Source organism: Vibrio sp. Vb1127, from assembly GCF_033338735.1.
GTDB lineage: Bacteria > Pseudomonadota > Gammaproteobacteria > Enterobacterales > Vibrionaceae > Vibrio > Vibrio alginolyticus.
The window spans coordinates 114211-157227 of sequence record NZ_JAWOTF010000011.1 but is presented as its reverse complement, the minus strand read 5'-3'; the positions used below and the strand labels follow the sequence as shown (position 1 = coordinate 157227).

Genomic DNA, 43017 nt, shown 5'->3' with positions numbered 1-43017 from the left:
GGTATGCGGTGGTTTTGGTGTTGAAGTGCCATGCGGCAACTTGGTCATTGCGTGCTTCACCCCTTAACTGGGCGTTAACTAACTCCTTCGATCTAGTTTATAAATTAAAGAGAAATGTTTCTATGACATCAAAAGAACACTTTAAACCAATAGCTTGCCATGCAGATTACTTAAAAAAGCTCTCTAATCCATGTAGAATGAAATGCAAGCGGCTGCTAGATGATTTTAATTTTTCTTATAAAAGTGGGAAAATAAATCTACAGAGCATCAGCCTTACTGGCCTTTACCTTAGCGGGAGTTTATACCATAGTGTTGAGGACATAGAATCCAGCCTTAGAGCAATGGATATGCATCAGTACTTTGATATTAAATTAGTACAGTCACAGCTATTGAGTGATGGCGCGGCGATTTCGGTAGTGCTCCCTAAAGCGGAGGTGACTCTAGTAGCAAAGAAAGAGGAATACAATGGTCTTGAAGGTGCGCTATATCTAACCTATTTGAGTTGGCTATCTTTATTCTGTGAGCAGGTGAGTGACATCGAGTACCTTGCCAACTTAGCCGACCACCCAAACACTGAGTGGTATAATGTTCGGTCTCGTACCTTCTTTGAGCTCCAAATGGTCATGCTCGGAATAAAATCTGGTGACGTTAAGTCGTTAATTCAGAAGTTTATTGATGTAAGTACTCCTGAGTATCTTGAGGGTTTAGCCTTTGAACACGCTAACCTTGTCGATTTGCCAACGATTAATGTGATGACAAAAGTTCTAAATAAATCAGGTTGTGGTGAAGCGGAATATCAACAAGCGATGTATGAAGCGGTCAAAGGGCACCACAAGTATTGGAGTCAAAAAAAGTTAAAGGAAGAGCGTGTAGGCTATTTTGCTATGCCGTTACTGGCACTGGCAAAGCTTACTTACCAGAAATACGGTTTTCGCTTAGGGTTTGAAACGGATTATGTTCCAGAAGCGTTCTACACCCGTAATATGCCTGAGCCGAGCTATAGCTTTTTAGATATTTACAAATCGTAGTTAGTTAACAAACTGTTTAAGAGTGATTCGCAACGCGTGGCATTTTTACTATGCGTTGAATTTAGTGATTAAGGTGGTTTGCGGCGGCTTAGGTATTGCGTTGCTCACCCCTTAGCAGGGCGTTATACGAATAGAGGGAAATTATGTACAAAAATACTGATTTTAACTTGAATTCAAAAGAGTTCAGGTTTAAGAAAGACTCATATCCTTTGTCTAAGATAAGCAATGTTAGGGTTAAAAAGTTAAGTTTTCTTGATAATTTAGGTCAAGTTTTATTCTGGGTGTGTGTTTTTTCAGGGGCAGTTTGGTTAGTTATTCCAAGGTTGGAAGAGGTGCCACAATGGCTACTAGTTTTAGTTCTTAGTCTGACGGTTGTAGGTTTGGTTTTTGCTCTTTTTCGTTGTTCTAAATATGCACTTCAAGTCGAGTTTCGCCACATAGATGAAACGGGCGTTCAATGGGTTAATGTCGCTAAGTCATACTCAAAGTCAGATTGTGAGTTATTTGAACAGCAAGTGTTGGCACTGAAGAAATTCGTATAACAAATTGTTCAAGAGTGATTCGGCACGCGTGGCATTTTTACTATGCGTTGGCTTTAGTGGTTAAGGTGTTATGCGGAACTTTCGGTATTGCGTGCCTCACACCTTAACGCGGCGTTATAACTCAGGAGGAAGAGTGGAAAATTTCCCGATAGAAAAGCTCAAATTTACAAGTGCAAAGATTTCTGGTGTCGATGGCGACGTCTCACTTGAGATAGGAATAGAGCCGTTTGAACTTAGTCTAGACGACTATTCTGAGACAATAGAAACTGTAATTAGCCTAAACGGTATTAATTTACCTACAGAGCTTAATGAACTTACTGGTAGAACATTTACTTTCCCTGTAAACCCAGATGACGGGTATATTGATGGGTCAGTTTACTTCTTTGCAGCTCATAGTCCTGTTGATATCACTGAAATTAAATTTGGTGAATCGACAAATGGAAAGTTACCTATGACACTTGAATCCTCATGGGTACTGGAATTTGAGCTAACAGGGTTTAAAAACCTACATACAACAATCCACACGTATCTGAAGTTATAACAAGGCGTTTAAGACGGATTCACAACGCGTGGCATTCTCAGTTCAAATTGAGTTTTGTGCTTACGGTGCAATGGCTTAGGTTCGGTTGTCAGCGTTGTTAACCACTTAACGCGGCGTTAGCATGCAAATAGCGTCAATCAGGTTTTGAAGGATTATAATGAAACTTGTAACGAAAAGAGTAGAGAATTTAGGAACTCCTTCATCTGAAAATGGAGTTTTCTCAATGCTTAGTGAGCTCAGAAGAGAGCTTCTACTAGAGATTTCGGAAGGAGAAAAAAGGATAGGAAGTTCAGAAGAAATAAAAAGTTGGATTTTAGAGCACTATCAAGCCAACCCCTTAGTTGGTGATATGTATAATGCAATTTTAATGATAAAAAAAGATTTAGTTTATTCTGAAGGCGATTTACCACAGCTTGAGGAATGTAAGTCTAAGATATCTCAATTGGAAACATTACCTCTTCCTGAGTTTTGCTTTATAACTTCTCGTATTCAAGATGTAGAAAAAGGAGTGTTAATTCAAAGAGAAGAGCTTAAAGGCGCTGGTTTAGTCTATTCTATAACAATTTTCGATAGAGAGTACTTAACGAAGAAAGCAGTACGCCTAGAAATTCGAGTGTGTAAAAAAGAACCAGAGCCATTTGTTTCTCTTTTTACCATTAATGGCTGGATTCATATATCTAAGGAAAGTGTGCAATCAAATGAGTATGCCGTATTTGCTCTCCGATGTTTAATAGCCTATCACCGTTACGAGTATCCAGTATTAACAAAAGATTTAATAATTGTTGATGAACAAGATAAGCTTACTGATAATGACTATTTATTAGATTTAATAGTTAAGGCTCATAAAAATGAAATAAAATGCTATAAAGCAGAAGTTCCATTAAATATTATTAAGCCACGTGATATTGAATACGCATTATCTATTCCGAAAGAAAGAATTCAGTCTTACATTAACAAAATGTGTGATTTTGGCTTTTCTTTTTCTGAGTTGCTTATCTATGAAGATGGTAATGTTTTCATAACTGATGACGATTATCCTGTATACCTTGCTTATGCAGCAATGGATATTAGTATGGTTCCAGCGGTAATATTAGGTGAATTTAAGAACACTGATGTGAAAGTTTTGTCTGAGGGAGGAGGAGAGTTGATGCCTCCGATAGGTGTCGAAGAAATTGAAGACTCAGGTATTCCTATTAAAACTAAAGAACAAGCTCTTAGAGAGAAAATATCTAGTTTATGCCCCAAAATTTCTGATTCTACGAAACTGGAAAATAGATTTGTTCATTTCTGTAGACTAATTGGTAGTAGATCGACAAAAGAAAAAGAGCTACATGAATTTTTAAATAAAAATCCACAAATTTTAGATAGTCATATGGCCTCTATGTTCAGCGAAGTTAGAATAGGTCGCTATAGAGCAGACTTAGTTATACGTTATGAGCAAGTCGACAAAAAAGTAGTATTGGTTGAGCTGGAGCGTCATAGTGATAAAATATTTACGAAGTCCAACCGTATAAGAAAAAAAGTTACTCATGCATCTCAACAAGTGGAAGACTGGATTAACGAAATTAGATTAGGGACAAATAATGCACCGAAATGGTTAACGAATCAGTATAATCCTGAAGGTTTTGTCGTTATTGGTCGCTCAAAAGACCTCTCAGAAGACCAAAAACAAATTTTGTTTTCATTAAATGTGAATCGTAAGGTAAAGATAATAACCTATGATGATTTGTTGGAGCGAATGAAACGGCTTATGGGAATGATTGGTGGCTTAAACTAGTAAATGCATCTATGCCGTTATTAATATGTGTTCTGGCGTTCTAATAAGCGAATGCTAACAAATTGCTTAAGAGTGACAGCTAACCTTTGGTATTTTTGGTTTGGGTGAGTTTAGTGATTACGGTGGCTTTGCTTGAACTTAATGGTTGGTTAGCTGCACCTTAGCAAAGCGTTATGCGACCTAAAGGAAATGGATATTTATGGATAAGTTTGGAATGCTACAAGAGCTTGGTGCAGGTGACTTTCAACACCTTAACGGTTCATTGGAAGCGCACCTTAAAGGGACTGAAAATGTTCTGATAAGTTGGGGTAGTAGCGAGTTACTTCAAATTGCAGGTCTCTTTCATGCTGCTTATGGAACTGCGGGCTTCGATGAAAATATGGTGTCGCTAAGTCAGCGCCAAGAAATAGCACGAACTATTGGGTGTGATGAAGAAGCTTTGGTTTACTTGTACTGCTCATGTGACCGAGACTATGTATTTCCTCAATTTGGCAAAGTGCCAGAAATCCAATTTAAAGATCGATTTACTGGTTCAACATTCAAACTCGACAGTGCAACGGTGAAATTGTTTTGCGAGTTAACTGTCGCTAATGAGCTAGAGCTTGTTTATAGCAGTGAAGAGTTCAAACTCAAATATGGTGCTGAGCTATTTGAACTGTTCCAAGGTATGGACAACTACTTAAGTTTCGATGCTAGAAAGGCGTACAAATCAGCATTGTCGAATTTCGCATAACAAATTGTTCAAGAGGGATTCGCAACGCGTGGCATTTTCACTGTGCGTTGGTTTAAGTGATTAAGGTGGTATGCAGCAACATCGGTATTGCGTTACTCATCCCTTAACAGAGCGTTAGGGTACAAACGTAAAAAAGCCCACCATATCAACAGTGGGCTTGGAATTTAAGCTTCCTCTGCTTCACCTTGGCTAGAGTTACTTCTGTCGAAAGCAAACTCAAGTTTCAGAAACCAAGCGTGAAATGCTGCAGAAACACTAAAACTAATCTTCATAGTCAACGCCTCTAAGGGTTGGTGACTATCAGGCTTGAAGGTGTGTTTTGAGTTTCAGGTATATTGAAATTAGTCGTTTTAAGTTAAATTAGAGAGAGTTTTAAAATTAGTGTTTGTCTTCAATCTTATGAGCTTTAGCATCTTAAGCATTGAAATAGTAGTCTAGTTTATGTAGCTCTTTACTCTAATCTTTATTCAGTTATGTTAGTTTCAGTATCTTACTTTTGGTATTTAGTTACCTTAATTTTGCCTGACACCTCGCGGATAACCGCTTGAAATTTATACTATGCATTTAAGCACTCATGTCAAGCGAGAAGTGCCCTAACAAAGCGTTTAAGGCAGATTCGCAACGCTTGGCATTTTTGGTTCGATTCAGCTCTAGTGTTTACGGCACAATGTTTTAGGTGTGGTGGTGGCGTTGCTCACTACTTAACGCGGCGTTAGGTGCTTGAAGGAAAAGGTAAGTATGGAAATTACTTTTCAGCAGATAAACATTGATGATTTCGAATTGTGCGTTGCTGCGAGAAAAGATGCATACTTTTGTAGTTTTGGGCATTACGATGGTTTCGACGACTTCATCAGTGGGTATCGTGAATGAGTATTAGACCGGTTAGCAGCATCAGGATGGTTCTATATCCATATATTTGTGGATGGTCAGTTTGCAGGGCAGTTAGAGTTTCGTAGCTTTTCACCCGAGCCGGAGACTGGCTATGTGCATCTCATTTACTTAAAGCCGAATTTTCGTGGTTCAGGACTCGCTGCAAAATTGCAGGATTATATTGTAAGGACGTTGAGTAAAGCGGGTTGTTTGCGTGCTGTACTTTCAGTAAGCCGAACTAACCATCGAGCTCTCACATTCTATAAGCGCCATGGTTGGGAGTTCGTGCGCAATAATCCCAAGCACGATGAAACAGACTTTTACCAACTTTGGCTACGCACCTAACAAACTGTTTAAGAGTGATTCGGCACGCGTGGCATTTTTACCATGCGTTGGTTTTAGTGGTTAAGGTGTTATGCGGAACCTTCGGTATTGCGTTGCTAACCCCTTAACAGGGCGTTAGGCTCCGAGGAAGCAATGAGAAAGAAAGTAGAAGAGCGCTTAAATAGGCTTAATAAAGGATGCTGTCCAGTTCATGGGGGTTTTATGTCTCAGGTTGAAGGGTGGTATGAAAATGAGCAGGGTATAAACTACACCGTTGTCGGATGTTCTCGAAACGCTTGCAAAATTTTAGCAAGAGCTTTTTCTTATGACGGTCCTTGGGAGATTGATGAAAAGTACATTCATTTGTTTGATGAAAACAAAGTAGATCCAGATTTCCTCGACCATACTGTTAAACCAAATGACAGAAAGAGCGCCGTGAAAAAGTATAGGTCGGATGTTTTTAGCAAAACCTCCGGTTTTTGCTACTACTGCGGGGTTGGATTAACGCTTGAAACGCTAACTGTTGATCATTTTTTCCCCGAGTCTCGAGGAGGTAAAACAGAATTCTCAAATTTATTTCCGTGTTGTAAAACCTGTAATTCCTCAAAAGGAACTAAAGACATTGAGGAGTTTAGGTTTTTATGTCAAATGAGGGAGTTCAAAAAAGAGCACGGAGTAGAGTTCAATCGAGAGCAGATTAACTTTTTATCCAAAAGTGGATTTGACATTCAATTGAATCAACATGACTTTTGGTTCGAGGAAAACATAGCCTAACAATCTGTTTCAGAGGGATTCGCAACGCGTGGCATTTTCACTATGCGTTGGTTTTAGTGTTTAAGGTGGTGGTATGCGGCGGCTTGAGTATTGCGTTGCTCACCCCTTAACAGGGCGTTATGTTAAATAGTGCTTCAAAGCCCACAGGTATTCAGCTAATCTCTTGTTCCACACAATATCTTAGGTATATACATGATTGATCACGTTACAATTCCCGTTAGTGATTTAGAAAGAAGCCGGAAGTTTTATGAAGAAGCTTTTAGTCCACTAGGGTACAAAATTGCATTTGGTGGAAAAGGTAAATTTTGGGCTTTCGACCTCGGTAAGGGCTTCTTATTCGAGATCTGTAGTGCTAAGGCTGAGGGTGCTTTAACGAGCTTTCATATTGCCTTTCGTGTGGCGAGTCAGCAAAAGGTTCGAGAGTTTTATGACTCAGCTATTTCAGCAGGAGCGCGAGACAACGGAGCTCCAGGACCGCGACCTCACTATACCGAGAACTATTATGCATGCTTCGTTCATGATCCAGATGGTCATAATATTGAGGCTGTCTTTGACACCTGGAAGTCTTGATGCAGTTGAAAATGCGGTAAAAGTTTAATGTAAAACACGTGCTGAGTTTCAACATAACAAACTGTTCAAGAGGGATTCGCAACGCGTGGCATTTTCACTATGCGTTGAGTTTTTGTGGTGAACGTGGTCTGCGGAAGGTGGGTTTGTATGGCATTCACCCTTAACGCGGCGTTATGAGCCACCATGAAAAATGCAGAATAGAGTGGAATAGATGGAACGGAAAAAACAGGTTCAGTGGCTAAAGATTCAAAAGGGAGGCTTTCTCAGACACTGTCTTACTCATGGATTAGCTTTCTGTGTACCATTTGTATTTGGTACTGCATTTGTTCAAAACGATTTTTACTTGAACTTGTCGCCTTTTATTTCGTACCGGCTTTACTTAGTTACTGTCATTGGCGCGGTATTTCTCGCAAGCAGTGATTGGATTTTTAAGAGTAGGCAGTATCAAAAACACAGAAAGAATCTATTGCGAAAAAATGTCTCATAACAAGTTGTTCAAGAGTGATTCGGCACGCTTGGCATTTTTACTATGCGTTGGTTTTAGTGGTTAAGGTGTTATGCGGGAGCTTCAGTATTGCGTGCCTCACACCTTAACAAGGCGTTAAGTTTCATTTAATTCGGAGTAAATAAATGTGCAATATTAAAGTTCCAGATTGGAATTGTGGAAAAGCATTCGCGACGGTACGAGTCAATAATTGGTATGAGCTTGAAGCACTAATTGAAAAGGACTTTCTTGATTGGAATGAATATGTTTTTCGAGGACAAAAAAGCTCCAATTGGCCGTTACGTTCAAAATTCGATCGTGAATATAGGTTAGCCCTAAAAAAGCTAGATGAAGCAGAGCCTTCTAAGGGGTTATCAGAGCAAAATATATATCTGGTTGAAAGGAATCTGAATTTGAGTCTAGATCCTAGAAATGAAGTGTTAGATAGGCTAATAAGCACATTTAAAAAGGCGTGTACAGGTCGTCGCGGACAGTTACCTAAGACATTGTCAGATATTGAATGGTGGGCATTAGGTCAACATTTTGGTTTAGCAACCCCTCTCCTAGACTGGACTTTATATCCTTATGTTTCAGCATACTTTGCGTTTAGTGAAGCAGATCCAGATGAATCTGGTTGCCGAGCTATTTGGGCTTATTCGCATGATGGGATGATGGAGATTTTTATTAACTCGCCAGAGTACTGTCATAAGGAAATAAAAGAATCTGACACTATTATGGTGCTCTCAGGGTTAACTGATGAAAACTCCAGAATAATTAGTCAAAGTGGTTTGTTTACGCGTATACCAAACGGTGAAGATATAGAAGAGTTTATTGAAAATAATATCGACTTAAATGGGATGGCCCCAATTCTTTACAAAATAGAAATACCGAATACGCAAAGAGAAGCGTTTTTACGTCATTTAACGGTTATGAATATACATAGCGGCTCTCTTTTTCCTGATCTTGTTGGTGCTGCTGAATTTGCAAATCGTAGCCTCGAATGTGAATCGGAAAATTTACTCTGGAAAGCGACACCAGCTTTTACCAAACGGATGCTTAGCAATGGAGCATATCACGATAACAATAAATGAACTTAACAAAGCATTTAAGAGTGATTCGCAACGCTTGGCAGTTTCGCTTAGCTCAAGTATAGCCAAGCGTTGCTCACACCTTAATACGGCGTTATGTGAATAGAAGGTTCCAGTGAACAAGGTAGTCAAAGAGCGCTTCGAGGAATATCCGGAAAATGCTCGTATTAGGCTAGAGGAGCTACGAAATCTAGTCTTTCAAATCGCATCTGATTTGGAGCTGGGTGAAGTCGATGAAACTCTAAAGTGGGGTGAACCCAGCTATAGTGTAAAAACAGTCAGCCCGCTAAGAATGGACTGGAAGCTGAAATCCCCTAACAATTATTACCTGTTCTTTAACTGCCAAACTAAGTTAGTCGATACATTTCGAGAATTGTATGGTGAAGAACTGGTGTTTCAGGGAAAAAGAGCAATCGTTCTGTCCATATCGCAAGTGTTGCCAGAAACAGCAATCAAGTCCTGTTTAGAGTTGGCTTTAACTTATCAGCAGCGTAAAAATTTGCCTCTTTTGGGCGCGTGAAAAAATTCACATAACAAAGCGTTCAAGAGGGATTCCCCACGCTTGGCATTTTTGGTTTTAATCAGTTTTAGTGTTTATGGCATAATGGTTTAAGTCGGGTGGTGGCGCTTTCCCCCCCCTTAACGCGGCGTTAGTCGCCAGAAAAAGTTAGCAATCAAAATTACGTTTCTAAGCTTAAAATTTAGCTGATGATCGTTTGATACGCCGGTGTGTCGTCGATGGTCAAAACTCAGTTTCAACAGCTTCAAATCCAAAGTTTTGTAACTGTCCTAGCTGCTGTTTTGTACTTCGGTGCTGACAGAGCAGGGCAATCAAGAGTCTGTTTTTGGTTGCAACGCCACTCGGTGAGTTTGTTGGTACAAAAGCCGATTTACTCTCTGAAATGACGTTTTCTTTGGTGTTGTAAATTCCACTTGGTTTCAGTGACTTTGTTGAAAGTCCGCACTGTTAGATTGGTTTTCAAAAAGCGCTTTTTGGGTGTTATCAGTCCGTTTTCTGCGGCGTTTGCTGTTCCAATTGGTTTCATTGAATAGTCGCTTTGAGACTACGCCAGACTTAAGTGCATCAAAGCACATAAAGTTTGTTGTTCGCAAAGTTTAGTTTGGCTTAAAATTATCGCTCGGTGCCTCGTGACTAACAAACTACTAAAGAGTGATTCGCAACGCGGGGCATTTTTACTATGCGTTGATTTCGTGATTACGGTGGTATGCGGTAGCATAGGTATTGCGTTGCTCACTACTTAACGCGGCGTTAGGCGTCTATGAAATGGACTATGGAATATTAGCTAATGAAACTCGAAGAACAAATTGAGAAGTTATCAGACATAGGGTTGTCGTTGAATAAAGGTGTGACTATTAACGATTTACTCCTTTCATATTCTAGAGAAGAATACGAATCGAACCCTTTTGATTTAATTCTTTTTGTATACGGAATAGAGATTGAAGAAGAACCATGGGGACGGTTTGTTTGTGATCAGGCGTGGAATTTCGATGCAGAGGCGATTGAAGAGGATGGTTCCTATATTGAAATAGTAAAGCAGTTCCATCGAATCACAGGCAGAACTAAGGACTTAGAGGGGCTGCGAGATACTGTAAACCTAGAAGAACATTATGCAGAGCTCCAATATTCAGTTGATGGTGTTAAAAGGTTGCTAAAGCCTGAAATAGACGATGATTGGGCTGATGCTAAAACTATCGAAATTATACTAAGCGATTTACGCCAACCGGGGTTCGATTTCTATCCAAAGGATAATGGACAAGCCAGTATCTGGTTCTATTTGTCTGAAAGTCAGGCTATAAAGCTAAACCAACTCGCCAATAATGTGTTTAATTTAGAACGTAAACCATGGTGGAGAGTATGGTAGTTATCAGTGAGTTCAAGACGTCTAACAACCGCTTTAAGACGGATTCGTAATGCTTGGCGGTTTTGGTTTGAATTGGTTTTAGTGTTTACGGTGTAATGGTTGAGTGTTGTGGTCGCGGTGCTCTCCACTTACGTGGGCGTTCTACGAATGAGGAAGATTCGTGAAAAAGTGGAAGTTTGTATTCTGGGTAATGTGTTTCTTAACGGTTTTAAGCATTCTTCAACTCCCATTTTTTAAAGAGTTAAATATTGGAGCATTTATAGGCTCATTTGTATCCGCAATATCTCTTGTCAGCTTTTACGGCTTTAGTTATCGAGTTGCCGTCGGTAGCAAAGTGCTAGCGATCATCATCTTTGGGATAAATGCACTTGCTATGCTGGGCATTGCAATATTTAGTGTGTTCTTCTTACTGACTTATCTAAGTCCAGGAACCTTGTTCTTTTTTGTTACAGGGATGGGACTGATGCTTGTTTACCTGTACCCGCTGTATATGTATGCATTTAAATCTACAGAGATTTGGCAACTGGAGTAATTAGCATAACAAACTGTTCAATAGCGATTCGCAACGCGTGGCATTTTTACTATGCGTTGGTTTTCGTGTTTAAGGCGGTATGCGGAAGGCTCGGTATTGCGTTGCTCACCTCCAAAAGGTCATTAATACTCAAAGGTCAAATATGGATATTTACCCAGAAATCGAGTTATCTAAAGCGCAGCATAATGCAATTGAAGCTCTTAGAAACAAGTCGTTTCCTGAACATCAAGTTACTCGCTCTTACTATAAGCAACTCCCGCATATGAGAGTTCTGAATTACGAAGGTGATCAGTTAGTTGGTTACATGGGATTAGACTACAGAGTTGTTCGCGTTGGTGATGAAATTTATAAAGTATTAGGTGTGAGTGACTTTTGTGTCGAGAGCACAGTTCAAAGACAAGGTATTGGCACAAAAATGTTGTCTCAACTCAGCGAGTATGCGTCCACTAAAGATGTCGACTTCATCATTTTAGTCTCCGATTTGGAGCGTTTTTATGTGGCTAATGGTTATATGCGCCTTAACTCTCTAAGTTCTTGGTTGCGAGTTCACGAACATAAAAATTACGGTGTCGCTGTAGAGCAACTAGATGATTTATATGTTAAACCTATCAGCGGTAAAACTTGGGCTGTTGGTCATATAGATTGGTTAGGGTATATGTACTAGTCTGTAGTGGGCTAATAAATTGTTAAAAAAGAAATACTACACGTGGCATTTTCAATTAGCGTTTCTTATACGTTACGAGAGCGCTTTCCCACAAGGAGTAATATGTGATTGTAGTAGCAAGGTTTTCTTTTCCTCATGAAGCTCATATTGCGAGAGCAAGCCTAGATAGTGTCGGAATAGAAAGTTACATCGCTGACGAGCACACGGTAAATACTCAGTGGCTTTATTCAAATGCAATAGGCGGCGTCCGTCTGATGGTGGCCGAAAGTGATGCAGAAGATGCGAAACAAATACTTAGTAGCGATTTCTCAGAATCATTGGGAAATGAAGTTGACGTTGATGAAGAAAAAGACGTTTGCCCTAAATGTGGTAGTAAAGATCTATTTGCATTTACAAAAGGTAAACGCCCAGCTTTCTTAGTTTTTATTTTACTGGGTTTTCCACTGTTTTTTTACAAGCATGGTTATAAGTGTAAGCAGTGTGGGGAGTTTAGTGAAAAACTTTAAATCTTCAGATAACAAGGCATTAAAGAGACAACTTGTACTCGTAGTATTTTTACGATGAGTTAGGTCTAGTGCCTATACAAGAAGTCAGAGTTACTGCTTGCTTACAAGCAAAGCATTATACGATAGTGAAGGAATAACATTGAATGAGTGAAATTAAAACAATAGAGCAGTTAAAAGAAATTTACGCAGAGCCAAGTGCGAGAGCTAAAAATAAAGCTCTGCCTGTGCTGGATGTTCATGCGATTACATTAATTAATAACTGCCATTTTGCAGTTCTAAGTACCGCTGATTCACAAGGGCATATCGATCTTTCTCCTAAAGGAGGGGAGCCTGGCTTCGTAAAAGTTTTAGATGAATCAACATTGTTGCTCCCTGATAGCTCGGGGAACAATCGTATCGATAGTCTAAAAAATATCATTAGTAACCCCAAGGTAGGGTTGTTATTGATGGTAAATGGTATTGATGAAGTGCTCCGTATTAAAGGAATCGCAAGTATTCACACCGACGCCAACTTGATATCTGCTTGCCCCGATGGAAGTAAAGATCCTAAGGTTGTTATCAAAATAGTCATAGAGAGTATGTACTTTCATTGTGCGAAAGCGGTGATGAGAGGGAAACTTTGGTCTGATGACTATAAAGTAAATCGCTCAATTCTCCCTTCATTAGCTCAAATCTTTAAAGATCAACAAAAGTTAGAAAGTAAAGCGCTTAATCAAGAAGAGATGTTGAAATATTACCAATCTAGCCTTTAGAACAAGCGTGGTAATATATTGAAAAGATAGAAAAATCAGATTCGACCGTACTATGCGGAAGTATGGATTAGGTTTAGTGGGGATGTTACTGTCTCAATAATGTTAGTTCACCAATAAGCAATTGTTAGTCCAAATTTTAGAATGAAAAATGCAGAAAAATTTACTCTAGAAAATTACGTTTTGGCTAGTCCGGGAGTTAGGTGTGTTGGACAAATGATTGATCTTTTTGTCAGTTTTAGCATTTTTACTCTCGTTTTATGGGTCGGCTTAGAAATCGGTATTGAAAAAGAGCTTGTGCGCGCTACAGCAGTAACTGCGACTGTATCGTATTACCTTTTTTCTGATTGTTTACCAAATGGTCAAAGTGTGGGTAAAAAACTTTTGGGCATTGCAGTTATAAGTGCAAGAACGGGTAAAAAGTGCAATATTTTTCAGTCGCTCTTTCGAAATGTTATTACTCCATTCTTCGGTTTTATTGACTCAATTTTCATTCTTGGTAAAAAGAGGCAACGTCTCGGTGATAAGTTAGTGAGAACGGTGGTGGTAGTGCACTAGTTTGTGATAGCGCTGAGGACTAGGGTTCAAGTCGGGCTTTGTTTTCGTGGTGGAACAGCCTCGCTTAGGAGGTAGCGTTACTCACATACTTAATGTAGCGTTGTAAGAAAATTGGTATTGGAGTCCAAGTTTTATGTCAGAAAAAGAGAAAATGTTAGCAGGTGAGCTTTATGACCCAAGTGATGAAGAGTTATTAAAGTTAAGGTTGAGCGCTAGGTTACTAACTGAAAAATTGAATGCCACGTCCGTTGAGCATAAACAAAAGCGAGTTCAAATAACTAAGCGCTTGTTCGGCACAACAGGGGACGATATTCATGTTGAATCTTCTTTCAATTGCGACTACGGATCCAACATTCACGTTGGAGATAATTTTTACGCTAATTTTGGTTGTGTGATTTTGGATGTTGCGGAAGTTAAGTTTGGTGATAACTGTTTACTTGGGCCTCAAGTTGGCATTTATACTGCGACTCATCCCTTAGATCCTATCGAGAGGAACAGTGGTTTAGAGCTAGCAAAGCCCATAAACATTGGTGACAATTGTTGGATAGGTGGCCATGCCGTAATCAACCCTGGCGTAACACTTGGGAACAACGTGGTGGTAGCCTCTGGCGCAGTCGTTACAAAGAGTTTTAGAGACAATGTCGTTGTTGGTGGCAACCCAGCCAGAGTACTGAAGGAAATCGTCACTAAGTGATAATAAAGTATATGGACTATTTTGAGCCTGAGTTTAGGACTTGTGATCAACTCACCCCAAGCTTTGATGCGTTCAACGGTTACTTGTTGACGCACTTGAATGTCTAAAATTTGCTTCAATACAGAGTCGTTACACGTGGCGCTTTTGTCGTGCGTTGAGCTTGTTTAAAAGTCTCATACGAAATCATTTGTATTACGTGTCTCACACTTTTATTGGATTTTCGTCACCAATAACAAACCAAAAGGCTGACCCCAAAATGTTAGTAACAAAGATTGAAACGGAACGATTAATTCTAAGAGAGCTAGTTGAAGATGATGCAAGCGAATTGTTTGACATCTTCTCAGACCATGAGGTCATGAAATATTGGAACTCTGGCCCTTGGGTTTCAATTGAAGAAGCGCGGACATTTATAGCCAAGAGTACACAGGCCATGAATAGCAATACAGAAGTGACACTAGGCATCTTCCTAAAGAGCAATGGCCAACTTCTGGGTAAGATAATGCTGTTTAATCACGTGAAAGAGTCTAGGCGCGCAGAAATTGGCTTTGGCGTTAGTCGTCATTTCTGGGGTAAAGGCATTGTATTAGAGGCGGGAACTGCATTAATCGAACACGCCTTCAAAACACTGAATCTACGTCGAATCGAGGCTGAGATAGATCCAGACAATGCTTCTTCAGGTAAAGTCTTGGAACGGTTAGGTTTTATAAAGGAAGGTTTCCTAAGGCAGCGTTGGGAAGTGAATGGAGTAGTCTCAGATTCCGCAATTTACGGGTTGTTAGCTAACCCCTAGGCAGCGTTTAGTACCCGGCCTTAAAAGCATCTAATAGATCTAGCCTGCTCGTACTCAATACACAGCCTTACACTTGACGGCGAGGTTTCTTGAATTGACTTGGTGGTCACTGAATGTACTATCAAGGATAGGACTTACTGCAAGGATAGCAGCATGAGCGAGAAATTATTTTGGGTTAATCCCTACCAAACAGAACTTAACTCAAGAGTGACCAATGTAGACGGAAATAAGGTTGAATTGGACCAGACTATCTTCTTTGCAGAGTCTGGAGGCCAAGAGAGTGATAAAGGAACGATTAATGGTATTCCGGTTTTGATTGCTCAAAAGTTAGGTGTTCGACTTATTTACACATTGGAATCCTCTCCCAATTTTACTCTTGGTGACATTGTAACTACGAATATTGATTGGAAGCCTAGATACGCCTTAATGAAGCTACACTTTGCGGCTGAAGTGGTGCTCGAGATGTTTTATCAGCGTCGGGAAGGCATTGTTAAGATAGGCGCGCATATTTCTGAAAATAAGAGTCGCATAGATTTCGAGTGGTCTGAAAGTATTGGCCCGCTATTGAAAGAAATTGAAACTGATGTGCAAGATTTGATTAACTCTGATTCAGTTATTATTAGTGACTTTTCCGATCAAGAGAGCGAAAGAAGGTATTGGAGAGTGGATGGGTTTGCGCAAGTACCTTGCGGTGGCACTCATTTAAAGCGCACATCAGAAGTCGGCCAAATTCAATTAAAACGCAAGAACATCGGTAAAGGCAAAGAAAGGGTAGAGATAACCTTATGCTCGTAAGTCGATAGGGCATTAGAAATAGATTCCTAACACGTGGCATTTTAATTCATGTGAGATTCACATTTGCGATATGATGGTTGAGATTGAGGGCGTGTTGGCTACTTCTTAACGAAAGGTTACAGGGGCGAGAGGATGATATGTCGAAAGTAACATTGAAAGGCTTTATTTTAGTTCCGGAAAAGGATTTAGAATTAGTAAAACATGCGTTAATAACTCACAAAAGGCTCACGTTAGAAGAGCCGGGCTGCCTTACTTTTCTTGTGACTCAAAGCTCGACTAATCCTTTTCGTTTTGATGTCTATGAGGAGTTCGTCGACAAAGCCTCTTTTAAGCAACATCAGGAAAGAGTTCAAGCCTCACATTGGGGAAAAGTAACTGCCAATGTTAAACGTCAATACGAAATCTTTGAATGTGTGCATGACTAATCGAATCGGAGTGATTTAGAGCGTTTACGCTTTGTTTTTTAGGTTGTTCTACGCTCTACTATGTTGCTTTATTCATCTATTAACCTGGCTTAGTGTTCCTGATACTTTGCCGTATTAAATCTAGAAATTTTAATGGAAGTGTTATGTTTAGAGTTGTGTATGAATGGCGTGTGCCAAGTGAAAAAATGGATGAGTTTCAAAATATATGGCGTTCGACGACAGATTCAATTCATCAGTCAGTAGATGGGGCGCTTGGTAGTTTTATGCTTCGTGCTTACGATGTACCGGAAAAGGTTTTAACTATTGCCAAGTGGCGAACACGTGAAGACTGGGAGCGGTTTTGGGGAACTAGTAACCCAGAAAAAATGAAGAAGATGAGTGAAATTGCAGAGCGTATTTCAGTTGAACCATTCGATGAAATTGAAGATAGAACTAAGTAGGGCTAGAAGCAAACAACAGAAACGTTAAAGTGATGCCTAATGCACAGTTTGGCGGATAATATGAAAGACAACCTTAACGAAGGAATAGGGTTATGCAGATTTTAATCGTTGGAGGTAGTAAAGGGCTAGGAAGGTTCTTGGCTACGAACTTACAGGGTACAGAAATTTATGCGATTTCTAGATCAAAGCTAGTTGAGGGGGGAGTCGCCTCTGTTTGTATTGACGTTGATCCCGGTAAAAAACCAGATTATACGTGCTTCAAAGGTGTAGAGTTTGACATCATCGTTTATTTGGCGTCGATGTGGGGAGAGTCTTCAGAATTGACAACAAGCGAACTGATTGAGTTTATGAATGTTGGCCCGATTGGGTATCTTAATTTAGTCAATGAGCTTAACGCTTTAGGTTCACTTAACGATAAATGCAATATTGTATCTATTGGCTCTACAGCAGAGCTTTCAGAAAGTAGTGAATACCCTGCATTCGCCCTCAGTAAAAGATTACTCAAAGATATTTCTAGCCAGCTGCAAAACGTTTATCGTGATTACCGCTTTACTCACTTTACAATAGGTGGGATCGGGCATGCTGAAGAGGAACGTATTGAGTATTCGAGTGTTTTGGAGATTATAAATATGCTAACCAAGCTTGATCCAAACACATACCTTTCAAATATGCATATAAAGTCCAAGCTAGGAATGTAGCTCTCAAGCTGTATTACGTACCTGTTTCTATGGTTTGGCATCATGTGCATTCTTTTTATTGAGCTATGGTTATAACTCCAATGAAAGGAGTTTACTTATGTCATACATTGATGGGTTTGTCGCTGCAGTACCGACAGCGAATAAAGAAAAGTATATCGCACACGCAAAAATAGCAGCAGAAATGTTCAGGGAGTTTGGGGCCTTAAAGGTTGTTGAGACGTGGGGGAGTGAAGTACCAGATGGTGAGATCACATCATTTCCCATGGCAGTTAACGCTGAAAGCAACGAAACCGTTGTGTTTTCGTGGGTAGTCTGGCCTTCAAAAGAAGTTCGGGACTCAGGGTGGCAGCGGATCATGGCTGATCCTCGAATGAGTCCAGACAATAACCCAATGCCCTTTGATGGAAAGCGTCTCATTTATGGCGGATTTGATGTTATTTTGGAGCAGTAAAATACCAAAGAATCTCAACTCGATTCGTAACACTTGGTGTTTTAATCAGTATTACGCTTCTGATGTACGTTCAATAGAGTATTCCGCGATAAGTGTTGATAAAACTCCATTTGGAGGCTTAGAGTAAAAATGGAAGAGATAAATTATTCACTGATTGTCGTATCAGCTATCGCTGCCATCGCTAGCCCCGGACCTGCAACTCTTGCGATAGCAGGCACGTCAATGAACCACGGTCGGCGCTTTGGTGGGTATTTGGCTGCAGGTGTTTTAACGGGGTCTTTATTTTGGTCAACCTCAGCCGCTTTTGGTCTCGCAACCATACTCTATAGCAATGTTTGGCTTTTTGAAATTCTTAGATATTGTGGGGCATTTTATCTTTTATATTTGGCTTTAAAGTCTGTACATTCTGCCTGCAACATCGAGCAGCTAAAGTTACCCAAAACATACGTAACGACAAAGAAGGGTAACTACTTAACCGGAGTGTTAATTCACTTAACTAACCCAAAGGCTATTCTGTTTTTCGGTGCGCTTTATTCGATAGGGGTTCCTCCTAAGGCCAGTCCGTTGGAATTGTTGTCGGTCATTTTTGTTGTGGGGCTGGTTAGTGCTTTGGTTTTCTTTGGCTATGCTTTTCTTTTCGCGCATAAAAAGGTCAGACAAATCTATCTCAGATCCAAAGCAGTTTTTGAAGGCGTGTTCGCGTTATTTTTTGGTGTAGCAAGTATTAAGTTGCTGCTTAGTGAGGCAGGAAAATGAAGCACAAAAGGCTTGAAGAAATAAGAATAGATAATCTATCTAATTTGACGGTCTATTAAGTATACTAAGTAGCCGATTTGTTAACTTCCATAAGAGCTGCTGGCTAGAAAAAGCTTACAACCAAATGATGCTAAATATTATCATTCAAAGGGCTAACAAAGGCCCATAATTTAATTCGTATCACTGTTCATGATTGTGCTCTTCGCGCAGTGCTGTAGTATTAGTAACGTGTTGTTAATACGAAATATAACCAATTGAAACCTGGACGTTGCATTACTTGTAGTTCGATGAAATGTTATCCCGCAAGACGTTAATTTGGAGAAAAGAATGGATTCAAACTCACTATTATTATTTGTTGTCGCTTGTCTCGCTATCAACATGATTCCTGGACCTGATGTAATTTATATTGTTTCCAATACAATGAAAGGTAAATTATCTGCTGGGCTGAAAGCGGCTCTGGGGCTTGGTGTTGGTTACTTTTTTCATACACTAGCGGCATGTTTAGGTTTGTCAGCAATAATTCTGAGTTCATCTTTGGCTTTTAGCGTTGTTAAATGGTTAGGGGCCGCTTACCTAGTTTATTTAGGTGTTCAGTCATTACTGTCTATGTGGCGTGGAGAAAGTAAAATCGTTGAAAACAAAAATGTTGATAATAATAAAAATGTGTTTGTTCAGGGGGTTATCGTCAGCGTCTTGAATCCAAAAGTAGCGCTATTCTTTCTCTCGTTTCTGCCTCAATTTATTGATACGTCTGCAAGCTCAACATCAATGCAATTATTAGTACTTGGCTTGCTGTTCAGCGTACTTGCGACGACATGTAACGTTTTGTACGCATCTGTGGGTAATTGGGTATTTAGTCGTCCACACTCTCAGCGTTATTCAAGAACTCTTGAAGGTGTTTCAGGTATTCTACTTATCAGTCTAGCGAGTAAAGTGGCATTTAGTGATCGTTAGATACAGGGCATTTTATTCTCGTGATTATTATATGGCTAATGTTTGCTCAATCCATACGTTAAATGAGTGCTATTGCATAGGTTGAATCACAAATTTCAAAAATACCAATAAGTGAACGTATTTATTTATAGTATGGTTGGCGCGATTTTATCGTAGCTAGGTTAATAACATGAAAAATAAAGTAATTCTGTGTTCCGCATTCCTTTTGGGTTTGTCAGGTTGTGCTTCTGTTCCTACTGTTGATTCGACAGTATCAAATCAAATGAAATCATTTGAAGCACCTCAAAAGGGGAACGCAGGGATTTACATTTACCGAGAAGATGCTTTTGTCGGAGCAGCACTTAAAAAGTATGTTTACGTCGATGGGGAATGTATTGGTGAAACCGCTCCTGGTGTATTCTTCTACCATGAGGTCGAAGGCAATAAAGAACATCAAGTAAGTACAGAGTCTGAGTTTTCTGAAAATCACTTATCTATCTTAACGGAAGAGGGCCGTAATTATTTCGTTAATCAATACATTAAAATGGGTGTATTTGTTGGTGGTGCGGGCGTAGAACTCGTAGACGAAAGCAAAGGTAAAGCAGAAGTACTAAAAGTCGACATGGCAGAAAAAGGAAACTGTTCTTCGATCTAGTTTTACTAACAGACGCTTTTTAGATTAAAAAACACGTTATCAATGTAACCCAACGCTTGATGAGATCCATTCAGCGTTGGGTTTTGTATTTTTGGCAAACAGTATACCTATTTCAGACCGCATGATTTGCCACCTCCTAGCTTGAGCCCACTTATTGTTCAAAGAATCTACTTGTGAAACGTGAATTTTCGAGAGGATTTCGTAGGGAGCAATCCTACAAACGCGATTAACAGATATGCCATTCCATCATTAACCTTGTCGAGTGTATTGCTAAACTAGGTAGCGGTGTGTCTCCTCACATTAAACAAATAATAGGTATATCAGTTTTAGCTTCTATGCCTTTACATCATGCACTCGGAGCGCAATTTAAAATCAAAGGGCTAACACCAATATTAGAGAAAAATCTTGAAAGTCACCTTACACCACTAACGAAACTCTCTGTTTCAAACATTACCTCAAATCGACTAACGCAGATGGTTAATAATGCGTTAAACCCTTATGGCTACTATCATTCCGAGCTCAATGTTAAGAGATCGGAAAATGATATCATCACGCTTGAGGTTGACGCAGGGGAGGTGATGTTGGTCAAAAAATCTAACCTTGCTGTGTCGGGGGAGGCCAGTAACGACCAGGATTTCATCGAACTAATTAATCAAGCTAAACTTAAACAAGGGCAGCCGTTGCTTCATTCTGAGTACGATACGCTAAAGCGAAACTTGATTTCATTGGCTCAGCAAAAAGGTTACTTGGATGGACGTTTTATCGAATCGTCTTTGGAAGTCATTCCAAGTTTGAATCAAGCCCATGTGAATCTGCATTTCTCTAGTGGTTCTCGTTACCAATTTGGAGAGCTGTCTGTCCTTACGTCGGGTATCGAAACGGCTCGAATAGAAGCGATGAGAACATTTGAGCGGGGCGACGATTTTGATACTTTGAAATTGAGTCAATATCAGGCCGATCTCTCCAGTACTGATTGGTTTCGCAGTGTGATTGTGAAAGCGGATTTCGAGGAGATATCCGATGGTCATAAGGTGCCGATAGAAGTGCTCGCAGAGCCGAATTCACGCAATATTGTGCAAGTCGGTGGAGGGTATTCGACAGACTTGGGATTACGCGCTTCGCTGAACTGGACCAAGCCTTGGTACAACGCACGTGGACACAGTTTTGAGGCACAAGCGTACGTTTCCAAACCGGAACAATCTCTATTACTTGGTTATAAAATTCCCACACAAAATGTTCTAACGGATTACTACGGGATTCAGTTTGAATCTAAGCATGTCGATTATCGAGATACATCGAGTTTTTCTAATGATTTATCGTTTGAAAAGCACTGGCAGTTAGACAGTGATTGGCAAAGCACCATGCACGTTCGTTATTTGCAAGAAAGTTATCGACAAGCGTCGGAGAATAACGAATCACAGTTGTTATTACCGGGGGTGATATTTTCACTACTTGATCGCAAGAACGATCAATTAGAAGTAAAGCACCGTCACGTTTACTCATTGGAATACTCAGACCCCAATTTTTTCTCCGATTCTCGTTTGCTGCGTATTGAGGGCAATAGTGTTCTGTCTTGGGACATTAGTGCAAAACACAAGTTTCACTTTCGTTCCAATGTCGGTATTAATGTCGCTGACACTTTGAGCGATATTCCATCCTCGTTACGCTTCTTTGCGGGAGGTGATGGCAATCTTCGTGGTTATGGTTATGAGTCTATCTCTCCGAGAGATGAAAATGGCGATTTAACGGGTGCTCGTTACATGTTCGCTGCTGGGCTGGAATATCAATATCAGGTCTACCGCCAACTGTGGCTTGGGGCATTTTATGATGTTGGTGATGCCTTCAACGATAGGGTGGATTGGAAAAGCGGTACAGGGCTGAGTTTGATATGGAACTCAAAATACGTGCCTGTCAAAGTGGACTTTGCTTATGGTTTAGATGCTCCGCAAGGAGACCAATTCCGCGTTCACTTCTCACTAGGCACGCAGTTTTAGCGGGCATTAAAAAGGCTCTCACCCTTGCAGATAGAGAGCCTTTTTAAGCCTTGATTGTTTAGAGTTCGAACTCACCATTCAGTTTCTTGAATATCCAGTTAGGTGCCTTATGCCATCCACCATAGTTTGGATTCTTAGTATGGATCTCATTCATTGATTGCCATTGAGTTTGGCCTTGTCCATCTCGAGATACTCGCCAAAACAGTTCATCTTGTTGTCGATTTAAGTAGTGCATGACATGTTCTGCAAAGGCTTCGCTTTGGACCAACACACCAAATTCCACATTGAGGAAGTCCGATCTTGGGTCGAAGTTTGATGAGCCGATATAAGTCAGCCGATCATCGAGTATCACCGTCTTGTTGTGATAATAAGTATCCGCATGGAAGTAATGGTCATCATTTTTCGCTTGGTTTTTGTACTCAAGTATATGAACGCCCTTATCCAACAGGGTTTGGCGATGCTCCTCGTAATAAGCCGGAATAAAGCCAGAATCATTAGATGCAGACGAGTTCGTCATTAACGTGATGTCCGCTTTTTGCTCCATCAAGGTATCAATAAAGGCAAACTCACCATCACTTGGTACCACGTAAGGCGTTGATATCACGGCTTTAGACGCAGTGGCTATTTGTTGCCAAACTTGGTGTTCTGCACGTTTTCTAAAGTAGGGTTTGTTGTTTTCTAACTTGTTTAATGAGTCGAAAACGGGGGTGACTTGCGCAGTGATGAAGTCGGGACTGGTCAGGTGTTTAACCTGTTTTTCAACCTCAGCCAGAATGATGCTTTTGTCTTTCTCACCTTTATTAAGCGCTTTAGTAAACGCGGAATAGTTTGGGGTAACGTTAACGATGTTTTCTATTGGCGTGACATGCTCGCTGTCCCAAAGTTGTTGGTAGTTTTGGTCGAACGCTCGAAGAATGCTGCCTTTGAACAAGACATCCATATCAAAGAAGTTGGCTTTGCGGCTGTAACCAAAATAGTCGTCGCCAATGTTGCGTCCACCTAGAATCATCCATTGATGGTCGACGTTGAAGTACTTCTCGTGCAGACGATTGTCCAAACGTTGTTGGTGAGTAGAGAAGTTGACGGCGCGACCAATCCAACCTGACTTACGTGAATCAAACGGATTGAATAAACGGATTTGAATGTTGTCGTGAGCGCTGAGATCAGCAAGCCATTTCTCGTTAAAAACCAATAGATCATCGAGAGTGAGTCGAATTTGCACGCCTCGATCTGCTGCTTGCTTGAGTTCATTGAGTAGCATCAAACCAAGCGTGTCACTCTCCCAAGAAAAGTAAGTCATATCGATGCTTTGCTGAGCATTTCTAACCAGTTCAACGCGACGCGCAAAGGCTTCCGGAGCGTTAGGAATTAAGTAAACTTCGGCTTGATGCTGAGTAGTTTGCCAATTGGCTTCAAAATCCGGTTCAACTTGCGGGTAGGGCTGGGCACAGCCAACCAATAGTGCGCTGAAGATAAAGAGTAGCAGGGCACGAAGGGCGTTAGGAAACATGAGTAAACCTTCCTAATGATGTTCAAGGAATAAGGATGAAAAAAGCCAGTGAACTGGCTTTTAGGTATTTGGTAACGAGCTATTAGTGACTGAAGATAACGTTACATGTGACTCAGAATCAGCCCAAGTTCCTCGAGACCGTTGAGGCGACCTTGGCGCAGTTTTGGATCGATGCCTGAGTGATGAGCATTGTCCCAGTCTTGTGTGGATTGAATACCGCCATCGTTATCGATCAGCAATACTCGGTCAGTCGCGCTGTTGTATTGGAAGTCCTCAAATAAACGTTCGCTAAACCACATACGAGAGAGCTCGTTCATCATTGCTTTGTCTTTGCTACCTGGACGAACACTTGAACCATCAAGCTTTAATGCTTTATTAAACACAAATGGTAATTCCGATGCATTGCAAGCGCCGACAATACAACTGATGCTTTTGAGTAAATCGCCAACGTCGAGATCGCCATTTTCACCTTTGGTATTGTAAGTCCATACGTTGAATCCAGGTTTGTAGTCAAAGTAGTAGAAGCTTGGCGTTGCCCCTGTTGCTTCTTCAGTTGAAACTTTATGACGGTTTGGACCCGTGAAGAGCAAATCATGCAACGTGGTTTTGAATTGCTGCATGTTTTTGGTCGCACCATTTAGTTCGCTTTCATCGTTGGGGAAGAAGTCAGCCAGAGCAAGTAACTCCGTTGTTGAATCGGAGTTCCCCAAACCGAAGAACAACTTAGTCATCGCCTCATAAGCGGTGCTAGGCAGCAGTTCCAATAAGTCAGAAAGATCGAGTTCAATCGAAGCTGAATCGTTGAGTAATGAACGATATTCGGTGCGTAAACGGTTTAAGTTCGTTTCCGATTCTAGCCACTCCACCATGTATTCGACGATTAAGTTTTCGTCACCACTTTCAATGATTTCTGGCGCTTCTTGGCTCAAGATTTCAATAATAGTTGGGATCAAAAATGTCAGGCTCGGCAGCATGCCTAGAGTATTGCTTTCTGCACTGTTTGAGCCAATTACCGTCGGTACGATCCATTCACTCTCAATCGCTTGTTCAGTAAAGTGATAGCCTGGTACTTCTTTCACTAGAAACGCTGGTGGGCGATGCTCGATGTAAGGCGCAAATGGCATCAACGTAGCTAATGGGCTGTTGTCTCGTGTTGGACTTATAACCGGAATATTCGCAGCGGTCAGTACCCAGTTCTTAAGACGTTGAATAGGATCAAGCATCTCGCTCTGTACCTTCATGACCTCTTCAAGTGGTAGTAACGCAAGATCTTCAACGCTTTGCTCTGGTCTTTGGCTCTTGGCAACATCGTAACTTTTATATTCAAAGCCGTATGCGTTGCTTTGCATGATGGCACGTTGAAAGTGCTCACCTGCGATTGCAGCATCGCCTTTTGATTGCTGTAAAATTCCCACAGACATGGCACCCGCACCTTGACCCATGAGTGTCACGTTTTGCGGATTGCCGCCGAATGCCTCTATGTTTTGTTGAACCCATTCAAGCGCGTGTTTTTGATCGCCTAGGCCAAAGTTACCGCCCTCTGGGTTGTCCAAACCATCGACCCAAACACTGCCCAACAAGCCCAAGCGATAGTTAAAAGTAACTGCAATAAACGGGTTACCATCGTCAGCACCTTGTGCAACCACCATATCACCATGAATCAGCGGTTCTGAGCCCGCGCCGTATTCAAAGTCTCCACCGTGAATAAAGACATACACTGGCAAATCTGCGTACGCTTCTGTCCCTGCTGGTCGCCAAATGTTTAGGTTCAAACAATCTTCTGATTGCGTTTGTGCCGTGGTTTTTAACTGCGGGCACGCATCACCGAACTGAGTCGCATCAATATCGCCTTCAAGTGGGGCCACAATGCTGTGCTGAAAGCGGTCTGCTTGCGCAAATTGGATACCTTTGAACGCCTCTACCGCTGCCAGTTTTTCATCCGCATCAAGAGGCGTGATGACGAGGGACTCTTTGGTCGCTTGAATGGTTGCATCGCCAATTTCCAAAGCGATTTGCTCTGGTGGTAAGGGTTGTAGTGGCTTCGGGCCGTTAGGAACGCTAGGTTTACTTGAGTCATCACTGCAAGCTGCTAAGGCAAGAGTGATGGTAATGGCTAAAGTTGAGCGATTGAGTAAAGTCATTGTTATGTCCAAAAAGTCATTTGGTGCGTGCACCGAAAATGTTAAACGGCATCTAACAAGCGACGTCCTGACGCTTTGGCATTAATCCGTGAATGGTTGGATGGCTTGTTGTATTGATGGCTCAAATGGTAGGACATCGGCGACAGTTTCAGTAATCGCCTTTGTAGGATGCAGTCCTACCATCGTCTAGGGGCCGGCTCTTTATGAGAGCTAGAAACGGTAACCAAGATTTAAGGTTACTGACTCTCGAGTTTCCCCTTTGTTATAGAGAAAGGTCAGGTTGTAGTTTTTGCCGATTTGCTTATTGAAACCAGTCAAAAACGCCCATTGATTAAGATCTACACCAATGTCGTAATCGAATTCGATATCACCACTTTTTACATGCCCGTCCATTCGAGCGTCCAGTCCTTGATATTCTGCTCCGACAAAGAACTGCGTGCGATAATCGACAAGTTGATAACCCAACATCGGCTGTACAGTAACAATACCATCGCCCCAATCATCTAAGCCCTTTAAGCGAGTTTGCGAATAGGTACCAGTGACAGAAGCAAAGAATTCTTTATAGCCAACCGAAAGGGTTGTACCTATACCACGAAGGTCATATTCCAAATGCAGCGGCACGTCTAAGCGTCCGCGACTACAAAGTGCAGATAAACCATCGCAAAACTTATCACCTAATCCTGGCAGTTTATCGTTCAGCTTATCTTTTATGTACTGGCCACCTTCACCCGTGTAGGCGGCATCAACATTGGCATCGACATTAACTTTTCCGATGTAACCAAATACATTCCAAAATGGCAGGATGTTTACATCGCCACGAAGCGTCATGCTCTCAGCACTGACGATGCCGACACTGTCTTCTGGATCAAACAGTTCATTAAGGCCGATGCCTTCAATCGTGAAATCATTAAATGGAATATTCATATCTTGATTTCGATACGCTAGCGACACACCAAACGGCAGAGGCAAATCGATACCTTGACGACGAACCATATCACCCATTAAAGGAAAAACTCGGTCTAGCTTAACACTGGCTTCTTGCATGCGTGGATCAGAGACCTCATTCAAGCGTTTTTCGTCTAGTACTTGCACGCCAAGCTTATCTTCATAAATCGCTACCGGTTTTACGCTGCTCATCATTTCGAGGGGTTTATTTTTCTTTGAACCAACTATCTTGGTGTTTTTACTGGCAATCGCAATTTTGCCTGATGTTAATTTCTGGAAGAGGATCTCTTGATCGTAAGAATCCACTTGGTAGTTGTGATGTGTGAACGGTTTATCGTTGGTAATGACCATACGTTTCGGTTCACCATTAACCAACTCAATATCAACGCTTAAAAAGCGAAAGTAGGCGATATCTTGAGGAAGACCGTATTTTGAGTAATTAAAACTGATGATCACATTACCATTCTGATCCTCTTTGGCTCTTACTGATGACGGATCAAAACTCTCCGCGTAGTTTCGAAGGCGGTATTCTGTTCGTGTGAAAGCTTCGATCTCATCAAGTACTTTTTCATTTTCATCGAGTTGTTCAGGGTTGTACTTGATACGCAGATCAATGTTGCCTTTGTTATCGGTGTTCTTAACCAAGTAGACGGACGAATCGCGAACGCTATCACCGATTTTAACACTTCGGTGGGCATGCTCGACCAAATGCTCGCCTTGAACTAGAGAGCTGATGGCCAGTTTTGGTAAATCATGACTGATACCGTATTTGTCGAACAGTGCTCGGCCTTGCTCGATTACTTCGTTGTAGGTCGTCGTCTCTTCAGCGGCGAAGCCAAAAGTGGGGGTAGTAAGCATTAGTGCGCTCGCGAGCACAGTAAGAGAAGACGTCTTGCCGGCGCGTAATTCAAAAAAACTCATGACAGTTTCCACTCTGAATAGCCTCAAACCTTCGAGACTCAGACAGTTAATGTGTCACTGAACTTCTTGTTCAGTTAGATAGATGTGTTTGCTGTGATTGACGTTGTGAATGCAGAGTTTTCGATTGCATTTCGTGAATCAATGAGAGGATTTTATGAGGTGAAGAGAGATTCCGTTAATCGCTTTTGATGGATACTATCCTCGCTTTATGGGTGAGGCAGGAATAGGGCAGTGAACAAAGCAAAAAGCCCCGCAGAGCAAAAGCAATGCGGGGCTTTAGTTTCAAGAACGGAGGTGACGCTTAGGCCGTGACGCGAACACGGAACAGATCAGTAAACAACTTGGCAATCATCAAAATAGTCATAATGTTTACCAGCATCAGCAAGGGCGTTTCAATTCGATACGCTGGGGTTAAATTGAGCGCTCCTGATGTCAAGACAACCAATAAGTTAATACCTAGAATTCTGTGTACCATCAGCTTTGGTGTGGAAAATACCTTCCAAATCACGATGATGTTGATGAAGTAGAATAGCCCAAGCTGCCAAAGCTCGGTCATCATTGGCATTAGGAAAATGTATTGCAATAGAATCACCGTGCCAGTGCCTATCACACCAAAAAATGCATCTTTAATAATGCTTGGTGGCATAGTAGGAACGATTGAAGAGAACACGCCTGCTAGCATCGGAAAAATGAAACCTCCGGGCACAGGAAGGTAAATCCAGATCAGCAGTGACGTTACGAACATGGAGACACCTTGCAGTACCTTTCTGCCGTCTTCATTCAAATGCTGGATGAAGGTCCGATGCTCGTGATGCCAAACCGTGTTTTTCTCTCTTTGCATAACATAAGCAACGTGACCAATGAGCGACGTACTTGGATTTTTAATATCAAAGCTTTGAAGTTGCTGCGTTAGCGTTGGCCAATCGATCTCACGACTTTGCGATTTATCTGCTTGTTCTAGCAATCGGTCTTGGATTTGTGCCATCTCATTTAAACGCGCACGCCATAGCTGACGATGTTCTTTCAAGTGGTAGCTGCCAGTAAGTGGTAAGCCGACCAGTTGGAATAACTTTTCTATGTTGGCGGTGTTGGTCTCAAGAGCTTCAATATCTATATCATTGGGCGATTTCATAGCGTTAAGCATCGCCTCTCTGCTGGCCTCAAAACGTTGAATGAAGTTTTGTTCTGTACTGACTGGCCAGACTAATCGGTACACAACAGAAAACGTGATCACACCAAGAATCGTCTCTTGCATACGAAGAACAGCGAAGTGGAACGTTGCTTGACTATCAAATCCTCCCATACATGCGATGATGGAGCACACAGCAAAACCGATAGAGAACACATAACCATACTTTTCGTCGCTCGACATAAAAATGCACGCACCTAAAAACAAGGTGAAGAAGGTGAGAAACAAAAAGCGATCTTGAGAAAACGTCGTGATGAGGAAAAAGGCATAACCGATGCCAAGGAGGGTTCCTAATAAGCGATTATGACCTTTGTTTATTGAGTGAGCGAAGCTTTCATTTAATGCCATTACCGCGACTGCGATCGCTGCCCAATACGGTTTCTCCCATTGAAACCATAAGGCAAGGCAGATCGCGATAACGATAGACAGCGCAGCTTTGATTGCTTCTTTGGTTGAGGCATTAAACATACATTCCACCACATTATTGTTTGATGATTTTGATAGAGGCCGTCATACCAACACGTAGTTGAAAATCTTTCGGTAAGTGATCTAATTTAACTTTAATTGGAATGCGTTGAGCTAAGCGTATCCACTGAAAGTTAGGGTTCACATTGGGCAAAAGATCGTTACCAGTACTACCATCTTGCTTCGCAATGCCGTAGCCAATGCTTTTGATTTTGCCTTCCAGCACAGCTTCATTGTGCATCATTAAGGTCACGTAGGCTTTATCTTGTGGATCAACGCCAACTAAATCCGTTTCTTTGAAATATCCTTCGATCCAAAAGCTGTCTTCATCAATTAAAGCCACGACTGGGGAGTTAGCGACGACTTGAGAGCCGACGCGTAAGTTCAAATTAGTGATATAACCATTCGTTGGCGCATAAACTTTTGTGTAATCAAGGTTTAGCTTGGCTTCTTCAACATTGGCTTTCGCGAGTTCTACGTTGGCAACGGCTGTCTCCACCGCATTGTCTAGGTTATTCAATGTCAGTACAGGTACGGCGCCAGGTGTGCGCTTTTCTAACTTAAGTGCTCGCTGCTCTTCATTTTTGGCCTTTGCTAGTAATGCAATGGCTTGCTTTTGAGCTGCTAGCGCTTTGTGGTACGCCGCTTTATAGATGCTTGGGTCAATCTCAAACAGCAAATCGCCTTGTTTCACTTGCGAATTGTCTTCGACGTAGACTTGGATGATTTGTCCTGTTACGCGGGGGGTTATAGAAACGATGTGCGCGCTAACTTGGCCATCTCTAGTCCAAGGGTTGTCAGAGTATGATTGGTAGTAGCTGAAAATCACGGTGCCAGCGGAACACAGTAATAGCAGTGTGATGAGATAACGTTTTATCACGGAATTTGCCTCAAAATATGGTAATGAATCGACCAATAACGCCAGTAAAAATCACAATTAGGCTTAGCTCAGCGAGCGCAGGAAATGCAACGTATTTGTGGAGTCCCAGTTTTGTTGCAACGGTTCCAACCAAAATGGTGAGCATGTAAGCCAATGCAATAACCAGCAACAAGGGAGGGAAGTAAACTTCGCCCCACACAAGTTCATGTGGCATTGAGTTCATGGTGTTTTTCTCTATTAACTTGATGAATGTAAAGATAAGGCAAGTGATGGCATCCGTGATAATCGCTTTTGTAGGATCTAATCCATCAAGAGAAAGGTGTTATGCGCTATATAGAGGGAATAGCGCAACAAAGTAGCTTTTTGGACAGTGAAAATAAAAATAAATTTATTTTCCAATTTATTTGATGTTCATTTCAGACCACTAAGTTATTAAATTTTCGACAATTATTGTTCAATGTTTGCGTTTGAATATACGAAGTGATGGTTTCATCCTTCAAATGGGATTACGAGTTGTGAGTTTTTGTTCCTAATATTCGCTTCGAAGCAAACGAGATGCTTTTTAAATTAAATAATCCAACAAATATGAGTGACAGATTATTCGTTAGATTATTTGAGTTTTATATTTATTAATAAGAGTAAAATTGTCATGGAAATTATTTCTAACCTTTTTGACATGGCACCATTTGTTGCTCTCTTTATTACGCTCTCTCTCGGTTATATGGTTGGTAAAATCACCATTGGTCGATTTGTTCTTGGCGGTGTTGCCGGAACATTATTAATGGGTGTAATTATTGGGCAATTTGGTGTTCATATTGATCCCGGCGTAAAAAGCATTTTCTTTGCGCTCTTTATTTACGCGGTAGGGTATCAAGGTGGTGCGCAGTTCTTCAAAGCATTGAACTTTAGAACCATCAACATTCTACTTTCTGCCGTGGTTATGACGGTTTCAGGTCTGTTTTGTGTGTTAGCGGCAGCTTGGATGTTTGATCTAGACAGAGGTACGGCAGCTGGTCTTGCAGCTGGTGGTTTGACTCAATCGGCAATCATCGGTACAGCGGGTGATGCGATCGCACGTCTTGGTGGTGTGACAGAAGAAGCGAAACACCTAATGCAGACCAACGTTGCAGTCGGCTATGCAGTTACGTACATCTTTGGTTCGCTTGGTCCAATTCTTATGGTGACATGGGTATTCCCAACACTGATGAAGTGGGATATCCGAGCAGAAGCGATTGCTCTAGAAGAGAAAAACTCAAATGGTAAGCGCGATCTTGCGCCGGGTGAATTCAACGCAGTAACCGCGCTGGTTACACGAGCATTTAAAGTGAGCAAAGATGGCGGGCTAGCAGGCAAAACCCTAGCTCAGTTAAACCAACACGCTCTAGCTGCTTGTATTGAATTGATTCAACGTGATGGCAAAGTGCAAGAAGTGGACAAATTCACAGCACTGAAAGAAGGGGATGTCATTGTTGTAACAGGTCGCCGTAATGCGGTACATCAGCTGCAAGATGGTTTGGCTGACAACGAGATTGCACTTCCAGAAGGCTATGAAGTTATTGAAGAAAACCGTCAACTGATCGCAGACAACCGCAAACTGATTGGTAAGTCGCTGCAAGAGATTAAAGAGGCTTCGAACCAAGGCTCTATGCGCGGTATTTATGTGACAGACTATATTCGTGAAGGCAACTCAATTGAAATGACGCCGGATCTTGTGGTGAAGAAAAACGACGTCATCCAGCTTACAGGTACCGCAAAAGATATCAATCGCGTTGAGAAAAACATTGGTCAGCGAATGGGCTCAGCAAACGTGACTGACTTAATCGTGCTTGGTATGGGCATGGTGGTGGGCCTATTAATTGGTCTAATCAGTTTTAAGATTGCTGGTATTCCCGTCACTATCGGTTCTGGTGCAGGTTGTTTGATCTCAGGTTTGATCGTCGGTTGGCTACGTAGCCGCAATCCCCACGTTGCTCAGTTCCCAGAAGGTGCGGCGAACTTCATTCGAGATTTCGGTTTGGCAGCATTTGTGGGCATTGTTGGCCTTGAAGCGGGCCCTCAAGCGGTCGACACCATCAAAGAACACGGTATGTCTCTGTTGTTCCTTGGTATGGCTGTGACCATTATTCCTCAGTTTATTTCGTTCTTCTTCTCATACTTTGTATTGAAGATTAAGAACCCAGTTGAAGCACTAGGTTGTGTTACAGGTGGACGCAGTGCAAACCCAGCATTCGCGGCTTTAATGGAAAAAACAGGCAACGCAACGCCAGTATTCTCATTCACCGTGACTTATGCTGTCGCCAATGTACTGCTTACCCTATGGGGTCCAATTATTGTCGGCATTATTACTTTAAACGCAGGCATGTAATTTAAATAAATTCGAACACGCTTATCGCCTAATTAAATAGGCGATAGGGGAAGTATTATCAAAATTTAAGTAAATAATAGATTCAGGTAAATATTATGACTACGCAAAACACAACAATTGATTTTTCAAAATTTGCAGATTTAAGCCCATTTGAATTAAAAGATAAACTAATTGAAGTGGCACAAACTGTTCCTGACCGCGCGTTATTAGATGCTGGTCGTGGTAACCCTAACTTTCTAGCGACGCTACCACGTAAAGCGTTCATTCGTTTGGGTGAATTCGCAGTATTGGAAGCTGAGCGCACTTACTCATACCTAGATGGTGGCTTCGGTGGCATTCCTGATGGTGTGGGCATTGTTGAGCGCTTCGACACGTTTGCAAACGACAATAAGAAAGACCAAGGCGTGCAGTTCCTAGAAAAGTCGTTGAGCTACGCAAAAGACCGTTTGGGTCTAGAGAAGCAAGCTTTCTTGAATGAGCTGGTTAACGCATACCTTGCATGTAACTACCCTGTGCCACCACGTATGTTGACGAACATCGAAACCGTAGTGAAGCAGTACATTGCAGAAGAGATGTACGGCCCAATGCCAATGACAACAGACTTCGATCTGTTTGCAACTGAAGGCGGTACAGCGTCTATGACGTACACCTTCCAAACTATGTTTAACAACGGTTTGTTGAAGAAAGGTGACAAGGTAGCGCTAATCACTCCAATCTTTACGCCGTACCTAGAGATTCCAGAGCTTAGTGAATACGAACTGGAAATCGTTGAGCTACGTCTGGATGAGACAACATGGCAACTGCCTATGTCTGAAATCGAAAAGCTTGCAGATACAGACATCAAACTGCTTTGTGTCGTGAACCCTGCAAACCCAGCGTCTGTGAAGTTCTCGGATGAAACTCTGGATAACCTATCAAACTTCGTGAACAACGAACGTAGCGACCTGCTCATTGTGACTGACGATGTATACGGCACATTTGCGGACGATTTTGTCTCACTGTTCGCGAAACTGCCATACAACACGCTTTGTGTTTACTCGTTCTCTAAGTACTTCGGTGCAACAGGCTGGCGTTTAGGCTCGATTGCGATTCAACACAACAACGTGTTTGACGATGCAATGCGCAGCCTTCCTGAAGCGCGTCAACTTGAGTTGGACGATCGTTACAAAACGCTGACTCCGGAACCTCGTGAGATTAAGTTTATTGACCGTATCGTAGCAGACAGCCGCAGCGTAGCGCTTAACCACACAGCAGGTTTGTCTCTTCCTCAACAAGTTCAAATGGCACTGTTCTCTTTGAACTGCTTGATGGATTCAGAACAAAACTACAAAGAAGCATGTAAACGCATCATCCGCGAGCGTTACAAAACTCTGTACAAAAACATGGGTGTAGAAATTGAAGAAAACAAAGATCGTGTGGACTACTACACACTGCTTGAGCTCGACACTTTGGGCGGCAAATTGTACGGACCAGCCTTTGTTGAATGGTTCAAAGCGAGCGAGAAGGGCAAAGACTTCCTGTTCCGCCTTGCACATGAAACCGGCGTTATCCTACTTCCAGGCCAAGGCTTCGATGTAGTGCACGCATCAGTTCGAGTTTCGTTAGCAAACCTTACTCACCACGAATACGAGCTTATCGGTCGTGCAACACGCAAAGTGTTGGATGAGTACTTTGCTGAGTTCCAAGGCTAATTAATCCAGCCTGATTAAGAATAAGCCTCGGCGTTGTCGAGGCTATTCCGACCAAATAAGCACAGTGCGCGGCATTGTGTTTATTTAGTCGCCAAGCTAACAAACTTACCAATTAAGAGTGACTTATGAAAAGCATTATTTCTATTCAATCTCATGTGGTTTATGGCCACGCAGGAAACAGTTCTGCAGTCTTCCCAATGCAGAGAATGGGCCTCGAAGTCTGGCCAATTCACACGGTTCAGTTTTCAAATCACACTCAGTACCAGCAAGGTTGGACTGGACAGAAGTTTGGGGCAGATGAAATTCATTCTCTAATGAGAGGCTTAGATAACATTGAGAAGTTAGGCGAATGTGGCGCGATACTGTCCGGTTATCAAGGCAGCGCAGAGCAATGTCGAGCGGTGGCCGAAGCGGTAAGTTTAGTCAAATCGCGTAACCATAGTGCACTTTATGTGTGTGACCCAGTTATGGGTGATCCAGACAAAGGTTGCATTGTGGCAGACGGTGTCAAAGAAGCGATAAGCCATAGCTTGTTGCCCATCGCTGATGTGATTGTTCCTAACCAGTTTGAACTGAGCGAGTTAACAGGTGTGAAAATTGGCTCTCTTTATGATGCGGTCACTGCATGTAAAAAAGCCTTAGAGTTAGGACCGAAAATGGTATTGGTGAAACATCTGCATGCTCTAACAGATGACGCCTTCAGTATGATTTTAGCGACGCCGAAAGCAAGCTATTTGGCCCAACGCCCTAGTGTTGAATTTGCTATGCAGCCAGTCGGTGTCGGTGATTTAATTTCTGCGATTTTTACCTCTTGTTTGGTGAAGAAGATGTCTCCTGTCGCAGCCTTTCGTCATACACATAACGCCGTTTACGGTGTATTGGAGATCACCAAAGGCTATGGCACATGGGAGCTACAGACGATCAATGCCCAATACGAATTTGTCGAACCGACGCATGAGTTCAACGTCGTGAAAATTGCTTAGCGCAGTACCTAATTAACGGAGAAGCGTAAAGTTAGCATATAGAAACTTGGCATAATTGCTTTGATGGATAGCATCCTACAATCGCGATTATGGGGTTTAGCCGTGCCTAGCTATAGTAACTCCACACAACGAAACGGACTTCATTTTGACCCAATTAACTTCAAACTGAGTCTCTGGTCATACGCCAGAGAACATTAAATGAGACTGATTATGAATCGTTTAATTTCCTCTGGTGTGACGGTTGCACTTTCGCTGCTGATAGTAGCTTGTAGTTCACCTCATACGCTGGATGTTCGTGTTTCTCAAAGCAACTATAAAGATGTCGAGATCGCGAGTTCGACACCAAATGAGCCACTTCGAATGTGGGCCAATGAAGCGCCGGATTTTCTCTACTCAGCGCACAATCAAACCACACCGATCAAAGTAGAGGGTGAACAGCTCAATATTTTGGCCTTATCGGGTGGTGGCGTAAACGGCGCATACGGGGCCGGCGTTTTGATGGGGCTACAGGAAAAGGGGGAGCTAAAAGATTATGCCATCATTACTGGAGTCAGTGCTGGTGCCCTAATCGCTCCTTTTGTTTTCATTGGCGGTGATGCGATGCCAAAGATGAAAGAAGTCATGCTCAACATCAATGATAAGAATATTTTGGGTAAGAAGAACTTCTTAAATACCCTGTTTAAGGACGCGTTTACCGATGGTGAGAACCTCTATGATTTCATCGCAGACGCTTACCCTGAGCCCATGATCGAGGTGATGGCGCAGCAACACCGCAATGGTAAACGCCTCTTTATTGGCAGTACCCATTTTGATTCAGGCGAACTGGTGATTTGGAATATTGGTGCGATTGCGAACAGTGATTTAGCGGACAAATCTGAACTTATTTACAAGGTGCTTGCTGCGAGCGCATCGATCCCTGGTGTTTTCCCTCCACAATTTATCGATGTTGAACATGATGGAGAAACACTTGAGGAGTTACACGTAGATGGCGGTCTCGCAGCGCAGGTGTTCTTTAATCCGTCTAACTTCAACTATCAACAAATCTCAGATGCTTTGGGGTTAGAAAAAGCGCCTCAGTTGGATGTGATTCGCAATGGTGCGTTAAAAGCGCCGTATCGTCCACTAAAAGACAAAGGTTTGGACTTGGTATCGAAAAGTGTCTCAAGCCTTACGCTAGCGCAAACTCGTGGTGATCTCTATCGAATGAAATACATCAGTGAAATCAACGATATCGAGATGCAGTTTACCTACATTGACCAAGATTTCAGATACGCCAAAGTAACGAAAGATATGTTCGATCACCGCTACTTGCTGACGATTTACGAATATGGATTCAAAAAAGCCACCCAAGGGCAACTTTGGGTAACTGAACTCCCTTAATACAGGAAAACGATACAATGAAAAAAGCCGTTCTTACACTCATGATGCTTACCGCTTCCGCGACTGCATTCGCCCAAAGTGGAGCCCATCTTGACCAGCAAAAAGTGGATAGTGATATGCAGCAACTGTCTGCAATCAAAGAAGAAGGTGCAGCCTTTATCATGATTGACGAGAACTCGAGTTACGTGGCGGTCGAGTTCGTGGGAAAGTGGGAAGAGATCAACAACTATGTGTCACACAAAGAAGCGAAAAAACGTAAATTGGAAAAAGTGAACAAGCAGTTCGTGTACTCTCAGGTCGGTGAAACGTTGGAGTCACTTGAGCAAAAAGTCGTTGACCACATTTACGCTGATCAACCTAAATATTTCAGTGTCGATGTCTACCGCGATTACCATGGTGACTCAGGAGAATTCAACTATTTGGCTCGTGTCGTTGAGTACAACTAAGTTAGAGAAAACCTACTGAAGCTAGTAGGTTTTTTTGTGTCGTCGAGAAGGAATTCAAACGCAGATTGTTTCCGTTACCAAGTAGCAATTCTACGATCTTGTGGTAATTTAATTAGATAACTCTAAAAAGTAAGCACAACCTATGAATTTTAGTTTTGAACAACTTCTCGCGTTCGTAACCGTTTATGAACAGCTTTCGTTTAGTAAGGCGGCGGTCAAACTCAATAAGCACCGAACCACAATAGGGCAGGTGATTACCAATCTTGAAGACCAACTGGCGGTCAACCTGTTTGAGCGAGTGGGGCGCTCGGTAGAACCGACAGAAGATGGTCATCTTCTTTACCACTATGCTAAGCAAACCATCGAACAAGCACGTACTTTCGATAAAGTCGCATTAAGTCTGGCTTACGGTGGGTTAGAGAATGTTAGTATCGCCTATTCAAGCGCTATACCACACCGTTTTCTTGTATTGCTTCGTATTCAATTAGCAGCAGATTTTCCGATGATGCGAGTTAACTTTCTTGTTCGTAATCGCAACGAAATTAAAGAGGGTTTACAGAATGGTGATTATCAATTCGGTATTGTCAATGTGCATGATAGTCGAGCAATACATAGTCTGGATGCGACGTTTTTAGGTCATTTTGAATTTGTTCCTTTCGTCCAGAAAGGTGGTGAACTCGCTTCTATGGCACCAGATCGAGTATTGACAGCCTTGAGGAATAGTAAACAATTTGTACTGCGGTCTCTTATTGAAGAGGGAATGGGCGAAAAAGTCATCGTAAGTTCGAACCATGAAGAGGTCGACCAATTGGCCCTTGTAGTGAAAATGGTTGAAGCAGGTTTAGGATGGGCGATTCTCCCCAGAACGTTTGCCCATTCGGAGTTTTCTAATAATCATATAGAGCCAGTGGAAGCTTCTGAATTATTGGAAGGTTTTAAGTTTGGTTTTGGCCTATGGTGCCAACCCTCTAAGCAAGTCGGTGATGTAAAAAATTCAATCATGAAGGTCGTTACAGAATACCGAGAGAAAATAATCCGTGATATGACTTAGCGGCGACATGTATCCTGCTCATCCCTATCAACAACAAGACTCAATGTGAGTCTTGTTTTTTTGTGTCTGAAAAACGTTATCTTTCTAGCGAAGACTAATGTCTATTGGAAGGATATGACCCTCTATATGAGAGTATGGAATCCATACTTTTTGGCTTAATCTAATCTCGCTCAATGGGTAAGCCCAGAGCAAAAAGTGTTTTTACCATATGTCCGCTGCAAGGACGCAGATTTTCAGCCGGGTTTAGTTACCCGGCTTTTTTTATAGTAATAGAAAATGTCAGCTGTCACCCCAAGCTCTCTGTTACAACTGGCTTGTTACTTCGCTTAGCAATCCAGTACGCAACGCTACCCCAAAGCACAGTGAGTGCCCAAAGTGCCGTCCAATGTAGAGCGACTTGTTGCCAGGTTGCCCCCATTTGGTTTAGCGCTAAGAAAGCTTTTATCGCCCAAGTGCTTGGGCTTAAATCAGCAATCCATAGTAAGGGAGTAGGTATGGCTTCAATCGGCCAAATAAAACCAGCCAAGAAAATGAGCGGCATAGAGCTCACTAAGACGACTAAGGTGACAAGTTCACGCCGAGGTAATAAGTAACCTAGCCAGAAGCCTAGTCCGCAACAACCTAAAAAGAACGGGAACAACATAGCCAGCAATTCGCCCGCATTGGCGATATGGTTTACGTTTAAACGTTCGAAGCTAAAACCAAAATAATAGGCGCCGAGTAAATAATAAATTGCCACAAATACTAACGTTCTCACAAGCAGCAGCGATCCCGTTGATACTTGTGACCAATAGCCACGACCATGACGCTGTGTTCCCGTTTGTAATCCAACCGCCATGATCAACGTTTGTTGTAAAATCAGAACAAATACTGCCGGCACTACGTATTCGATGTAACCCATGGTTGGGTTGAACGTTGGTTTCATATTAAGCTTAATAGCAGAGTAATTATGGCTAGCCATACTCATGGGCACACCATCTATCACCATTTTACTGACTTTCACTTGGGCCCCTAATGTGCCTCCAGCTTGGGCCAATCCTTCTACCACGGTTCCGTACACGAGAAAATACGAGGCGTCCGCAGCGTAGACCAGAGTCGGGCTTTTACCTAGCATTAGGTCTTTGTAAAAGTGTTCTGGTATGACTAAAAAACCGGTGATCTCTCGTTGTAAAAATGCTTGCTTTGCATCGGCAATCGTATGAAGTCGAGTGACTACGTTGACTTGCGGAGTGGCATCAACCATACGTTCTAGCTTTAAACTCGTCTGACTACCATCTAGATTAACAATCGCGATTGGTTGTTCACGAGGCGTTTGTTGTGCATAAGGCAAAGGGTATAAAAACGAGTAAAATACGACACCACCAAACACGGTCAACGTAACGACTGGATTGGTTAGAACGGCCTTAAGTTCCGCTTTAATCAGTTGCCACAATGTCATACCGCCTCCTTCGCTTGGCGTGTTGATGAAGCTGTTCGATGTTTACCCATCAAGGCTGCGGTAATGAGCAGGGGCACAACGTAACCAATCATAGGCCATAGCGAGCTTAAAGATTGTGCGGCCGATGCTCCATAGCTTGCTTGACTCACTTGTACTTCAATGTAATGGGTAATCGGCAATAATGAACGCCATGCATAAGCGAGCGTGTTCATGTCAGAAACTGGGAATGTAATTCCCATGAACGCGAAGCTTGGAGCCGTAAATGCGCCAGCAAAACTCATCGCACGTGCAGGATCCATCGACAAGAAGAAGAACAACGCTCCCATAATGATACAGGCGATAACCGTCGCCAATTGTGCTAATAGCATAACCACAAAACTGCCTTCCATTGGCCAATCAAGCACGGAATAAAACCAGTACAAGAACAACGCACCTTGCGCCATAAAGACCGGAATGTACTGACTTAATAGGGTAGTGAGCCTGGCGTATGGCTTTTCGCCCAAAAATGCAAAGCTATTCTTTCCACCATAAATGCGAAAGTGCGCGGCAAGAATCAAAATAGTGCTTACTACAATACATATTTGCCAAATGGCTGGCACGATAGCCGTTACCAAAAATTGTGCGTAGTTATTGTTACGGTTAAATAATGCGGTTATTTGTGTCGACACGGGTACAGCCTGTCCAGCCGCTGCTAACGTTGTGGTGTTACCCTTAGCCAAGTTGCCCATTACTTCAACCTGAGCGTCGAAATAGCCTTGTGCTTGCGCAACGGCAGAGTTGATCAGTTTCGCTACCAAAATGTACTGACTGTTGTAAAAGACAGAAAGTTGAGGTTGGCGGTGCTGGAGAATATCTTGGTCGAACTTAGATGGGATGACCGCGTAAGCGTAGATATCGCCTTCAATCATCGCATTTTTTGCTTCGCTTGCACTGGCGTAATGATAGTTAACAGCCAGACTCGACGACGCATCCAAAGATTGAATGAGCTTTCGAGAAAGTTGGGAATGTTGTAGATCAACCACACCGATTGGCAGATCCCGGGCAATGCCCGCAGAGAACACTCCCCAAATCATCAGCGCGAGCAAAATCGGTATCCAAGTAAGGCACGAAAGCAACCACTTGTCTCGTCGTAAGATATGCCGCTGTGAAATCTTAATCGTCATAGCATTAACCTAGTGGTTGTGATTAAAGTTCAACGACAACACTCATTCCCATACGCAGTTCAGGTTCGGGTTGAGCTGGACGAGCTTCTACTTCAAAGGTACGAAGATCAAAACCTTGAGAAGCATCGGTTGCTCTCCACGTTGCAAAGTCACCCATAACGGCAACATGCGTTACTTTGAACTCAACATTTTTGTTTAAGGCAGGCAAATAGGCATCAAAGGTTGCTCCTTTTTTAAAGTGTTGAAGGTAATCTTCACGCACATTAAGTGTCGCCCAGGCATCTTCTGTATCTATCACAGTAACAACCGGGAAGCCCTGAGGTGCTAATTCACCACTTTGAAGTAGAACTTGAGAGACTTCGCCGTCAAACCAGCTGTAGATCTGAGTATCTTTCGCGTACGCTTCTACTTCGGCTACGGCACCTGATGCCATGCGCGCTTTTTCCGCCGCAGCCACTTTGGTTTCACTTCTAGCGCCTTCTTTTGCCATTTCGTACATTTGAAACGCGGCACTTTCTGTGTATTTCGCTGCTTGCCACTGAGTTAAAGCTTCATCGCGTTTTTGTTCTGCAACCACGCCATCGTTATAAAGGTTATTCACACGATTGTAGGTTTTTTCCATTAAATTCGCAGCGGCTTTGGCTTTCATCCACTGATCTTTTGCTGCTTGGATTTGTTGCTCACGTGCGCCTTTCTCAGCTTCTTGAGCTAAGGCGTCCGCCGCTTTTTCACCTGCTTTTGCTTGTTCTAACTTCGCTTCAATTTCAGGACTATGAAGGGTAAAAATAAGCTGACCTTTCTCTACATCGTCGCCTTTACGTACCATGACCTCATCAATACGCCCTGGGACTTTTGAGGAAATGCTGTATTGCTGGGCTTCAATTAATCCCTGTAAGCGGATCGGTTCCGGTTGATAGGCTTGGTAAAATTGATACCCAACCCAAGAGGCAACACCCAAAGCACAAAGTGAGAGTAAAACGGGTTTTAGTGATTTAGCTGCCATGATTTATTTCACCTCTTTGGATGTTGAAGCAGGGATATAAGCGGTATTTTGATATTGTTCGAAGCTGTTCATTTCACTGCTCAATGCGAGTAGCTTGGTTAAAGATATTAAATAGCGGAAACGCGCCTCTGAACGGTGTGTTTCTATACTCGCGACATAAAGTTGTGCATCCACAACATCCAGAGAAGACGACAGACCCTGAGTAAATGCTTTTTCACGCAAGCGCAGGTTTTCGTTAGCGAGTTCAATGCTAGATGCGAGCCCTTGTACTTCATCAATGGCTTGCTGAGCCTCCAAGTATGTCTTTTGGACTAACAGCGATAAGTCTTGTTTGGCTTGGGACTTTAATGAGTCGACCTGCGAGACGACGCTTTGAGCGGCTTTGACTTTTTCGCTTCGCCCTGATGATTCAATCAGTGGAATGCTGACACCAACACCAACTAACCAGTCAGGCTTCATTTGGCTTGCGAGAGAATCGTCTTCATACAAGCTGTAGTCGCCGTAAAGATAAACTTCAGGGTAGTATTTCCCTTTTTCTGCTTTGATTAAGCTAGAGGCTTGTTTGTGTTTAGCGCTCAGAAGTTCTAACCCCGGATAGGTAAGCAGCGTTTGATCGACAAAAGCGCTAAGAGGGGGAAGACTGTCGTTGATAAACAAAGATTCAGCGGGCTCTACGGCATCATCTTGCGCGAGTAATTTACCTAATGCAGCCTGAGCGATACTCAAATCGCTGGCTGCTTTACGTGTTTCTACAGATGCTTTATCTAAAGAAGCCTCGGCTTGCAGGCGCTCAACGTGCGCGATTTGTCCTTGCTCTTCAAGCTTAATGGCAAAATCTCGATGCTTTTTTAGCCCAGCTTCAACCGCTTGCCGCGTTGCGAGTACTTCCTTTGCCAGTACGACAGAAAAGTAGTACTTCGATAAATCTTCAAAACGCGCTTGTTGTTCCATTAAAAGCTGACTTTTCGCCTCATCCGTTTTGCCTTCTGCTGCTGATTGAGCCGCAGAAATTCTACCACCAGTAAAAATTGGCCAAATGGCACGAATAGACGAAGAGAAAATATCGCGCTCGGTTATGGTCGAAGTGGTATTAGCTAAGGCACCAAAAATAGGCTGAAAAGCAGGAGGTACGTTAATGTGTGCTCCTGTGCTGTCTAGAATCTGTTTTCCCGAAAGCGTGATATCGGTATCT

The 43017-nt window shown here is 42.2% G+C and carries 42 protein-coding genes and 1 pseudogene (1 of these 43 only partly in view); 33 read left to right on the top strand and 10 right to left on the bottom strand.

Annotated elements, in window-relative coordinates:
* The first annotated feature begins 347 nt into the window (after positions 1-347).
* The 27 genes and pseudogenes from R7H07_RS15980 (at position 348) to R7H07_RS15845 (ending at position 22254) form a co-directional block, all read left to right on the top strand.
* A complete protein-coding gene (locus R7H07_RS15980; protein WP_225478347.1) occupies positions 348-1028 on the top strand; it encodes an Imm49 family immunity protein in 681 nt (226 codons plus the stop codon).
* A 143-nt stretch (positions 1029-1171) separates the two neighbouring features.
* Positions 1172-1570: a DUF6232 family protein gene (locus tag R7H07_RS15975; protein ID WP_206959762.1), complete on the top strand. Its 399-nt coding sequence runs from the start codon at positions 1172-1174 to the stop codon at positions 1568-1570.
* Between the two features lie 133 nt (positions 1571-1703).
* Positions 1704-2111 carry a hypothetical protein gene (locus R7H07_RS15970; RefSeq protein WP_132937075.1) on the top strand — a complete coding sequence of 136 codons (408 nt, stop codon included), beginning with the start codon at positions 1704-1706 and terminating at the stop codon, positions 2109-2111.
* Between the two features lie 157 nt (positions 2112-2268).
* Positions 2269-3888 (top strand): Shedu immune nuclease family protein, encoded by a 1620-nt coding sequence (locus R7H07_RS15965; RefSeq protein ID WP_225478318.1) that lies wholly within the window; start codon positions 2269-2271, stop codon positions 3886-3888.
* A gap of 199 nt (positions 3889-4087) precedes the next feature.
* The gene (locus R7H07_RS15960) at positions 4088-4621 is read left to right on the top strand and encodes a DUF6817 domain-containing protein (RefSeq protein ID WP_065274604.1); all 534 of its coding nucleotides are present in this window, start codon (positions 4088-4090) and stop codon (positions 4619-4621) included.
* 738 nt (positions 4622-5359) lie between these two features.
* Positions 5360-5836 (top strand): annotated as a pseudogene (locus R7H07_RS15955) (GNAT family N-acetyltransferase).
* Positions 5837-5968: 132 nt separating this feature from the next.
* Positions 5969-6589: an HNH endonuclease gene (locus R7H07_RS15950; protein WP_206959763.1), complete on the top strand. Its 621-nt coding sequence runs from the start codon at positions 5969-5971 to the stop codon at positions 6587-6589.
* Between the two features lie 192 nt (positions 6590-6781).
* On the top strand, positions 6782-7159 hold the full coding sequence (locus R7H07_RS15945) for a VOC family protein (protein ID WP_132937081.1): 378 nt from the start codon (positions 6782-6784) through the stop codon (positions 7157-7159).
* 630 nt (positions 7160-7789) lie between these two features.
* Positions 7790-8734 (top strand): FRG domain-containing protein, encoded by a 945-nt coding sequence (locus R7H07_RS15935; RefSeq protein ID WP_206959765.1) that lies wholly within the window; start codon positions 7790-7792, stop codon positions 8732-8734.
* A gap of 112 nt (positions 8735-8846) precedes the next feature.
* Positions 8847-9251: a DUF1801 domain-containing protein gene (locus tag R7H07_RS15930; RefSeq protein ID WP_206959767.1), complete on the top strand. Its 405-nt coding sequence runs from the start codon at positions 8847-8849 to the stop codon at positions 9249-9251.
* 787 nt (positions 9252-10038) lie between these two features.
* Positions 10039-10614, top strand: a complete 576-nt coding sequence (locus R7H07_RS15925) for a hypothetical protein (protein ID WP_132937086.1) — start codon at positions 10039-10041, stop codon at positions 10612-10614.
* Positions 10615-10774: 160 nt separating this feature from the next.
* Positions 10775-11146, top strand: a complete 372-nt coding sequence (locus R7H07_RS15920; protein ID WP_132937087.1) for a hypothetical protein — start codon at positions 10775-10777, stop codon at positions 11144-11146.
* Positions 11147-11288: 142 nt separating this feature from the next.
* A complete protein-coding gene (locus R7H07_RS15915) occupies positions 11289-11810 on the top strand; it encodes a GNAT family N-acetyltransferase (protein ID WP_065274603.1) in 522 nt (173 codons plus the stop codon).
* 104 nt (positions 11811-11914) lie between these two features.
* Positions 11915-12316, top strand: a complete 402-nt coding sequence (locus R7H07_RS15910; RefSeq protein ID WP_005377076.1) for a DUF2007 domain-containing protein — start codon at positions 11915-11917, stop codon at positions 12314-12316.
* 143 nt (positions 12317-12459) lie between these two features.
* Positions 12460-13068 carry a pyridoxamine 5'-phosphate oxidase family protein gene (locus R7H07_RS15905; RefSeq protein ID WP_005377078.1) on the top strand — a complete coding sequence of 203 codons (609 nt, stop codon included), beginning with the start codon at positions 12460-12462 and terminating at the stop codon, positions 13066-13068.
* A 141-nt stretch (positions 13069-13209) separates the two neighbouring features.
* Complete coding sequence (locus tag R7H07_RS15900; protein WP_031778951.1) at positions 13210-13623, top strand: RDD family protein; 414 nt, start codon at positions 13210-13212, stop codon at positions 13621-13623.
* A gap of 133 nt (positions 13624-13756) precedes the next feature.
* On the top strand, positions 13757-14317 hold the full coding sequence (locus R7H07_RS15895; protein ID WP_005377080.1) for a sugar O-acetyltransferase: 561 nt from the start codon (positions 13757-13759) through the stop codon (positions 14315-14317).
* A 256-nt stretch (positions 14318-14573) separates the two neighbouring features.
* A complete protein-coding gene (locus R7H07_RS15890; protein WP_005377081.1) occupies positions 14574-15107 on the top strand; it encodes a GNAT family N-acetyltransferase in 534 nt (177 codons plus the stop codon).
* A 153-nt stretch (positions 15108-15260) separates the two neighbouring features.
* Positions 15261-15902, top strand: a complete 642-nt coding sequence (locus tag R7H07_RS15885; RefSeq protein WP_206959769.1) for an alanine--tRNA ligase-related protein — start codon at positions 15261-15263, stop codon at positions 15900-15902.
* 137 nt (positions 15903-16039) lie between these two features.
* Positions 16040-16327, top strand: coding sequence for a putative quinol monooxygenase (locus R7H07_RS15880; protein ID WP_005377083.1), 288 nt, complete (start codon positions 16040-16042; stop codon positions 16325-16327).
* A 143-nt stretch (positions 16328-16470) separates the two neighbouring features.
* Positions 16471-16767 (top strand): antibiotic biosynthesis monooxygenase family protein, encoded by a 297-nt coding sequence (locus R7H07_RS15875; protein WP_005377084.1) that lies wholly within the window; start codon positions 16471-16473, stop codon positions 16765-16767.
* A gap of 92 nt (positions 16768-16859) precedes the next feature.
* Entirely contained in the window at positions 16860-17465 is a 606-nt protein-coding gene (locus tag R7H07_RS15870; RefSeq protein ID WP_005377094.1) for a hypothetical protein, read from the top strand.
* A gap of 97 nt (positions 17466-17562) precedes the next feature.
* Positions 17563-17916: a DUF1428 domain-containing protein gene (locus tag R7H07_RS15865; RefSeq protein WP_005377096.1), complete on the top strand. Its 354-nt coding sequence runs from the start codon at positions 17563-17565 to the stop codon at positions 17914-17916.
* Between the two features lie 129 nt (positions 17917-18045).
* Entirely contained in the window at positions 18046-18672 is a 627-nt protein-coding gene (locus R7H07_RS15860; RefSeq protein ID WP_005377097.1) for a LysE family translocator, read from the top strand.
* 327 nt (positions 18673-18999) lie between these two features.
* Positions 19000-19626 (top strand): LysE family translocator, encoded by a 627-nt coding sequence (locus R7H07_RS15855; RefSeq protein ID WP_005377098.1) that lies wholly within the window; start codon positions 19000-19002, stop codon positions 19624-19626.
* A gap of 169 nt (positions 19627-19795) precedes the next feature.
* Positions 19796-20260, top strand: a complete 465-nt coding sequence (locus tag R7H07_RS15850; protein ID WP_206959771.1) for a DUF2846 domain-containing protein — start codon at positions 19796-19798, stop codon at positions 20258-20260.
* A gap of 335 nt (positions 20261-20595) precedes the next feature.
* The gene (locus R7H07_RS15845) at positions 20596-22254 is read left to right on the top strand and encodes an autotransporter assembly complex protein TamA (protein ID WP_242539612.1); all 1659 of its coding nucleotides are present in this window, start codon (positions 20596-20598) and stop codon (positions 22252-22254) included.
* 58 nt (positions 22255-22312) lie between these two features.
* Here the strand turns inward: R7H07_RS15845 and R7H07_RS15840 are convergent, their stop codons facing one another.
* From R7H07_RS15840 to R7H07_RS15815, 6 genes are all read right to left on the bottom strand, one after another.
* Positions 22313-23764: a phospholipase D family protein gene (locus tag R7H07_RS15840; RefSeq protein WP_025768095.1), complete on the bottom strand. Its 1452-nt coding sequence runs from the start codon at positions 23762-23764 to the stop codon at positions 22313-22315.
* Positions 23765-23865: 101 nt separating this feature from the next.
* Positions 23866-25905, bottom strand: coding sequence for a carboxylesterase family protein (locus tag R7H07_RS15835; protein ID WP_206959775.1), 2040 nt, complete (start codon positions 25903-25905; stop codon positions 23866-23868).
* Between the two features lie 210 nt (positions 25906-26115).
* A complete protein-coding gene (locus R7H07_RS15830) occupies positions 26116-27771 on the bottom strand; it encodes a hypothetical protein (protein WP_017821369.1) in 1656 nt (551 codons plus the stop codon).
* Positions 27772-28072: 301 nt separating this feature from the next.
* Positions 28073-29428, bottom strand: a complete 1356-nt coding sequence (locus R7H07_RS15825) for an FUSC family protein (protein WP_065274594.1) — start codon at positions 29426-29428, stop codon at positions 28073-28075.
* A gap of 13 nt (positions 29429-29441) precedes the next feature.
* Positions 29442-30305 (bottom strand): HlyD family secretion protein, encoded by an 864-nt coding sequence (locus R7H07_RS15820; RefSeq protein WP_005377105.1) that lies wholly within the window; start codon positions 30303-30305, stop codon positions 29442-29444.
* A gap of 10 nt (positions 30306-30315) precedes the next feature.
* A complete protein-coding gene (locus tag R7H07_RS15815) occupies positions 30316-30528 on the bottom strand; it encodes a DUF1656 domain-containing protein (RefSeq protein ID WP_005377106.1) in 213 nt (70 codons plus the stop codon).
* A 426-nt stretch (positions 30529-30954) separates the two neighbouring features.
* Here R7H07_RS15815 and aspT point away from each other — a divergent pair, with 426 nt between their 5' ends.
* The 6 genes from aspT to R7H07_RS15785 all read left to right on the top strand — a co-directional run bounded on the left by aspT (position 30955) and on the right by R7H07_RS15785 (position 38221).
* Positions 30955-32670 carry an aspartate-alanine antiporter gene (aspT, locus tag R7H07_RS15810; protein ID WP_206959777.1) on the top strand — a complete coding sequence of 572 codons (1716 nt, stop codon included), beginning with the start codon at positions 30955-30957 and terminating at the stop codon, positions 32668-32670.
* Between the two features lie 95 nt (positions 32671-32765).
* Entirely contained in the window at positions 32766-34361 is a 1596-nt protein-coding gene (locus R7H07_RS15805) for a bifunctional aspartate transaminase/aspartate 4-decarboxylase (protein WP_206959779.1), read from the top strand.
* A gap of 125 nt (positions 34362-34486) precedes the next feature.
* Positions 34487-35344 (top strand): pyridoxal kinase PdxY, encoded by an 858-nt coding sequence (gene pdxY / locus R7H07_RS15800; protein WP_017634572.1) that lies wholly within the window; start codon positions 34487-34489, stop codon positions 35342-35344.
* 210 nt (positions 35345-35554) lie between these two features.
* On the top strand, positions 35555-36724 hold the full coding sequence (locus tag R7H07_RS15795) for a patatin-like phospholipase family protein (protein ID WP_206959780.1): 1170 nt from the start codon (positions 35555-35557) through the stop codon (positions 36722-36724).
* A gap of 17 nt (positions 36725-36741) precedes the next feature.
* The gene (locus R7H07_RS15790; protein ID WP_017634570.1) at positions 36742-37170 is read left to right on the top strand and encodes a hypothetical protein; all 429 of its coding nucleotides are present in this window, start codon (positions 36742-36744) and stop codon (positions 37168-37170) included.
* Between the two features lie 142 nt (positions 37171-37312).
* On the top strand, positions 37313-38221 hold the full coding sequence (locus tag R7H07_RS15785) for a LysR family transcriptional regulator (RefSeq protein WP_017634569.1): 909 nt from the start codon (positions 37313-37315) through the stop codon (positions 38219-38221).
* Positions 38222-38507: 286 nt separating this feature from the next.
* Here the strand turns inward: R7H07_RS15785 and R7H07_RS15780 are convergent, their stop codons facing one another.
* The 4 genes in view from R7H07_RS15780 to R7H07_RS15765 are tightly spaced (at most 22 nt apart) and all read right to left on the bottom strand, a layout consistent with a single transcriptional unit that may run on beyond the window.
* A complete protein-coding gene (locus R7H07_RS15780) occupies positions 38508-39659 on the bottom strand; it encodes an ABC transporter permease (protein ID WP_206959782.1) in 1152 nt (383 codons plus the stop codon).
* Complete coding sequence (locus R7H07_RS15775) at positions 39656-40822, bottom strand: ABC transporter permease (protein ID WP_031778953.1); 1167 nt, start codon at positions 40820-40822, stop codon at positions 39656-39658. Before R7H07_RS15775 ends, R7H07_RS15780 begins: the two co-directional genes overlap by 4 nt.
* A 22-nt stretch (positions 40823-40844) precedes the next feature.
* Positions 40845-41825, bottom strand: a complete 981-nt coding sequence (locus tag R7H07_RS15770) for an HlyD family secretion protein (protein ID WP_005377122.1) — start codon at positions 41823-41825, stop codon at positions 40845-40847.
* Between the two features lie 3 nt (positions 41826-41828).
* Positions 41829-43017 carry the 3' portion of a TolC family protein gene (locus R7H07_RS15765; protein ID WP_206959784.1) on the bottom strand. 227 nt of this gene lie beyond the right edge of the window, so the window shows 1189 of its 1416 coding nt (coding positions 228-1416); the start codon falls outside the window, past its right edge — the gene reads right to left on this strand; it ends in the stop codon at positions 41829-41831.

Coding starts and splice junctions, on each gene's coding strand:
- R7H07_RS15980 (WP_225478347.1), top strand. CDS start 348: ATGCATCAGTACTTTGATATTAAATTAGTACAGTCACAGCTATTGAGT.
- R7H07_RS15975 (WP_206959762.1), top strand. CDS start 1,172: ATGTACAAAAATACTGATTTTAACTTGAATTCAAAAGAGTTCAGGTTT.
- R7H07_RS15965 (WP_225478318.1), top strand. CDS start 2,269: ATGAAACTTGTAACGAAAAGAGTAGAGAATTTAGGAACTCCTTCATCT.
- R7H07_RS15960 (WP_065274604.1), top strand. CDS start 4,088: ATGGATAAGTTTGGAATGCTACAAGAGCTTGGTGCAGGTGACTTTCAA.
- R7H07_RS15950 (WP_206959763.1), top strand. CDS start 5,969: ATGAGAAAGAAAGTAGAAGAGCGCTTAAATAGGCTTAATAAAGGATGC.
- R7H07_RS15945 (WP_132937081.1), top strand. CDS start 6,782: ATGATTGATCACGTTACAATTCCCGTTAGTGATTTAGAAAGAAGCCGG.
- R7H07_RS15935 (WP_206959765.1), top strand. CDS start 7,790: ATGTGCAATATTAAAGTTCCAGATTGGAATTGTGGAAAAGCATTCGCG.
- R7H07_RS15925 (WP_132937086.1), top strand. CDS start 10,039: ATGAAACTCGAAGAACAAATTGAGAAGTTATCAGACATAGGGTTGTCG.
- R7H07_RS15915 (WP_065274603.1), top strand. CDS start 11,289: ATGGATATTTACCCAGAAATCGAGTTATCTAAAGCGCAGCATAATGCA.
- R7H07_RS15905 (WP_005377078.1), top strand. CDS start 12,460: ATGAGTGAAATTAAAACAATAGAGCAGTTAAAAGAAATTTACGCAGAG.
- R7H07_RS15900 (WP_031778951.1), top strand. CDS start 13,210: ATGAAAAATGCAGAAAAATTTACTCTAGAAAATTACGTTTTGGCTAGT.
- R7H07_RS15895 (WP_005377080.1), top strand. CDS start 13,757: ATGTCAGAAAAAGAGAAAATGTTAGCAGGTGAGCTTTATGACCCAAGT.
- R7H07_RS15890 (WP_005377081.1), top strand. CDS start 14,574: ATGTTAGTAACAAAGATTGAAACGGAACGATTAATTCTAAGAGAGCTA.
- R7H07_RS15885 (WP_206959769.1), top strand. CDS start 15,261: ATGAGCGAGAAATTATTTTGGGTTAATCCCTACCAAACAGAACTTAAC.
- R7H07_RS15880 (WP_005377083.1), top strand. CDS start 16,040: ATGTCGAAAGTAACATTGAAAGGCTTTATTTTAGTTCCGGAAAAGGAT.
- R7H07_RS15875 (WP_005377084.1), top strand. CDS start 16,471: ATGTTTAGAGTTGTGTATGAATGGCGTGTGCCAAGTGAAAAAATGGAT.
- R7H07_RS15870 (WP_005377094.1), top strand. CDS start 16,860: ATGCAGATTTTAATCGTTGGAGGTAGTAAAGGGCTAGGAAGGTTCTTG.
- R7H07_RS15865 (WP_005377096.1), top strand. CDS start 17,563: ATGTCATACATTGATGGGTTTGTCGCTGCAGTACCGACAGCGAATAAA.
- R7H07_RS15860 (WP_005377097.1), top strand. CDS start 18,046: ATGGAAGAGATAAATTATTCACTGATTGTCGTATCAGCTATCGCTGCC.
- R7H07_RS15855 (WP_005377098.1), top strand. CDS start 19,000: ATGGATTCAAACTCACTATTATTATTTGTTGTCGCTTGTCTCGCTATC.
- R7H07_RS15850 (WP_206959771.1), top strand. CDS start 19,796: ATGAAAAATAAAGTAATTCTGTGTTCCGCATTCCTTTTGGGTTTGTCA.
- R7H07_RS15845 (WP_242539612.1), top strand. CDS start 20,596: ATGCCTTTACATCATGCACTCGGAGCGCAATTTAAAATCAAAGGGCTA.
- R7H07_RS15840 (WP_025768095.1), bottom strand. CDS start 23,764: ATGTTTCCTAACGCCCTTCGTGCCCTGCTACTCTTTATCTTCAGCGCA.
- R7H07_RS15835 (WP_206959775.1), bottom strand. CDS start 25,905: ATGACTTTACTCAATCGCTCAACTTTAGCCATTACCATCACTCTTGCC.
- R7H07_RS15830 (WP_017821369.1), bottom strand. CDS start 27,771: ATGAGTTTTTTTGAATTACGCGCCGGCAAGACGTCTTCTCTTACTGTG.
- R7H07_RS15825 (WP_065274594.1), bottom strand. CDS start 29,428: ATGTTTAATGCCTCAACCAAAGAAGCAATCAAAGCTGCGCTGTCTATC.
- R7H07_RS15815 (WP_005377106.1), bottom strand. CDS start 30,528: ATGAACTCAATGCCACATGAACTTGTGTGGGGCGAAGTTTACTTCCCT.
- aspT (WP_206959777.1), top strand. CDS start 30,955: ATGGAAATTATTTCTAACCTTTTTGACATGGCACCATTTGTTGCTCTC.
- R7H07_RS15805 (WP_206959779.1), top strand. CDS start 32,766: ATGACTACGCAAAACACAACAATTGATTTTTCAAAATTTGCAGATTTA.
- pdxY (WP_017634572.1), top strand. CDS start 34,487: ATGAAAAGCATTATTTCTATTCAATCTCATGTGGTTTATGGCCACGCA.
- R7H07_RS15795 (WP_206959780.1), top strand. CDS start 35,555: ATGAATCGTTTAATTTCCTCTGGTGTGACGGTTGCACTTTCGCTGCTG.
- R7H07_RS15790 (WP_017634570.1), top strand. CDS start 36,742: ATGAAAAAAGCCGTTCTTACACTCATGATGCTTACCGCTTCCGCGACT.
- R7H07_RS15785 (WP_017634569.1), top strand. CDS start 37,313: ATGAATTTTAGTTTTGAACAACTTCTCGCGTTCGTAACCGTTTATGAA.
- R7H07_RS15780 (WP_206959782.1), bottom strand. CDS start 39,659: ATGACATTGTGGCAACTGATTAAAGCGGAACTTAAGGCCGTTCTAACC.
- R7H07_RS15775 (WP_031778953.1), bottom strand. CDS start 40,822: ATGACGATTAAGATTTCACAGCGGCATATCTTACGACGAGACAAGTGG.
- R7H07_RS15770 (WP_005377122.1), bottom strand. CDS start 41,825: ATGGCAGCTAAATCACTAAAACCCGTTTTACTCTCACTTTGTGCTTTG.